The 57,671-nt window shown below is 72.2% G+C and carries 45 protein-coding genes and 2 pseudogenes (2 of these 47 running past the window's edge); 26 read left to right on the top strand and 21 right to left on the bottom strand.

What is annotated here, in order from left to right; genetic code table 11:
- Positions 1-68: the 5' end (the start) of a helix-turn-helix domain-containing protein gene (locus tag ABGB06_RS21725; RefSeq protein WP_347591883.1), read on the bottom strand. 325 nt of this gene lie to the left of the window's left edge; 68 of the gene's 393 nt are visible here — the first part of the coding sequence; the start codon lies at positions 66-68; its stop codon lies off the left edge, out of view.
- A 119-nt stretch (positions 69-187) separates the two neighbouring features.
- Here ABGB06_RS21725 and ABGB06_RS21720 point away from each other — a divergent pair, with 119 nt between their 5' ends.
- The 5 genes from ABGB06_RS21720 (at position 188) to ABGB06_RS21700 (ending at position 8,245) form a co-directional block, all read left to right on the top strand.
- Positions 188-2,428, top strand: coding sequence for an LLM class flavin-dependent oxidoreductase (locus ABGB06_RS21720; protein ID WP_347591881.1), 2,241 nt, complete (start codon positions 188-190; stop codon positions 2,426-2,428).
- The gene (locus tag ABGB06_RS21715; RefSeq protein ID WP_347591879.1) at positions 2,425-3,327 is read left to right on the top strand and encodes an LLM class flavin-dependent oxidoreductase; all 903 of its coding nucleotides are present in this window, start codon (positions 2,425-2,427) and stop codon (positions 3,325-3,327) included. The genes ABGB06_RS21720 and ABGB06_RS21715 overlap by 4 nt, the downstream gene beginning before the upstream one ends.
- Positions 3,327-6,098, top strand: a complete 2,772-nt coding sequence (locus tag ABGB06_RS21710) for an AAA family ATPase (RefSeq protein WP_347591877.1) — start codon at positions 3,327-3,329, stop codon at positions 6,096-6,098. Before ABGB06_RS21715 ends, ABGB06_RS21710 begins: the two co-directional genes overlap by 1 nt.
- A 159-nt stretch (positions 6,099-6,257) precedes the next feature.
- A complete protein-coding gene (locus ABGB06_RS21705; RefSeq protein WP_347591875.1) occupies positions 6,258-7,697 on the top strand; it encodes an aldehyde dehydrogenase family protein in 1,440 nt (479 codons plus the stop codon).
- 128 nt (positions 7,698-7,825) lie between these two features.
- Positions 7,826-8,245, top strand: coding sequence for an antibiotic biosynthesis monooxygenase (locus ABGB06_RS21700; protein ID WP_347591873.1), 420 nt, complete (start codon positions 7,826-7,828; stop codon positions 8,243-8,245).
- 42 nt (positions 8,246-8,287) lie between these two features.
- Here the strand turns inward: ABGB06_RS21700 and ABGB06_RS21695 are convergent, their stop codons facing one another.
- From ABGB06_RS21695 to ABGB06_RS21660, 8 genes are all read right to left on the bottom strand, one after another.
- Positions 8,288-8,461 (bottom strand): hypothetical protein, encoded by a 174-nt coding sequence (locus ABGB06_RS21695; RefSeq protein WP_347591871.1) that lies wholly within the window; start codon positions 8,459-8,461, stop codon positions 8,288-8,290.
- Positions 8,458-9,591, bottom strand: a complete 1,134-nt coding sequence (locus tag ABGB06_RS21690; RefSeq protein ID WP_347591869.1) for a Gfo/Idh/MocA family oxidoreductase — start codon at positions 9,589-9,591, stop codon at positions 8,458-8,460. The genes ABGB06_RS21695 and ABGB06_RS21690 overlap by 4 nt, the downstream gene beginning before the upstream one ends.
- 168 nt (positions 9,592-9,759) lie before the next feature.
- Positions 9,760-10,482, bottom strand: coding sequence for an alpha/beta hydrolase (locus ABGB06_RS21685; RefSeq protein WP_347591867.1), 723 nt, complete (start codon positions 10,480-10,482; stop codon positions 9,760-9,762).
- A gap of 50 nt (positions 10,483-10,532) precedes the next feature.
- Positions 10,533-11,438 carry an NADP-dependent oxidoreductase gene (locus ABGB06_RS21680; protein ID WP_347591865.1) on the bottom strand — a complete coding sequence of 302 codons (906 nt, stop codon included), beginning with the start codon at positions 11,436-11,438 and terminating at the stop codon, positions 10,533-10,535.
- Between the two features lie 52 nt (positions 11,439-11,490).
- Positions 11,491-12,573 (bottom strand): MBL fold metallo-hydrolase, encoded by a 1,083-nt coding sequence (locus ABGB06_RS21675; RefSeq protein ID WP_347591863.1) that lies wholly within the window; start codon positions 12,571-12,573, stop codon positions 11,491-11,493.
- A gap of 47 nt (positions 12,574-12,620) precedes the next feature.
- The gene (locus ABGB06_RS21670; protein ID WP_347592062.1) at positions 12,621-13,736 is read right to left on the bottom strand and encodes an NAD(P)-dependent alcohol dehydrogenase; all 1,116 of its coding nucleotides are present in this window, start codon (positions 13,734-13,736) and stop codon (positions 12,621-12,623) included.
- 194 nt (positions 13,737-13,930) lie between these two features.
- Positions 13,931-15,022 (bottom strand): Gfo/Idh/MocA family oxidoreductase, encoded by a 1,092-nt coding sequence (locus ABGB06_RS21665; RefSeq protein ID WP_347591861.1) that lies wholly within the window; start codon positions 15,020-15,022, stop codon positions 13,931-13,933.
- Between the two features lie 77 nt (positions 15,023-15,099).
- On the bottom strand, positions 15,100-16,071 hold the full coding sequence (locus ABGB06_RS21660; RefSeq protein WP_347591859.1) for an aldo/keto reductase: 972 nt from the start codon (positions 16,069-16,071) through the stop codon (positions 15,100-15,102).
- A 110-nt stretch (positions 16,072-16,181) separates the two neighbouring features.
- Between ABGB06_RS21660 and ABGB06_RS21655 the strand changes: the two genes are divergently transcribed.
- On the top strand, positions 16,182-16,838 hold the full coding sequence (locus ABGB06_RS21655) for a MarR family winged helix-turn-helix transcriptional regulator (RefSeq protein WP_347591857.1): 657 nt from the start codon (positions 16,182-16,184) through the stop codon (positions 16,836-16,838).
- Between the two features lie 87 nt (positions 16,839-16,925).
- Positions 16,926-17,937: pseudogene (locus ABGB06_RS21650) on the top strand (IS5 family transposase).
- Between the two features lie 246 nt (positions 17,938-18,183).
- Here ABGB06_RS21650 and ABGB06_RS21645 read toward each other — a convergent pair.
- Positions 18,184-18,963 carry an SDR family oxidoreductase gene (locus tag ABGB06_RS21645; protein ID WP_347591855.1) on the bottom strand — a complete coding sequence of 260 codons (780 nt, stop codon included), beginning with the start codon at positions 18,961-18,963 and terminating at the stop codon, positions 18,184-18,186.
- 103 nt (positions 18,964-19,066) lie between these two features.
- Here ABGB06_RS21645 and ABGB06_RS21640 point away from each other — a divergent pair, with 103 nt between their 5' ends.
- Entirely contained in the window at positions 19,067-19,954 is an 888-nt protein-coding gene (locus ABGB06_RS21640) for a sigma-70 family RNA polymerase sigma factor (protein ID WP_347591853.1), read from the top strand.
- Positions 19,955-19,980: 26 nt separating this feature from the next.
- On the opposite strand, the gene ABGB06_RS21635 is transcribed toward ABGB06_RS21640, so the two are convergent.
- Positions 19,981-20,358 carry a hypothetical protein gene (locus ABGB06_RS21635; RefSeq protein WP_347591851.1) on the bottom strand — a complete coding sequence of 126 codons (378 nt, stop codon included), beginning with the start codon at positions 20,356-20,358 and terminating at the stop codon, positions 19,981-19,983.
- A 374-nt stretch (positions 20,359-20,732) separates the two neighbouring features.
- Entirely contained in the window at positions 20,733-22,046 is a 1,314-nt protein-coding gene (locus ABGB06_RS21630) for an MFS transporter (protein ID WP_347591850.1), read from the bottom strand.
- 100 nt (positions 22,047-22,146) lie between these two features.
- Between ABGB06_RS21630 and ABGB06_RS21625 the strand changes: the two genes are divergently transcribed.
- The 5 genes from ABGB06_RS21625 to ABGB06_RS21605 all read left to right on the top strand — a co-directional run bounded on the left by ABGB06_RS21625 (position 22,147) and on the right by ABGB06_RS21605 (position 27,113).
- The gene (locus ABGB06_RS21625) at positions 22,147-22,866 is read left to right on the top strand and encodes a CGNR zinc finger domain-containing protein (protein WP_347591849.1); all 720 of its coding nucleotides are present in this window, start codon (positions 22,147-22,149) and stop codon (positions 22,864-22,866) included.
- Positions 22,867-23,004: 138 nt separating this feature from the next.
- The gene (locus ABGB06_RS21620; RefSeq protein ID WP_347591848.1) at positions 23,005-23,310 is read left to right on the top strand and encodes an acyl carrier protein; all 306 of its coding nucleotides are present in this window, start codon (positions 23,005-23,007) and stop codon (positions 23,308-23,310) included.
- Positions 23,294-24,619 (top strand): TrpB-like pyridoxal phosphate-dependent enzyme, encoded by a 1,326-nt coding sequence (locus ABGB06_RS21615; RefSeq protein ID WP_347591847.1) that lies wholly within the window; start codon positions 23,294-23,296, stop codon positions 24,617-24,619. The genes ABGB06_RS21620 and ABGB06_RS21615 overlap by 17 nt, the downstream gene beginning before the upstream one ends.
- Positions 24,620-24,703: 84 nt before the next feature.
- Positions 24,704-25,933: an ATP-grasp domain-containing protein gene (locus ABGB06_RS21610; RefSeq protein ID WP_347591845.1), complete on the top strand. Its 1,230-nt coding sequence runs from the start codon at positions 24,704-24,706 to the stop codon at positions 25,931-25,933.
- The gene (locus ABGB06_RS21605) at positions 25,920-27,113 is read left to right on the top strand and encodes a GNAT family N-acetyltransferase (RefSeq protein ID WP_347591843.1); all 1,194 of its coding nucleotides are present in this window, start codon (positions 25,920-25,922) and stop codon (positions 27,111-27,113) included. Before ABGB06_RS21610 ends, ABGB06_RS21605 begins: the two co-directional genes overlap by 14 nt.
- 7 nt (positions 27,114-27,120) lie before the next feature.
- Here the strand turns inward: ABGB06_RS21605 and ABGB06_RS21600 are convergent, their stop codons facing one another.
- Positions 27,121-27,960, bottom strand: coding sequence for a phytanoyl-CoA dioxygenase family protein (locus ABGB06_RS21600; protein ID WP_347591841.1), 840 nt, complete (start codon positions 27,958-27,960; stop codon positions 27,121-27,123).
- A gap of 216 nt (positions 27,961-28,176) precedes the next feature.
- On the opposite strand from ABGB06_RS21600, the gene ABGB06_RS21595 reads away from it, so the two are divergent.
- Entirely contained in the window at positions 28,177-29,301 is a 1,125-nt protein-coding gene (locus ABGB06_RS21595) for a glycosyltransferase family 2 protein (protein WP_347591839.1), read from the top strand.
- Between the two features lie 96 nt (positions 29,302-29,397).
- Positions 29,398-30,810 (top strand): condensation domain-containing protein, encoded by a 1,413-nt coding sequence (locus tag ABGB06_RS21590; protein ID WP_347591837.1) that lies wholly within the window; start codon positions 29,398-29,400, stop codon positions 30,808-30,810.
- A 57-nt stretch (positions 30,811-30,867) separates the two neighbouring features.
- On the opposite strand, the gene ABGB06_RS21585 is transcribed toward ABGB06_RS21590, so the two are convergent.
- The 3 genes from ABGB06_RS21585 to ABGB06_RS21575 all read right to left on the bottom strand — a co-directional run bounded on the left by ABGB06_RS21585 (position 30,868) and on the right by ABGB06_RS21575 (position 34,701).
- Positions 30,868-32,337 (bottom strand): methyltransferase, encoded by a 1,470-nt coding sequence (locus ABGB06_RS21585; protein ID WP_347591836.1) that lies wholly within the window; start codon positions 32,335-32,337, stop codon positions 30,868-30,870.
- Positions 32,338-32,407: 70 nt separating this feature from the next.
- A complete protein-coding gene (locus tag ABGB06_RS21580) occupies positions 32,408-33,247 on the bottom strand; it encodes an alpha/beta hydrolase (protein ID WP_347591834.1) in 840 nt (279 codons plus the stop codon).
- 80 nt (positions 33,248-33,327) lie between these two features.
- Positions 33,328-34,701 (bottom strand): Gfo/Idh/MocA family oxidoreductase, encoded by a 1,374-nt coding sequence (locus tag ABGB06_RS21575; RefSeq protein WP_347591832.1) that lies wholly within the window; start codon positions 34,699-34,701, stop codon positions 33,328-33,330.
- 423 nt (positions 34,702-35,124) lie between these two features.
- Between ABGB06_RS21575 and ABGB06_RS21570 the strand changes: the two genes are divergently transcribed.
- The 9 genes from ABGB06_RS21570 to ABGB06_RS21530 all read left to right on the top strand — a co-directional run bounded on the left by ABGB06_RS21570 (position 35,125) and on the right by ABGB06_RS21530 (position 48,460).
- Entirely contained in the window at positions 35,125-36,633 is a 1,509-nt protein-coding gene (locus ABGB06_RS21570) for an arylsulfotransferase family protein (protein WP_347591830.1), read from the top strand.
- Between the two features lie 470 nt (positions 36,634-37,103).
- Positions 37,104-38,441 (top strand): arylsulfotransferase family protein, encoded by a 1,338-nt coding sequence (locus ABGB06_RS21565; protein WP_347591828.1) that lies wholly within the window; start codon positions 37,104-37,106, stop codon positions 38,439-38,441.
- Between the two features lie 270 nt (positions 38,442-38,711).
- The gene (locus ABGB06_RS21560; protein ID WP_347591826.1) at positions 38,712-39,773 is read left to right on the top strand and encodes a glycoside hydrolase family 5 protein; all 1,062 of its coding nucleotides are present in this window, start codon (positions 38,712-38,714) and stop codon (positions 39,771-39,773) included.
- Positions 39,774-39,814: 41 nt separating this feature from the next.
- Positions 39,815-40,924, top strand: a complete 1,110-nt coding sequence (locus tag ABGB06_RS21555) for a DUF4185 domain-containing protein (RefSeq protein ID WP_347591824.1) — start codon at positions 39,815-39,817, stop codon at positions 40,922-40,924.
- Between the two features lie 180 nt (positions 40,925-41,104).
- Entirely contained in the window at positions 41,105-43,087 is a 1,983-nt protein-coding gene (locus tag ABGB06_RS21550) for an NPCBM/NEW2 domain-containing protein (RefSeq protein ID WP_347592060.1), read from the top strand.
- A 120-nt stretch (positions 43,088-43,207) separates the two neighbouring features.
- Entirely contained in the window at positions 43,208-44,029 is an 822-nt protein-coding gene (locus ABGB06_RS21545; RefSeq protein WP_347591822.1) for a ThuA domain-containing protein, read from the top strand.
- Positions 44,026-45,255 carry a Gfo/Idh/MocA family oxidoreductase gene (locus tag ABGB06_RS21540; protein ID WP_347591820.1) on the top strand — a complete coding sequence of 410 codons (1,230 nt, stop codon included), beginning with the start codon at positions 44,026-44,028 and terminating at the stop codon, positions 45,253-45,255. Before ABGB06_RS21545 ends, ABGB06_RS21540 begins: the two co-directional genes overlap by 4 nt.
- Positions 45,256-45,316: 61 nt before the next feature.
- Positions 45,317-47,497, top strand: a complete 2,181-nt coding sequence (locus tag ABGB06_RS21535; RefSeq protein ID WP_347591818.1) for a PhoX family phosphatase — start codon at positions 45,317-45,319, stop codon at positions 47,495-47,497.
- 108 nt (positions 47,498-47,605) lie between these two features.
- On the top strand, positions 47,606-48,460 hold the full coding sequence (locus tag ABGB06_RS21530; RefSeq protein WP_347591816.1) for a universal stress protein: 855 nt from the start codon (positions 47,606-47,608) through the stop codon (positions 48,458-48,460).
- 25 nt (positions 48,461-48,485) lie between these two features.
- On the opposite strand, the gene ABGB06_RS21525 is transcribed toward ABGB06_RS21530, so the two are convergent.
- The 4 genes from ABGB06_RS21525 to ABGB06_RS21510 form a co-directional block, all read right to left on the bottom strand.
- Positions 48,486-49,493, bottom strand: a complete 1,008-nt coding sequence (locus ABGB06_RS21525) for a hydroxyacid dehydrogenase (protein WP_347591814.1) — start codon at positions 49,491-49,493, stop codon at positions 48,486-48,488.
- 861 nt (positions 49,494-50,354) lie between these two features.
- Positions 50,355-51,599: a hypothetical protein gene (locus ABGB06_RS21520; protein WP_347591812.1), complete on the bottom strand. Its 1,245-nt coding sequence runs from the start codon at positions 51,597-51,599 to the stop codon at positions 50,355-50,357.
- Between the two features lie 200 nt (positions 51,600-51,799).
- Positions 51,800-53,953: a DEAD/DEAH box helicase gene (locus ABGB06_RS21515; RefSeq protein WP_347591810.1), complete on the bottom strand. Its 2,154-nt coding sequence runs from the start codon at positions 53,951-53,953 to the stop codon at positions 51,800-51,802.
- 195 nt (positions 53,954-54,148) lie between these two features.
- The gene (locus tag ABGB06_RS21510) at positions 54,149-54,346 is read right to left on the bottom strand and encodes a hypothetical protein (RefSeq protein ID WP_347591808.1); all 198 of its coding nucleotides are present in this window, start codon (positions 54,344-54,346) and stop codon (positions 54,149-54,151) included.
- A 558-nt stretch (positions 54,347-54,904) separates the two neighbouring features.
- Between ABGB06_RS21510 and ABGB06_RS21505 the strand changes: the two genes are divergently transcribed.
- Positions 54,905-55,717 carry a BTAD domain-containing putative transcriptional regulator gene (locus ABGB06_RS21505; RefSeq protein ID WP_347591806.1) on the top strand — a complete coding sequence of 271 codons (813 nt, stop codon included), beginning with the start codon at positions 54,905-54,907 and terminating at the stop codon, positions 55,715-55,717.
- Here the strand turns inward: ABGB06_RS21505 and ABGB06_RS21500 are convergent.
- Complete coding sequence (locus ABGB06_RS21500) at positions 55,666-56,505, bottom strand: hypothetical protein (protein ID WP_347592070.1); 840 nt, start codon at positions 56,503-56,505, stop codon at positions 55,666-55,668. The two genes, ABGB06_RS21505 and ABGB06_RS21500, sit on opposite strands and share 52 nt — an antisense overlap.
- On the opposite strand from ABGB06_RS21500, the pseudogene ABGB06_RS21495 reads away from it, so the two are divergent.
- Positions 56,458-57,671, top strand: a pseudogene (locus ABGB06_RS21495) (BTAD domain-containing putative transcriptional regulator) (its annotated part continues 586 nt past the right edge of the window); the annotation flags it as partial. The gene ABGB06_RS21500 and the pseudogene ABGB06_RS21495 sit on opposite strands and share 48 nt — an antisense overlap.

Genomic DNA, 57,671 nt, shown 5'->3' with positions numbered 1-57,671 from the left:
TAGCCCGCTTCCGGGCGGCTCTGGCCCGCGGTGGCGGAGGTTTCATCGGGCTGTCGAGGACCGGTCATACGGTCACGATACTGGAGCGTGTCACTTTTGATGACCTGGTCATGTCCCGTTTGTTGCCTGTGATCATCGCCGTGCAGCCTTGGTCCATGAACGCACACTCGGCCTGTCACCACGCGCGATGAACTACGGGCACGCGCTGAGGTTCGGGCTGCACCTGCCCTCTGACGCCGACTGCGGACCCGGCCGGTTGGTCGAAGTGGCGGGCCTGGCCGAGCAGTGGGGACTGGACTTGCTGGTCGTCCCGGCCGGAACCGCCGGCGACGATCTCGAACCGTCGACTGTGGCGTCCTGGATCGCCGGGGCGACGGTCTCTCTCGGACTGGTGCTGGAGGCACGCCCCGCCACCCTCCATCCGGCGATGCTCGCACGAGCCGTGGCAAGCCTGGATCGGCTCACCGAAGGCAGGGTCGAACTGGCTTTCCGAGCGGGCCCGTCAGCCGCCGTGTCCGGGACAGCCGATTCGGTCGCGGCACTGGGTGAAGCGATCGCCGTCGTTCGCGAGCTCTGGAATGTCCTCGACCGTGGCCTCGGCCGGTTCACCGGCCGCTTCTACCGTCTCGCGGGAGCTGAGAAGGCCGCGCCCGCGCACGACGTGCCGATCTCCGTGGACGGCCAGGACCAAGACCTGCTCCGGCTGGTCGGACTGCGGGCTGACGAATGGTCGACGGGGTGCGACGCCGCCACGCTGACGCAGGGCAACCGCGCAGTCGACGAGGCGGCCCGAGGGGCCGGCCGTGATCCCCGCGAGATCCGCAGACGGGTCACGATCCGCGGTGGCTTCGGCGAGCGGACAGGCAGGTTCACCGGGACAGCCGCGGACTGGGTGAACGACCTGCTGCCACTCGTCGTCGAGCACGGGGTGGGCACCATCGTGCTGGACACCGAGGAGCGAGACGTCGCGGCAGGCTTCGCGAGCGAGGTCGCCCCGGCCCTGCGGGCGGCCGTGGACGCGGTGCTTCCGCGCGGATGGTCGGGCGCGCGGGTCCGGCGGTCCGCCGTGCGTGCCAGGCGCCGGCCGGGGATCGACTACGAGGGCGCTCCGCCGGAGATGGCCGAGGTCGTCGAGCCCGGTGATCCGGCCTACGCCCGGCTGCGGTCCGGATACCTGCGCGGCGGTGCGCCCGGCATCATTCTGCGGGCGGCGACGAACGAGCAGGTGACCCGGGCGCTCGCGTTCGCCCGCCGGCATCCCGGCGTGGCCCTGTCTCGGCGAAGCGCCGGACACGGGGTCTCCGGCCGCTCCACCAATGACGGCGGGATCGTCATCGACGTGTCACTGATGAATGCGATCGAGGTGCTCGACAGGAAGACACGCCGGGTGCGCATCGGCCCGGGTGCGCGCTGGGCCGAGGTGGCGGCCGCACTGGAGCCCTACGGCTGGGCGTTGAGTTCGGGTGACTACGGGGGCGTCGGGGTGGGCGGCCTCGCCACGGCGGGGGGCATCGGGTACCTCGCGCGCGGGCACGGACTGACCATCGACCGCCTGCGGGCCGTGGAGATGGTGCTCGCGGACGGCTCCGTCGTGCGGGCCGACGATTCGGAGAACCCCGATCTCTTCTGGGCCGTGCGAGGGGCGGGCGCGAACTTCGGGATCGTCACTGCCTTCGAGTTCGAGGCCGACGACGTGGGCGCGGTCGCCTTCGCCCGGCTCACCCAGGACGGGAGCGACCTCGAGCGCTACCTCGTCGAGTGGGGTCGGGCGGTCGAGGACTCACCGCGGGACCTCACCAGCTTCGTCATCGTGCCGCCCCCGCGCGGCGGACGACCGGCGCTCGCGGTGAGCCGCACCATGGTCGACTCCTCGGACCCGGAGACCGTGCGCGCCCGGCTGGAGCCACTGGCCGCGATCTCCGCGATGTACGCCCAGGACATCGTCATCACCTCCTACGCGGCCGTGATGGACAACGCGAGCGACGACCCACCGGTCTCCCACGGTGAACCGGTCTCACGCAGCGGTCTGCTCCGGCACGTGACCCCGCAGTTCGCCGCGGTGGCGGCTCGCATGATCCGCAGCGGCGCGATCGGATGGTTTCAGCTCCGCTCGGTCGGCGGCGCCGTCGCCGATGTTCCCGCGGACGCCACGGCCTACGCCCACCGCGACGCGAACTTCTCGCTGGTGGTGATGGGCGATGTCGACGAGGTGGTCGACCGGGCCTGGGCCCGGCTGAGCCCTTTCCTCGACGGCCTCTACATCAGCTTCGAGTCCAGCCTCCGGCCCGAGCGGATCGCCGCGGCCTGGCCCCCACGGACCCTCTCGCGTCTGCGTGAGCTGAAAAGCGTCTACGACCCCGAGGGCGTGTTCGGCGACAACTTCGCCCTCACGCCCGCCGCGAACCACCTCGGAGGAAGCACCCCATGAGCGACTACGGCCACGAGCTGTGGTTCGGCAGCTTCATCACCCCCACCGCCCGCCCGCCTCAGGCGCCGGTCGAGCTGGCCCAGACCTCCGAGAGGGCCGGCCTCGGCCTGGTCAGCTTCCAGGACCACCCCTACCAGTCGGCGTTCCAGGACACCTGGACCCTGATGTCGTACGTCGCCGCACGCACCGAACGGATCCGGATCAGCGGCAACGTGCTGAGCCTTCCGCTGCGGCCCCCGGCCGTGCTGGCCCGCGCCGCCGCGAGCCTGGACCGGCTGACCGGCGGGCGAGTCGAACTGGGCATCGGCGCGGGCGCGTTCTGGGACGGCATCGTCGCGATGGGAGGCCGCCGGCTCGAACCGGCCCAGGCCGTGCGGGCAGTGGAGGAGGCCGTGGACGTGATCCGGGGGCTGTGGGCCACCGACGAGACCGGTCCTCTCCGTGTCACCGGGGAGTTCTACACCTTGAACGGCGCCAAGCGCGGCCCGGCACCCGCCCATCGCATCCCGATCCGCATCGGTGCCTACAAGCCGCGTATGCTCCGGCTGACGGGCAAGATCGCCGACGGTTGGCTGCCCTCCCTGGGTTTCCTGCCCGAGGGCCCGGCATCGCTGCGCGCGATGAACGAGCAGATCGACGAGGCCGCATCCGCCGCCGGTCGGGAGCCCGCGGCGGTCAGCCGCCTGCTCAACCTGAGCGGCCGATTCACGTCCGGCGCCGGCGGCGGCCTGTTGCAGGGGACTCCCGGCGACTGGGCCGAACAGATCGCCGACCTCGCCCTGCAGTACGGCGTATCCGGGTTCATCCTCGCCTCGGATGAGCCTGCCGACCTGAGCCTCTTCGGTCACGAGGTCGCGCCGCGTGCCCGCGAACTCGTCCAGTCCGAACGCGTGACGTGATGCGGTGGGCGCGTGGCGGGCCCGGTGACGGAGCTGCGACAGCGGCAGCGCCGACGGAGCTGTTCGGACGCCGCGAGGAGGCCGCGGTTCTCGACGGGCTGCTCTCGCAGGCCCGCGGCGGGAGCGGTGGCGCGCTCGTGGTGTGGGGCGAGCCGGGTATCGGCAAGTCGGCTCTGCTTCACCACGTGTACGGCCAGGCCGCGGACTTCGTCCGGCTGAGCCACTCGGCCACCCGGCCCGAGTCGGACCTGGCTTTCGCGGGGCTGCACGGGCTGCTGCGACCGCTGGCCGATCGTGTCGAGCTGCTGGCGACGGCCCAGGCCGCCGCTGTGCGTACCGCGCTCGGGCTGAGCGGTGAGCCGACGGACCGCCTGGTGGTCGGGGCGGCCGTGCTGTCGCTGCTCTGCGGACTCGCCGAGCGGCAGCCCGTGCTCGTCGTGGTGGACGACGGGCAGTGGCTCGACGAGGCCACCGCGCTGTGCCTGGGGTTCGTCGCTCGACGCGTAGGAGCGCATCCCGTGGTCGTCGTGCTCGCCGATCACAGCGATCCGGCCGCCCGGCCCTGGGAAGGCGTGGCCGACGTGCGGGTCGACGCCCTGAGCGACGAGAGCGCGCGGCAGCTTGTGGCGGCCGTGGCGCCTCTCACCGACAAGGCGACGACGCGGAACATGGTTCGGGAGGCTGGGGGCAACCCCTTGGCGCTGCACGAACTGGCCACGCTCGGGGGCGACCTCGACGACGCCGAGCATCGCCGGAAGCGAGGACGACCGCCCGTCGGGCCGCGCCTGCAGCGGGCTTTCCGTGCCGGGATCGAGGCCCTGAGCCCTCCGGCGCAGTTGCTGACCGTGCTCGCGGCGGCCGAGGAGCACGGCGACCGGCTCACGGTGCAGCGGGCCGGCCGTGCCTCGGGTGCCGGTGACGCCGTCTGGGAAGAAGTGACCAACGCGGGCCTGCTCCACGTGGCGGGCAACCGCGTCGGTTTCCGGCACCCCGTCGTGAGCAGAGCCGTCTACGAGGGCTGCGGTGCCGCGACGAGGCGCCGGGCTCACCGCGCCCTGGCCGCCACGATGCCGGACGAGGCGGAGGAGCGCGCATGGCATCTCGCCGCCCTGGCCCACGGACGCGATGAGGACGTCGCGCGGCTCCTCGAACGGACCGCCGTCCGCTCCCGGCTCCGCGGGGCCACGAACACGGCGGCACGGGCGTGGTGGCGGGCCGCCGAACTGTCGGCCGCACCGATCGACGCCTCACAACGCCTTGCCGAGGCGGCCAGGGCTTCCTGGGACGCCGGGTGGGCAGCCACGGCGGAGCGCCTGCTCGATGACTCGGAACGGCTGGCCCCCGGTGCTCACGTCGCCCGGCGGAGCCGGGGTCTGCGGGGGATCATGGAGTTCGCCCGGGGCATGCCCGAGATGGCGCACCACTTCCTGATCACCGACATGAAGCGCGTCCCGGAAGCGGGAACGGCGCTGGAACTGGGCACGCTGGCCATGCGCGCCGCCTGGTCCGTCGGACGCGGCGACCTGCGGGACAGAGCGCTGGAGCTGCTGCTCGAAGACGACGTCGAGGGCCGGACCGGATTACCCGGCACGCTTGCCTGGTGGAGCGACGACGTGTCTGCCGACGCGGCGCCGGCGGAAACCCCCGACCTCGGTGATGCCGCCGCGCGGGCCCGTACGACCATCCTGCCGTTGCTGCCGCCGACACCCCTCGCCCTGGCCTGGGGGATCGACGAGCCGATGGCGGATGTGCTGCGCCGTCGGTTGCCGCACCTGCGGCGGCGCAGCGAGCGCGCTCGGCTCGCCGCCGCCCTGGCCCAGACCGCGATGCTCGACAACGCTGCCGGCCGCTGGCCGCAATCGGAGTCCTCGGCCGCGGAGGGACTGCGGCTGGCCCAGGACCTGGGTGCCGACCACATCGCCTCCCACTGCCGCACCAGCCTGGGCTGGCTCGCCGCGGCGCGTGGTGACGAACGCGCCGTCGCGGAGGCCACCGCCAGGACTCTGGAGACGTCACTCCCGCAGGGCGTCCGCGCGCTGAGCGCCGCCGCGTACTGGAACCGCGGCATGGCCGCGCTGTTTCGCGAGCGTCCCGAGGAAGCACTGGACATCCTGGTGCGCCTGACCGAGCCGGGCCATGGCGCGGAACACCCGACCTTCGCGCTCCTGGCCGCTCTCGACACGGCCGAGGCGGCCGTGCGCGTCGGCAGAAGCGACCTCGCGGACGAACGGGTACGGGTGCTCGAAGCCTGGGCGCGGCGCACGGGAGCGCCGTGGGCCCGCTGTGCCGCGCACGTAACGCGCGGGCTCCTCGGCGGCGCCCGGGCCGAGGGTGCCTTCCGGGCCGCACTCGACGTGCCGGGTGCCCGATCCCACCCGCTGCTCTACGCGCGCGCTCAGTTGTCCTACGGCGAGTGGTTGCGACGGGGCCGCCGGCGGACCGATGCGCGTGTCCGGATCGGTGCCGCCTTGGAGGCGTTCGACCGGCTCGGTGCCGAGCCGCTGCGCCAACGCGCGCAGCGCGAGCAGGACCTCGCCGGATCGCCGGGACGCCGGGGAAGCTCGGACACCAGGGCGATGAACCGGCTCACCGCCCAGGAACAGCGAGTCGCCCAACTGGCCGCCGAACAGCTGACGAATCGCGAGATCGGCGTACAGCTGCGGATCAGCCACCGCACCGTGGGCCACCACCTCGGGAACGTGTTCGCCAAGCTCGGCATTAACACCCGAACCGAGCTGAGCCACCTCCACGCCGGTTGTGAGCCGCCGTGAGCGCAGGGAGGCTGCGGCGGAGCGGGCGCGCGACGCCTCCGGCGGAAAACGACGGATTGCCCGCCCGATTCGCTCACCGGCCCTGATTTGTAGCGTCGCTGACGTTGTCCTGCGGACCCGCGGCGAAACGCCGTGCGACTCATGACAAGAGGTCACCTCATGCCCAAGTCCGAAGCCCTGCCCCACGCGCACCACTACATCGACGGGCAGTGGCAGGACTCCGGCTCCCGCGGCGAGTCACGCAGCCCCGCGACCAACGGCCTGCTCGGTACCTTCGCCGACGGCGGTGCGCGGGAGGCGAGGGCCGCCGTGGCCGCGGCCCGAAGGGCCTTCGACTCCACCGCCTGGTCCCGCGACCGTCACCGGCGTGCGGCAGCGCTGCACGAACTGGCCGACCGGCTCGAGCAGCGCCAGGACGAACTGATCACCCTCCTGGCGCGGGAGAACGGGAAAGTACTCGCCGAGGCGGCCCTCGAAGTCGAAGGCACCGTGCCCAAGCTCCGCTACCACGCGGCACTTTCCCTCACCGACCACGGCAGGGCCGGGGAAGTGCGGCCCGGCATGTACTCGATGACCCTGCGCGAAGCCGCGGGCGTCGCCGCGGTGATCGCGCCGTGGAACTCACCGGTCATCCTCTCGGCGCGATCCTTCGCACCCGCCCTGGCCGCCGGCTGCACCGTGGTCATGAAGATGCCGACGCAGACCGGCCTGGTCAACGGAGTGCTGAGCGAGATCATCGCCGACACGCCGAGCCTGGACCCGGGCGTGTTCAACGTCTTCACCGAGAGCGGAAACGCCGGGGCTCCGGAGCTGGTCTCCTCCCCGGACGTCGACGTGATCAGCTACACCGGCTCCACCGCGGTCGGCCGCGTGATCATGGAACAGGCCGCCCCGACGCTGAAAACGCTGTCCATGGAGCTGGGCGGAAAGACGCCGATGCTCGTCTTCGACGACGCCGACCTGGACGCCGTCGTGCCCGTGCTCACCAAGGCCGTCACCATGTTCGCGGGCCAGTTCTGCGTGACGGGCAGCCGGATATTGGTCCAGCGCGGCGTGGCCGACGAACTCCGGCGGCGGCTCGTCGCCGCCCTCGAAACGGTCCGGGTCGGGCCCGGCGACGACCCCGCCAGCGAGATGGGCGCCATGATCGACGAAGGAAACGCCCAACGGGTCGAACAGACCGTGGCCGCCGCGGCCGACTACGCCACCGTCCTCGTGCGGGGCAAGCGGGATCGGGCGCTCCTCGGCCCGTCCCTGATCGAGGTCGCCGACGTGTCCTCGCCGATCGTGCAGCGCGAAGTGTTCGGGCCGGTCGCCACCTTCGAGGTGTTCGACTCCGAGGCCGACGCCGTGGCGCGTGCCAACGCCACCGAGTTCGGCCTGGCCGCGAGCATCTGGACCCGTGATGTCGACCGCCCCCTGCGCGTCGGCCGCGAACTGCGGGCCGGGACCGTCTGGACCAACACCTGGGCCATGGTCCACGACCAGCTCGAGGAGGGCGGCTTCAAGCAGTCGGGAGTGGGCCGCCTGAACGGCATCCGCGGGATCGAGGAATTCCAGGAGACCAAGCACCTCGTGCATGTGGCACCGCAGCTCTGACAGCTCTCGACGGCGGAATGAGAATCGATGACCGAGACGGACGACGTCGGCCCGGCCGACGTCACCCTGCTGACCGCGCGCTTGTGGAACCCGGCTACGAGCAGGACTTCCGGGAGTGGTTCGGACGGGTGACCGACACCGCCTCAGCGTTTCCCGGGCACCTGGGGGACGGGTTGTTCCGGCCTGCCACGGCCGCCGGGCCATGGGTTCTGATCCACCGGTTCCGCGACCAGGAGGCCGCGCGCGCTGGACGACGTCACCTGAGCGGGCCGCACTGTTCGACCACTGCGCACGACACGCCCACGACGGCGCCGCCTCGGTGGAAGATGGCGCTCGCCGCCTTCGCGGCCGTACTCCGGATCTCCCTGATCGGCAACGGTCTTTTGGGGCCGGCGCTCCGTGCTTGGCCGCTTGTGGCGCGGGTGCTGACGCTCGCGCTGCTGTTCAGTACGTTGATGACCTATTTGATGACGCCGGCTGTGACCCTCGTCCTTCGCCGTTGGCTCTATGCCGCCACCTCAACCGCGCGCGAGGGACCGACGCGATGACGCGGCCCCCGGGGCGGACCGCGCCGTCTCGCGGCTCGGCTTTCAGCGGGACAGTTCCATCGTCTGACGCAGCAGTTCCAGGGCCTGGTCCACGCCTTGGTCGGCCAGGTGGACGAAGTCGACAAAGAAGTGGTCGACTTCCGTCTCGTCTCCCGTACGGAGGCTGATGTCCGCGATCTCCGGCACGGTTGACTCGGTGGTGGGGTTGATCCTCAAATGGCTCGGTCGTGGCGGGACAGATGCTGCCGATGACCTGTTTCAGCGGCCCGTGTGATCGCCTCGAGTACCCGGTGGCGATCGAGTGCGACCGCGAAATCCGGTGCATCGGCGGTTCCGTCGCGGAGGTCGGCGGCGAACTGGACGTAGAGGCGGGCGACCCCCGCTGCGGGTGCGTCGAGTTGCAGGTCAGGAGCCGCATAAGCGGAGGGGACCTGTAGCACTTGGACAGGCCCGCTACCGCGGCGCAGCGTGATGGTGAAATCGGTGAAATGGATGTAGCCCGACGCCGACTCCACACGCACACTGCCCTCGGCGCCCTGGATCTCCCATACCATCGCCGAGCCGGCGGACTGCCCGGCACTGTAGTGCAGCGAAGTGACGATCCCGCCTTCGAGAACGCCGGCGACGACGATCTCATCCGGCGCGTCCTTCGGCAGCGACGCGCCATCGGAGAGGCGGACGCCGTCACCGCGCTGATTGGCGACGACGGCGGACAGACTCTCGAACGTGCCGAGCACGCGCGCAAGCGGTTCGAGCCCGTGGCCGAGCATGATGCTCAGAAGCGTGGCGCCATGCTTTGCGTGAGCCATGTACTCGACCGGCGGGTCATATCGGCCGACCCACATGTCGTCGGTCAAGTGCCCTCGGATGCTCGTGCTGAGCGGCTTGCCAATCACGCCTTGCGCGATGAGGTCGCGAAGGAAGAGGATCGGCGGGTGCAGGCCGCCCTGCAACCCGACAACCGTCCGCAGCCGCCGCTCGCGGGCAAACCCCTCCAGCGCTTCGGCCTCCGATAGGTTTCTTGCGAGCGGCCATTCGCAATAAACCATTTTGCCCGCGGCCAGCGCGTCGGAAACAATCTGCTTGTGCTCCGGCACCTTGACCGCAACCACCACCAGGTCGACCTCCGGTCGCACGACCAGAGCCTCATGTGTGTCGAAGGCGAGATTGGCGCCCAGCCGACGAGCGGTCGCATTCGCGCTCTCCATACGAGTCGTACTGACGGCGCGGATCTGGAACGCGTCGAGCGCCTGCAGCGCCGGGACGTGAGCAATTCCGCCCCAACCCCGATCTGCACTAGCCCCGATAAGGCCGACGCCGATCCGGGTATTTGCTGAATTCGTCATTAGGATGCTCCTGTCGTGTGCAGCCCCGGCAACGCTCTCCGGGCTGCGTCACGATGTTTCGTTTCCGGACAAATGCGTGGGCACTCGGGCTCACCATGGCGAGCGAGCAATTATTGCCGTTCGCGTAGCGGCCGCGGGGTTTGAGCCCGAATGACCCAAGCGCAGGTTTTACACGTGAGCCCAGTGGGCCTCGAGTTCGCGCGCGACATCGGCCGGACGCTCTATCATCGGCCAGTGCGAGCTGCGCAGCTTGAAGACGGCACGTGCGCGTGTGGCATTACCGAGCTCGTCGGCGAAGCGGTGAGGAAGAAACGGATCGTCCAGGCCCCAGATCACTAGCGCTGGTGCGGTCACGTTGCTCAAACCTGGCTTCCACTCCGCCCCGACCTCGATCGCCGAACGGTAAAGGGCGAGAATGCTTGCTCTCATAGTGGCATCGAGATGCCGGACCGATTCGTTTGCCGCGTCGCGCGGCATCTGCGCCTCGTTGAGGCTTGCTGCGAACGCCTCGAGGTCGAGGTCCGCCATCCATTGCTCTCCCTCGCCTGGCGTTTGCCAGATCTTGGCAAGATAGTGCCACGGATACTCCGGATCGATTGGTCCGCTGATGCCTGTCCATGTCCGCACCAGATCTGGTCGGATAGACGCGAGACGGCCCGTGAGCAGAGACCCCCAATCATGACCGACCAGGTCGACGGGTTCGCCGATTTCTTCGATCTTCTTAATAAGCCAATCGAGATACTCTTCTTTCGTCGACGTGAATCCCACTGGTAGGGGTACGCCAAACCCGGGGAGGTCGATCGTCACAATATCTTCGCGTTGAAGATGGGAACGGACGGTGTCCCAAAGCCGGTGGGTATCAGGTACACCATGGACGAGGACTGCAGGCATTTCGGATTCTCCAATTGATTGTTGTCGTGGTTGAATGGCCGGTCGGCGATTCAGGGAAGGAGGATGACTTTGCCGTGGGTGTGGCCCGTGGCGACGAGGCGATGAGCGTCCGCGGCCTCGTCGAGTGGGAAGCTCCGGCCGATGCGTGCGGTCCATGCGCCGGCGGCGATCAGATTCAGGGCTTCCTGGACAGGGCGGTGGTTGCGGTTCCCGCTGCCCCCGGGGCTGAATGCGACGCCGTGTTGTGCGGCATCGCGGTCGGCGAGCGTCACGATCCGGTCGGGGCCGCCGAGAAGATCGACGAGGGCGGGAAGGAGCCCCTTGCCGGCGGTGTCGAGCGCGGCGTCGACCCCGCCCGGAGCGGCGGCACGGATGCGATCGACCAGGCCCGGGCCGTGGGCGACAGGGGTCGCTCCGAGACTCCTGACGAAGTCGGCGTTGGCAGTCCCGGCGACGCCGATCACCGTGGCACCGCGCTGTCGCGCGAACTGCACGGCGGCGCCGCCCAGAGCACCGCTCGCGCCGGTGACCACGAGCGTTTCACCCGGGCGAATGTTCAGAAGCCCGAGAGCCCTCGCCGCGTTGTCGGCGCCGATGACAGTAGCCGCGGCCTCCTCGAAGGAAACGCCGTCGGGGATCATCGCGAGGTTGCTGCTGACCGTGTACTCGGCGTAGGAGCCCTGGGTGGCGGAGTCCGGCCACCCGGCGACGCGGTCGCCGACCACGCCCACGTCGACGCCCGGGCCGACCGCCTCAACGACGCCGGCGAACTCGAATCCGATGATGGCGGGAGCACGCAGGCGGAACGCTCCGGCGCGTGCCTGGATCTCCGCCGGGTTCACCCCGGCGGCGTGAACCCGCACCAGTACCTGACCCGGACCCGGCACCGGTCGCGGAGCCTCCGCAACCCGCAACACGGAGGGTTCGCCGAACGAGGTGATGATGACGGCTTTCATGATGATCCTTCTCGTATACGGGGGTCATTTGCTCGCACCGTTCAGAACGGTGTCAGGTCAGGAAGACCGGAGGATTCTCGCCCCGCAGGCGGTAATCGGGCCGGGGCCGTTCGAGGCGGATCGATTCCAGCACGGTGTACGCGTGGTACTTGGTCTGGGTGGTGGCTCCTGCCAGCCGTTCCCACCAGAGCCGGCCGTCGCTCGTCTCCTTCTCGAGGACGTGGCGGGTGGTGTAGTTCGCCATGGAGCTGATCCAGTTCTCGGTACCGACGAAGATCCTGTCCCAGCCGGTGCCGGTCACGATGTCGGCGAGCGCATCCGAGCGGCTGAACCGCTCGACCGCCGCAGTCGCCCCCTCGAGCACGTCGGTGAAGTACTCCACGCACAGCTTCACCTGCTCGTAGGTGCCGTAATGCATGTGGTGCCCGCCGACGAAGTAGTCGAAGTCGTATTCGAGGATCTGGGACTGAGCTTCGTACCAGCCGGAGATGTTCTGCGAGGCGTCGCAGTGCATGAACGTGACGCTTCCCGGACTGACGATGTCGACGGCCGTGAGCACCTTCTGCCGCGGTGCGTAGATGAAGATGTTGCCGGGGCAGTGGTTCTCTCCCCTGTAGGAGAGCTGCAGGCTCACGCCGCCCACTTCGAGGACGAGTTCCTCGTCGAACGTCCTCGTCGGCAGGGGGCGCTTCAGGTCGGGGAAGCGCTCCAGGAGTTCCTTGGTGATGCGGTGGGCGACGATCTCGACGTCGGGACCGAACACGGAGGCCGCGCCGATGTGATCGGCGTGCCAGTGGCTGTAGATGACGTGGGTCACCGGTCGGTCGGTGACGTCCTCGATCGCCGCCAGCATGTTCTCGCCCAGCGTCGGGGGTGCGTCGATCGCGACCACGCCCTCCTCGGTCACCACGAATGCGGCGTCGTAGCCGGCACTGGTGACCCAGTAGAAGCCGCCGCGCAGTTCTTCCACGTGGTAGCCGTACTTCTGGAAGTGCTCGCTCTGGAAGTACGGGGGGTAATAGCCCGCGGGGTCCAACGGGTCGTCCGCCCCCGCGCGGGGGAATCCATAGTGGTCGATCCCGTAGAAGCTCGGGGTTTCTTCGACGCTGATGGGTATCTGACTGCTCTGGCACACCGGCGGGACGCCTTTCTGTGTTCTTGGGAAGCTGTCGAACGGGTGGTCTATCCCGGTGACGTGAATCGAAGGACCGCCTTGGTGACGCGGCCTGAGCCCGCATCCTCGAACGCGGTGTTGATATCGGCGAAGTCGTAGAAGGACAGCAGTCGGTCGATGGGGAACCGGCCCGCTCGATAGAGCTGGGCAAGGTCGTTGATCAGGAGCGACGAGACGGCGTCGCCCTGGATGATGCCCTGAAGCGACTGGCCGAGCGTGAGCCGGCCGGCGTCGAGCACGGCGCCCGCTCCTTCGTGGAACGCCACGAAGCCGAATCGGCCCATCGGTGCCAGGGCGCCGACCCCGGCGTCGAGGTTCTCCGCGCGGCCGCTGGTGTCGAGGACGTACTCCAGACCGCGTTCGTCGACGGCGCGGAGCGCGCCGGTCAGATCCTCGACCCGGCCGGGGTCGACGAGGTGCGTCGCTCCGAGATCGCGGGCCAGATCGAGGCGGCCGGCGTCGGGGTCGACGGCGACGATGGTGGTGGCACCCGCGACATGTGCCGCCATGACCGCCGCCAGGCCCACCGCTCCCACGCCGAAGACCGCGAAGGACGCTCCCGCCGGCACGGCGAGGGCCTTGAGTACGGCCCCCGCGCCCGTCTGCAGCCCGCACCCCAGCGGAGCCATGACGTCGAGGGGCAGATCGCGGGGGGCCTTGATCGTGTTCCGTTGGTGCGTCAGGGCGTGGGTGGCGAACGAGGACTGGCCGAAGAAGTGACCGTGCGGCTCAGCACCGTGGGCGACGTGGAGACCGTTCGAGCCGTCCAGTCGGGCACCTGCGAAGTTGGCCGCCCAGACGTTGTCGCAGTAGGCCGCGTGCGAGGACATGCACGGCTTGCAGCGGCCGCACGAGTGGTAGGAGAGGACGACGTGGTCACCGGGCTCGACGGTGGTGACAGCGGCCCCCACGCGTTCGACGACTCCTCCTCCCTCGTGCCCCAGCACCACCGGCAGCGGCGTCGCCATGCGCTGTGCCCGCACGTGAGCGTCGGTCGCGCATATTCCGGTCGCGACCATGCGAACGAGTACCTCGTCGGACCGCGGGTCCTCGATCTCGATGTCGCGGAATTCGAAGGGCCCATCCTGCGCTTCGAGAACAGCGGCGCGCGCGGAGGTGGTCATACGCCGTGAGCCTGCCGCGAAGCGCCGCAAGGGCCATGGTGACGAGGGACTGACATCATCAACGACTCCCTGATCGGGGGGTGGGCCTCAGGAACCCTTCAGCGAGTCCGAACCTATGTCGGCCGCCCGTGCCCGCGGATCGGTCGCCGTATCCGTCACGGCAGTAAGGCACGGTGCCGCGAGGTGCGGTGGCGTCACTGCCGGACGCCGGTCCGGGCGGCTTGTTCGACTCGGGCGATGAGACGGCTGTTGTGGGCGGCGTGCTGGAATCCCGGGGTGTGGTGGGTGCCGTTCGTGATGTCGCGGGCCAGGCTGGCGTAGACCTCGCCGACGTTGATGGAAGCGCCCGTCCAGATGTCGGCGGCGGTGGGTCCCGCGCCGGTGGCGACCGGGCGGTCGGGCGCGGTGAAGTCGACGCTCGACGAGAGGGTGAGGTCGCCGACCTGAACGCCCGCGGGGTGGTCGCCCGTCAGCTTCAGCCAGCCCTCCGATCCGCGTACCTCCAGACTGAAGTGGGCGTCGGAGGCGGGCACGCCCGCCAGGATCTGCACCCCGACCGGTGCCCCCGAGGAGGTCTTGGCGATGGCGTCGAGGTGATCCGGGACCTCGCGGACGGATATCGCACCGGTGTCGACCAACTTCACCTGAGGCCAGAGGAGTTCGGTGCGGGCGTCGATCTCGGTGACGTCGCCGAGAACGGCCTCGACCACATCCAGGACGTGGCCCGCGGCAATGGTGAGGAAACCGGCTCCGGACGCTGCCTTGTCGAAGTACTCGTACGCGCTCACCGACTCCGGGCCGTTGCCAAAGGTCGTCGCGGCGACTCGCGCCGAGAGCAGCCGCCCGAGCCGGCCCTCAGCGATGATCTCCGCCGCGCGGCGTACCGAGGGGTTGAGCCGGCCCTGCAGGCCGATCGCGGTGTGCAGTGAGCCAGCCGCGTCAGCCATCTCTTCCGTCTGCGCGACGGTCACGCCCAGCGGCGACTCCGCGTACACGGCCTTGTTCGCCGCGAGGGCCGCCAGGACGAGCTCGCGGTGAGCCGGGACCTTCACCGCGACGGTGACGAGGTCGATCGAAGGGTCACCGATGAGCGCGTAGGGGTCCGCGAACCAACGCTCGGCGCCGAACGCCTCGGCAGCGCCGCGCGCGCTCTCCTCGTGCCGCGTCGCCACACCGGCCAGGTGGAAGTCGGGCTGTGCCGCCAGCGCGGGTATGTGCGATGCGCCCGCCCAGCTCGCCTTCGTGTCCGCGCCGATGATGCCGACCCGAATGAGATTGCTTGACATGATGTGGTGTTCCATTTCTTTCGCTGAAGCAAGACGTGGTGTGGTGCGCGGGGCGAATCGGCGCGTTCGCGCTTCTCTCACTGGTCGACGGCGGCCATGTCGGGCTCGGCATGGCGTTCGCCGGACGCCGGTGTGAGGTTGTTCAGGCGGGCGATCTGGCCCGGGGTGAGTCGGATGCCGTCGGCGGCGCTGTTCTCCTTGAGGCGGTCGATGCGTTTCGTCCCCGGAATGGGCGCGATGCCGTCTCCTTGCGCGAGCAGCCAGGCCAGAGCGACCTGCGCGGGCGTGGCCCCGACCTCGTCGGCGACCTCGCGTACCTGGTCGACGATGCGCAGGTTGCGCGTGAGGTTGTCGCCGGTGAACCGGGGATTGGAGCGACGCCAGTCGGCGGCGTCCAGGCCGTCCAGGGTGCGGATGTCACCGGTGAGAAAGCCGTGTCCCAGCGGTGCATAGGGAACCAGTCCGATGCCGAGCTCACGCAGCGTGGGCAGCACCTCGGCCTCCGGGTCCCGCGTCCAGAGCGAGTACTCGCTCTGGACAGCGGCCACGGGATGGACCGCATGGGCCCGGCGGACGGTCGCCGCTGCCGCCTCCGATAGTCCGATGTGGAGGACCTTGCCCGCCTCCACCAGCTCGCTCAGCGCCCCCACCGTCTCCTCGATGGGAGTGTTGGGGTCGACCCGGTGCTGGTAGTAGAGGTCGATGCGGTCGGTTCCGAGCCGCCGCAGTGAGCCGTCGACAGCCGTGTGAATGTTGGCGGGGGTGCTGTCCGGGCCCGGCCGGCCGGTGTGGGAGATGAGGCCGAACTTGTTGGCGAGGACGACTTCGTCCCGGCGGCCCTTGATCGCGCGACCCAGCAGCTCCTCGTTGATGTAGGGGCCGTACACCTCGGCGGTATCCAGATGGGTGACACCGAGGTCGACGGCGCGACGAATGGTGCGGATCGACTCGGCTCCGTCCCGGCCGGCGCCGGTGTAGTACGCCGACATCCCCATGACACCCAGGCCGATGCGCGGGACATCGAGCCTGCCGAGCGACGTGGACTGCATCTGTTGTCCATTCCGTGTGGGGCGGGCCTCAGCGCCGCAGAGCGAACTTGACGCGTCAAGTTCTACTCCTTCGAACTTGACGCGTCAATAAGTGGGTCTAGGATGTCCTCATGGCGAGGACGGCAGATGACACGAACGGCCGGCGCCGTCGGCGTCCACGGAACGGGCCGACATCCGAGGCGACGGCTCGTGCCGACGAAGGCTCCGGCTCGGAGGCGTCCACCGGTCCGGTTGCCGAGACGCGATGGCTGAACGGCGACGAGCTGGCGGCGTGGCTGGCCAACTCCGCGATCATGATCAGCCTGCCGGCCGCGCTGGATGCGCGCATGCAGCGCGAGGCTCAGCTGACCTTCTTCGAGTACATGGTGCTCTCGGTCCTCTCCGAGCAGCCGGATCGCACCATGCAGATGAGCGCCCTGGCCGCGCGAACGGCGGCGTCACTGTCGAGGCTGTCGCATGTCGTCGGTCGGCTTGAGAAGCGCGGACTGCTCGCACGGAAGCGGATCCCCGGTTCCGGAAGGCGCACCACCGCGACGCTGACCGAGGCCGGTTACGACGTAGTGGTGGCAGCGGCGCCGGGACACGTCGCCGCAGTCCGCGAGTACCTGATCGATGATCTCGGTCCTCAGGAGCTGGCGGCACTGCGCCGCATCGGTGCCGCGGTGGACGCGGCCATCAAGCGCGGGCAACCCGATGCGAGCTCTGCGGCTTCGCCTCCGCCCGAAGCGCCGACGATCCACAGCGGACCGAGGCGTACTGCGGACTGATGGAGGAGCAGCGCCACGCGGGTCCGCCAGCACGTCCGCGGCACGGTCCTCGGCGTTCTATGGCCTGTGGGGGTCGTGATCATTCGGTTGGTAGAACACTCGTGTGGCGAGGCGGAACTGAGCGATGACGAATGGGCGTTGGTGGGGCCGCTGCTCCCGATAGGCACCTACGGCCCCTATCCGCACCGGCTGCGGGATCACTTCGAGGGCGTGATCTGGAGGTTTCGCTCCGAAGCCCAGTGGCGGGAGGTCCCGGAGGAGTTCGGGAACTGGTCCACGGTCTACGACCGGTTCCGCCAGTGGCGCGACGCGGGCGTCTTCCAGGCCCTGATGGAGGCGGTGATCGCTGAGGCCGCACGGCGGGACCAGGTGGACCTTTCCCTGGTCAGCGTCGACTCCACCACAGCGAGAGCGCATCACGACGCGGCCGGCATGAGGGTGGACGCCAAGACGCTGGCAGCGCTGGAGAAGGCACTGACGGAGGAAAGGGGGCCGCGGCAAGGAACAAAAGGATCAATATGCCGCAGAACCTGGCGATGCTGCCGAAACCGCCCGCCGGGACGAGCGCCGACGCCTGCACCAACGACGCCGGGCACGGCTGAAAACAGCCGCCCTGGGCCGCTCACGCGGCGGGCTGACCAGCAAGGTCCACGTGGCAGCCGACCGCCGCTGCCGCCCACTGGCCTTCACCCTCACCCCGGGGCAGGCCGCCGACAGTCCCCAGTTCGTCCCGGTCCTGGCCAAGCTCCGGGTCCGCGGCCGGGCCGGCCGCCCCCGCCCCGACGCGGTGGCTGGCGACAAGGCATACTCCTCCCGCGCCAACCGCGCCCACCTGCGCGAACGCGGCATCAAGGCCGTCATCCCGGAGAAGAAGGACCAGGCGGCCAACCGGAAGAAGAGGGGACGGCGCGGCGGACGGCCGGTCACCCACGATGCGGACCTGTACAAGGACCGCAACACCGTCGAACGCCTGATCAACAAGCTCAAAGCGTGGCGCGGGATCGCCGCCCGGTACGACAAGACGCCGGACAGCTACCTCGCCGCCCTCCACCTCCGCGGCACCGTCATCTGGCTTCACAGCCTCCAACCGACACCTTGATCGCGACTCCCCACAGGCCCTAGAGCGAAGCGCGACCATCGCGACGGTGCGGCTGCACGCCGTTCGCCGCTGACCGCAGGGCCGGTACCGGCTGCCCGGGAGAGGCCGCGGGGGCCGGGCGGCGCGGCGGGGAGATCGTGCGCGTTCAGTCCCACCAGACGGGACTCCTCGCGCACGAGGTCGCCGGCTGCCGTCCCGACGCGCCCAGCGTCCCGCAGACCGTCCGGCGCGCCCGCCGGACGGGCCTCAGGCCCGCCGGGCCACGGGCCGGTCCAGCCGTTCGGCCAGGAAGTCCTCCCAGGTGCGGCCGGACCTCTCGGCGTTGGGCGAGAGGTTCTCGCCCGCCCGGTACGCCTTGCCCACCCGGCCGGGGATGCGCACCGGCAGCAGGGGGCGCCGCCGGTCGCGGGCCCGCAGGTAGCCGCGGCTCAGCTCGGCCATGTCGTACACCTTCGGCCCGGCCAGGTCGGGCACCAGGCCGGCCGGTTCGCCCAGGGTGAGCGCGGCGAGCCGGTTCGCCACCGCGGCCGCGTCGACCGGTTCGAAGCGGAGGCCGCCGGGTGCAGGGACCAGCGGCAGCCGGGTCATCTTCCCCACCATGGTCAGCACCAGGTCGTGGAACTGGGCGGCGCGCAGCACCGTCCACGGCACGCCGGAGTCGACGACGGCCCGCTCGGCGCCCAGCTTGGACCGGAACCAGCCCAGCGGCATGCGGTCCGCGCCGATCACGGAGATGTGCACCAGGTGCCGCACGTCGGCCCGCGCCGCCGCGCGTACCAGGGTGCGGGCCGCCGCGTCGTCGCCCTTGGGGCCGCCCGCCAGGTGCAGGACGGTCTCGACGCCGGCGACCGCGGCCTCGATCCCCTCGCCGGTGGCCAGGTCGCCGGTGACGTACGTCATGCCGTCCTCGGACGGGTGCGGGCGTCGGCTCAGCACCCGCAGTTCCCGACCGGCGTCCCGCAGCAGCGGCGTGACGTGCCGCCCCAGGGTGCCGGTGCCGCCGGTGACCAGAATGGATGGTGTCATGGTTGTGCTCCTGAGCTGTTCGGCCCGGGTGGGCTTCGCCGTCACACCCGCCGGATGCGAGGTGTCTGCTCCTGTGACCCCCGGCGAACGAGGAATGTGACCGATGGACGAGCCCGGCCGGCTGAGCCGACGTTTCGAGGAGGAACGGGGCCGCCTCCAGGCCATGGCGTACCGGATGCTCGGCTCGCTCGCCGAGGCCGAGGACGCGGTGCAGGAGACCTGGCTGCGGCTCAGCCGCGCCGACACCTCCGAGGTGCGGAGCCTCGGCGCCTGGCTGACCACGGTGCTGTCGCGGGTGTGCCTGAACATGCTGCGCACGCGCGCGACGCGGCGCGAGGAGTTCCTCGACGCGGCGCCGGAGCCGGTGGCGGAGTGGGCGGAGGGCGCCGATCCCGAGGAGGAGGCGGTGCTGGCCGACTCCGTCGGGCTGGCGCTGCTGGTGGTCCTCGACGCGCTGACGCCGGCCGAGCGGCTCGCCTTCGTGCTGCACGACATGTTCGCCGTGCCGTTCGACGAGATCGGCCCGATGATCGAGCGCTCTCCCGCGGCCGCGCGGCAGCTCGCGAGCCGCGCCCGCCGCCGGGTCAGGGGCGGCTCCCCGCTGCCGGACGCCGACCTGGGACGGCAGCGCCGCGTCGTGGACGCCTTCCTGGCCGCCTCCCGCGGCGGGGACTTCGAGGCGCTGGTCACGCTGCTCCACCCCGACGTGGTGCTGCACGCCGACGCGGCGGCCGGCCCCAGCCCCAGGCCGGTCGACATCAGCGGCGCCCGGCGCGTCGCCCAGGGCTCGCTGGCGGCCAGGGCCCGGCTCCCGTTCACCCGGCCGGCGCTGGTCAACGGTTCGGTCGGCCTGGTCACGGCCCCGCACGGGCGGCTCTTCGTGGCGCTCGTCTTCAGCTACGACGAGGCCGGGGAGCGGATCACCGCGATCGACGTGGTCGCCGACCCGGATCGCCTGTCCGACCTCCAACTCGCGGTGCTCGACGCGTGAGGCCTCGCGCCCCGGGCCGCGGCGGCTCAGCGTCCCGGGCCGGCCGCGTACCGCGTCCGGGCGAGCAGCAACGCCGTGCCGGCCACCGTGCCGGCGACCGCGCCGGCGGCCAGGAAGCCGCGGGAGGAGCGCCAGGAGAGCACCGACCACCGCGACTGCGCCGACAGCAGCGATCCGACGCTGAGCCAGGAGCCGGTGGACAGCAGCGACAGGGCCGACCCGATCGAGCCGACCGACAGCGTGCTGCCGACCGAGCCGACGGAGAGCGCGGAGCCGACGGAGCCCACCGACAGCACGGACCCCGTGGAGCCGACGGACAGCACCGAGTCCTGTGACCAGAGCGACAGAACGGAGCCATGGCCGGCGCGGCGGCGCCCGCCCGGCTTGGACGACAAGCTACCCATCCCCCCATCCTGCCCCCGCCCCCACCCGGCGGCACCTCGCCGACGCGGCGCGCCGGAGCGGCCGGGCGCTGGTGGTGCGGGGCGTCGGCCGCGGGCGGGACGCGGGTGCTGCGCGGCGTCGGATTCGAGTCGGAGGCGGGGTTGGCCTTCGGCGCGCTGCACCAGCTGCTGTTCCCGCATCTGGACCGGCTCGACGGGCTGCCGGCCCCGCGGGCCGCCGCGCCGCGGGCGGCAGGCGCGTGCGGGCTCGCTCGACCTCTCGCCCCGGATCATCGCCGCGCTCGGCGCGCTGCCGGTGGCCGGCGACGAGGCGCCGGCGAGGGCGCTCTCCCCGATCCCGGGGCGCGCGCCTCGTCGCGTCGGGCCGGCGGGCGTCAGCCGGTCTTGCCCGGTTCGGCCGGGACGTCGGCGGGTGCGGCGGGGCCGGCCGGGGCGAACGGCCCGGGATCCTCCTCGGGCAGCGGCTGTTCCCGCAGCCGGCGCAGCGGGGAGAAGACGACGACGAGCGGGGCCAGCAGGCAGCCCACGGCGCACACGAACAGAGTCGGCCGGAGGCCGACGCCCGAGCCGAGCGCGCCGGCGACCAGGGCGCCGACCGCGCCCGAGCCGTAGACGATGAACCGCTGGCTGGCCGTCACCCGGCCGGCCAGATGGTCGGGGGTGACGACCTGGCGCAGGCTCCACTGGTGGATGTTGGCCACCGTGTCGGTGAGCGCCCCGAGCGCCCGCCCGGCGGCGAGCACGGCGACCACCACCAGCGCGGGCCCGCCCGCCAGCGGGACCATCAGGAGGGCGAACCCGGCCAGGATCCAGCCGCCGATGATGGCCCGGCCGATGCCGAACCGGGCGCCGGCCCAGCGGGCCAGCAGCGCGCCGGGGATCGCGCCCACGCCGCCGCAGGCGAAGACGAGGCCGATGGTCAGCGGGTTGAGCCCGAGCTCCCGGGTGGCGTAGAGCACGTAGATCGCCAGCAGGCCGCTCTCGAAGAAGCTCGCCACCGCGCCCTCCAGGATGATCGGCCGGAGCAGGCGGTGCCGGAACAGGGCGCGCAGCCCCTGGGCGAGGGACCGGCGCACCGAAACGGCGGCCTGGCCGTCGCCCGGCGGGTCCTCGGGCTTGCGGATGGACCGCAGCAGGACGGCCGAGACGAGGAACGAGACGGCGTCCAGGATGACCGCGCCGGTGGCGGACAGGAACTGGATGAGGACGCCGCCCAGTCCGGGACCCGCCGACGCGGAGGCCGAATGGCTGATCTGCAGCCGGCTGTTGCCCTCGGTCAGCCGCGCGCGGCCCACCAGCGTCGGGACGTAGGCGTAGTGCGCGACCTCCGAGAGGACGGAACAGGTGCCGACGCCGAAGGCGACCACGCACAGCTGCGCGTACGCCGGCCCGCCGAACGGCGCGGACAGCGGCAGCGTGAGCAGCAGCGCCGCCGCGGCGACGTCGGCCCCGACCAGCACCGGCAGGCGCCGGACCCGGTCCACGAAGACCCCGGCCGGCAGGCTGCACAGCAGGAACGGCAGCTGCCCGGCGAAGGCCAGGAGGCCCATCTCGAACGCGGACACGTCCAGGGTCACCACGGCGATCAGGGGCAGCGCCAGAACGGTGATCTCCGATCCCATCAGCGAGATGCTCAGCGCGGACCACAGCCTCCGGAAGTCCCTGCCGAGTGCGGCTTCTCCGGTCATCGACCCCTCCCTTACCCTCATTCAGCAGAAAGACAGTAAGATTTGAAGGCCTGACACCCTAGCAGTCGCACCTACATCCGGCCGGGCTCCCAGAGGAACGATGAACGGCTCCGAGAAGCGGACGACCGCGAACAAGCAGACCCGCGGACAGGGACGGACGCCGGACTTCCCGCGGCTGCTCGGCGAGCGGCTGTGCCTGCACTTCGTCAACACCGTCGAGGCGCCCGCAACCGACCACCCCGCCGACTTCCTCCCGGGCTACGCCGACCTGGTGCGTTGGAGCTGGCACGCCGACACGCTGCCGCGGGAGGCGGTCGATCCGCTGCTGCGCGCCGCCGCGGCCCGCCCCGCCGAGGCGGCGGCGGTGCTGAGCCGGGCGCGGGCGCTGCGCGCCGCCTGCGACGGCGTGTTCCGCGCGGTCGCCGGAGCGCGCACGCCCGCGGCGCGGGACCTCGCGGCCATCCACGTCGAGTACGTCACCGCCCTCGGCCACGCCCGGCTGGCCCCCGCGAACGGCGGCTTCGCCTGGACCTGGCCGGCCGCCCCCGACACCACCGGATCCGCCGACGCCATCGAATCCGCCGACGTCCTCGACGGACCGCTGTGGCCGGTGGCCCGTTCGGCGGTCGAGCTGCTCACCGACGCGGATCTCCGGCGCGTCAAGGAGTGCCCCGGCGCCGGGGACTGCGGCTGGCTCTTCTACGACACCAGCCGGAGCCGCACCCGGCAGTGGTGCAGCATGGAGGGGTGCGGCAGCCGGCTGAAGATGCGCCGGCACCACGCCCGCCACGGCTCCCGGCCGCGTCCGCCGCGCGGCTGACGCGCCCAGCCGCCGCCGGATCAGCCGTATCACCGGTGTAGCGGCCATGTAATCCGGATCCGGAGGATGCCACACGCGTGCGTTCCGGCACGTGTCCCTGGTGTCGCCCGGTCCGGGCGACCGGCGGAGAGGGGAAGCGTGAACGGCAATCAGGATCTCCTTCAGGTCGTCCTCGACGTCCTGCGGTCCGAGGGCCATCTGCCCGCGGACCTCCCGGCGACGCCGGAGACCCCACTGTCCGGCGAGGAGGCGGACCTCACCTCCCTGGATCTGCTCCGGGTCCTGGTCACCCTGGAGGAGGTGCTCGACATCGAACTCGACGACGCGGCCATCATGAACGCCCACTTCGCGACCGTCGGCGACCTCGTCGAGGTGGTCGGCCGGCCCGCCCACCGGGTGGCGACGAGCGTAGGAGGGCAGCCGGGTGGTGACGACGCTCCCTGACGCCTGGTTCAACGCCCTGTCCGGGCTCGGCGCCGAGCTGCCCAGGGACCTGCCCTCCCCCGCGGCCCGTGGCGGGCACGTGGCGGCCCGGGTGCCGCTGCACCTCATCCGGCAGGAGACCAGCCGCCGGCCCCGGATCCCCATCCCCGCCGAGGTGCTGCGGCGTTACCGCGCCTGGCGCCCCACCCCGTTGGCCCGCGCCCGCGGCTTCGAACGGGCGCTGGGCACCCGCAGCCGGATCTACTACAAGTACGAGGGCGGCAACGTCAGCGGCAGCCACAAGCTGAACACCGCGATCGCGCAGGCGTTCTACTACCGGGCCGCCGGCGCCACCCGGCTCACCGTGGGCACCGGGGCCGGCCAGTGGGGCACCGCCGTCGCCGCCGCGTGCGCCATGTTCGGGCTGGCCTGCCGGGTCTACATGGTCCGGGCCAGCTACCTGGCGAAGCCGCACCGGAAGACCATGATGGAGATGCTGGGGGCGGAGGCGATCCCCAGCCCCAGCCCGCGCACCGAGTCCGGGGCGCGCGCCCTGCGGGACGATCCGGGGTCGGGCGGCTCGCTGTCCCTCGCCATGGCGGAGGCCCTGGAGGACACGGCCGAGTCGGGGACGTACTTCTGCACCGGCAGCGGCGAGACGTACTCCCTGCTGCACCAGACCGTGATCGGCCTGGAGGCGCGGGAGCGGATGGCGCAGCTCGGCGACCCGCCCGACGTCGTGGTGGGATCCCTGGGCGGCGGCAGCAACTTCGGCGGCCTCGCGCTGCCGTTCCTCGACGCCGGCCGGGACGGCGGCCCGGCGGCGCGGCTGGTGTCGGTCGAGTCCACCGCGGTGCCCAAGCTCACCCGCGGCCGGTACGCGTACGACTACACCGACGCGGCGGGGCTCGGGCCGACCCAGAAGATGTACACGCTGGGCCACGCCTTCGCGCCGCCCGACCTGCACGCCGGCGGGCTGCGGTACCACGGCACGTCCAAGCTGGTGAGCCTGCTCTACCACCGGAAGGCCATCGAGGCGGTCGCCTACCCGCAGCGCGCGGTGTTCGGCAGCGCCCGGGCGTTCTGCGCCGCCGAGGGCCTGGTGCCCGCGCCGGAGAGCGCCCACGCCCTGCACGGCGCCGCCGAGGAGGCGCGCCGGGCGGACGCGGCGGGGCTGAGCCGGTCGATCCTGGTCGGGCTGAGCGGACACGGCCTGTTCGACATGGCGGCCTACCAGGCGTACGCCGACGGCTCGATGACCGACGCGACGGCCACCGAGCGGCAGATCCGGGACGCGCTCGACCGGCTCCCGCCGCAGCCCGACGACTGACGGACCGACGGATCGGCGGCCCGCGCACCCCGGCGGATACCGGCGGCGTACCGGGGACGTATCCGGCGCGCCCACGCTGAGGCCATGTCACGACTTCTGGTGGTGGGCGCGGGACCGATGCGCGCCGCGGCGTTCGCCGAATGGCGCGCCATGGGGCTGTCGGTGGTGCTCGCCGACGGCTGGTCGGCCTCCCGGTACGAGCATCTGGTCGACGAGTTCGAACCGCTGGACCCGCGCGACGGGTCCGCCGACCTGGCGGCCGTCACCCGGCTGGCCCGCGGCTGCGACGGGCTGGTCACGCTGTCCGACGACTGCCAGGAGACCGCCGCGGCGGTGGCCGCTACCCTCGGGCTGCCCGGCGTCGGCCGGGCGGCCGCGGCCACCGCCCGGTCGAAGGGCCGGCAGCGGGAGCTCTGCGAACGGGCCGGGATGTGGGTGCCGCGCTGGCGGACCGTCCGCGAACCCGCCGATCTGCGGGCGTACTTCGCCGACGGCGACCGGGCCGCGGTGCTCAAGCCCGTCGACTCCGCCGGCAGCGCCGGGGTGCTCCGGGTCGGCACGCTGCGGGAGGCGCTGCGGGAATGGCCGGTGGTCCGGTCGCTCTCGCCGTCGCGCACCGCGGTCGTCGAGGACTTCATCACCGGCCGCGAGGTCTGCGTGGAGGCCGTGGTGAGCGACGGCGAGCCGGTCTTCGTGTCGGTCACCGACAAGCAGGTCCGCGGCCCGCACGGGTTCGTCGTCGTCGCCCTCGGCGTGGCGGCCCGGCAGCCGGACCGCGCGGCCGCCACCCGCTTCGTGCGGCGGCTGGTCGCGGCCGTCGGCCTGGAACAGGGCGTGGTGCACGCCGAGTGCAAGGTGGACGGGGACCGGTGGGGCATGGTGGAAGCCGGCTTCCGGCCGGGCGGCGACCTGATCCCCGACCTCACCGCCCGCGCGACCGGCGTCCACGTCTACCGGGAGCTCGCCCGCGTCGCCCTCGGCGAGCGGCCCTCGGGCGCGCCAACCGGCGGCCGGACCGCGGCGTTCACCGCCGTCCGCTTCCTCGTCGGCGGCGGCCAGGTGCGCCGCCTCGTGCCGCCGGCCCTGGCCCTGACCGGGCTGCCGGACGTGCGCATCGTCAACCAGCTGTTCGCGCCTGGGCAGCGGGTGCGCCTGCCGATGAGCAACCACGGCCGGGCCGGCTACGCCGTCGGCTGGGGCCGGGACTGGGCGGCGCTGGACGACCAGCTGCGCCGGGCGCTGGTCCGGCTCGGCACGGAGATGGGCCTGGCCGTCGCCGACCCGGAGGTGACGGCGAGCCATGCCGCCGCGTGACGCCGCCGGCCCCGCCGGCCCGCTGAGGGTCGCCGTCGTCGAATCGTTGGCCGAGGTGCCCCGGGAGCGGTGGAACGCGCTGGTGGGGCCCGACGACTTCTACCAGTCACACGAGTGGCTGACCGCGGTGGAACGGGACCGCACCGCGCGGTGCCACTACCTGCTCGCCAGGATCGGCGACCGGCTGGCCGGCGCGCTGCCGGTCTACCAGGTCGCCTTCGAGGGCAGCCCGCCCTACCGGCCCGCGCGGCTGCGGGCGCTGCTCGGCGTCCCGGGCGACCATCTGGTCGCCGGGGCGCGGCGCTGCTACCGCGGCACCGTGCTACTGGCCCCCTGGCTTCCCGACCCGGCGGCGGACCGGGTGACCGCCGCGCTGCTGCGGGCCGCGCTGGACCTGGCCGCCGCGCGGGGGCGCGCCGGAGTGGTGCTGCCGTTCCTGCCGACGTCCGCCGTGGCACGCATCGGCCGGGTGCTGCCGGTCACCGTCGCGTTCGACACCCCGGAGGCGGTGCTGCCCGGGATCGGCGGCGGCCTTCCTGACTATCTGCGCGCGCTGCCCGGCAAGCGCCGGTACACGGCGAGGAGGGAGATCGCGCGCTACGACGCCGCCGGCTGGCACACCCGGACGGAGCGGCTCGCCGACTGCCTGCCCGAGGCGGCCCGGCTGGTGAGCCTGGTCGAACGGCGGCACGGCCGGAACACGCCGGACATCCTGCTGCTGCGGCTCTTCCGGCGCCAGGCCGAGGCCACGGACCACCGGGCCGTCGTGCTCAGTTGCCGCGACGACCGGGGCGCCATGGTGGCCTGCTCGATCAACTACGCCTGGCGCGGCACGCTCTACAACCGCGCCGTCGGCCTCGACCCGGACCGGCTGCGGGACGCGTTCGAGTACTTCAACCTGCTCGTCTACCGCGCGGTCGACCACGCCGGGGACCACGGCCTGAACCGGCTGCACCTGAGCGTCGAGCCGTCGCACGCCAAGCTCCAGCGCGGCGCGGTGCTCGCCCCGCTGTGGACCGCGGTGGTCGGCGGCCCGACCGCCGGGCGCCGACCCGGGGTGCGGGTGGTGGGTCCCGACCCGATGGAGAGCTGGGCCGAACCGCGGCGGAGCTTCCCGCACGCGTTCCCCGCCGCCCGCTGGGCCCCACCCGGGCCGGGGCGCCCGTCGGTCGCCGGCTGAACGGCCGTCAGCCGACGCCGGGCGTCCCGGCGGGGGCGAGGCGGCCGCGCCACGACGCGGGACGCAGCGGCGTGGCGTCCCGGGAGGCGAGGAACTCCGGCCGGCCGGCACCCGGCGCGACGGGCACGTTGGCCGCGGCGTTGTAGCTGAAGATGGCCATCCTCCGGTCGATCGGGGACATGTTCACCCCGGAACCGTGGACGATCTGCGAGTCGAACAGCAGGACGGAGCCGGCGGGACCGACCGCCGAGGCGATGCCCGACGCCGCGGAGAGCGCCACCAGGTCCGCCACCCGCACCGTGTACTTGAGGTCGGCGGCCAGATGGCTGTCCCAGAAGCTGCCGTCCGCCTCGTCCGCCCGCCGTTCCGAGGCCAGCAGCCCGCGGCGGTGCGAGCCCGGCACCAGCAGCAGCGGCCCGTTGATGTCCGTCGCCGCGTCGAGCAGCACCGCCAGGTTCACCACGCGCGGCGCCGGCATCCCGTCCTCCTCGTGCCAGAAGACGTAGTCCTGGTGCCACTGCCAGACGTCGCCGTCCAGCGCCCGTTTGGCGTTGATCTTGGACTGGTGGATGTAGAGGTCGTCGGTGCCGACGATCTGCTGCGCCGGGCGCAGCATCCGCGGATCCCGGACCAGGCCGGCGAAAACGTCGGAGGAGGCGTGGCAGCCGTGCACGGCCCGCACGGTGACGCCGTCGCGCTCGACGGTCCGGGCGGGCGAGTCCTCCGCGTAGAGTGCCTCGGCGGCGGCCACCAGCGCGGCCACCTCCTCGGCGTCGAACACCCCCTTCCTGAGCAGGAATCCGTCCGCCGCGTACTGGTCCAGCTCGTCTTTGGAAAGCTCTCCCATCACGAACCGCCTCCATCCGTCGTCTCGTTGGGGTCCGTGGGTCGGAAGAACACTGGTGCCGCCGGGTACGCGGCGCATACCCGTCCCCTATGCCAGCCGGGCTCCGGACAACGGCCCGGGCCCGGGGGGCGTATCGCCGGTGTACGCCCGGGCGGCAGGGTCGGGGCATGCTCACGAATCCCTCCCTGACCGCCAGGACGACCGTGGGAGCCCGCCGTGACCGATGAGTCGCGCGGCGCCGGGCCCTCGGCGGAGCCGCGGCGCGGCCTGTCGGTGATCATCCCGGTCCGGGGCCGGGTCGACCTGCTGCGCCGCCAGCTGGAAACGCTCCGCACGGCCGTCGAGCACTGCCCGGAGCCCGCCGAGATCATCGTGGTCGACGACTCCCCGCCCGACGACGCCCGGCGGCACCGCGCGAACTGCGCCGCGTTCGGCGCCCGTTACCTGCGCGGCCCGCGCCACGTCGGGGCGAAGCGCAACCTCGGCGCCCGGCACGCGCGGTACGACCTGCTGGTGTTCGCCGACTCCGACCAGCGCAGCCCGGCCGACCTGCTGGAGCGGTACGCCACCGGGCTGCGCCGCGCCCCCGCCGAGGTCGGGGCGGTCACCGGACCGCTCAGCACCGAACAGGGCGACTCGGCCACCTTCCGCATCATGCGGCGCTCCTACCTGCTGCTCGGCGACCACGAGGACGCCCTGCGCTACCGCCGGATGTCCTGGTGCCTCGGCGGCAACACCGCCATCCGACGCGAGGTGTTCGCCGAGGTGGGCGGCTTCCCCGAGGACTCCCCCAGCCCGCTCGGCGGCGAGGACGTGCATCTGGGCCTGAAGCTGACCGGGGCCGGCTACGTGATCCTCTGCGACCCGGACGCCCGGGTCATCCACGACGCCGCCGTGGCCCAGACCCTGCGGTCCGTGTGCTACCGCTTCGTCACCTACGGCCGCTCCGAACAGTGGCTGTGCGCCCGGCACGCGGACCGGCAGGAGTTCCGGCTGAACGCGGTGAGCGCGCTCGCCGTCACGGCGGTGGCCGGGCTGGCCGGCGCCCGCCGGTCGCGCGGTCGCAGCCTGCTGGCCCTGCCGCTGACGGCGGCGGCCCTGGTCGGCGGTCGCGCGCTGCGCCGCGCCGGGCCCGACCGTTCGCCGCGGGCCGTGGCGGACTCCGTCGCCCAGTCGCTGCTGGAACTGGTCTTCGACGGTTCGGCGTTCGTCACGGCGCTCCGGATGGGCCGGCCCGACCTGCTGTTCGCCGGTTTCCGGCCGCCCACCGACGAGACGCACCGCCGGGCCCCCGACGAGGCGTTGCCGCTCTGGGGACCGGCCAAGCCGGCCGGCGGATGACGGCCGACCCGCCTCACCGCGCCCTCGTCCCAACAGCCGCCCGTCCGCACAGCCGCCCTCGGTCCGCCCGGGCCGCCGACACCCGCAGGGAATCCGATGGCCACAGATGCCGAACTGCCGCTGGCCCCCAGCCAGGAGACGCTGTGGGAGTTCATGACGGCGCTGACGCCGCACGACCCGAGCGCCGCCCGGCTGCTGGTGGTCGACTGCCGGATGATCCACGGCCGGCTCGACCCCGCTACCTTCCGCGCCGCCCTGGACGACGTGACGCGGCGCCACGAGGCGCTCCGGATGGTGTTCACCCGGCTGGGGCCCGAACCGGCCGTGCGGATCAGGCACCGGGCGGCGGCCCCGTTGCGGCTCGTCGACCTGACCGGGCGCCCGCCGCACGAGCAGGACGTCGGGATCGACCGCCTGGTGTTCCGGGAACGCACCCGCACGTTCGACCTGCTCGCCGGGCCGCTGTGGCACGCCAACCTCGTCCGCCTGGCGCCGGAGCGGCACCTGCTGACCCTCAGCTTCTTCCATCTCGTCTCCGACGGCTGGTCCTGCCGGGTGCTGGTCGAGGACCTGCTGGCGGCCTACGGCGCCCGGCTCGCCGGCCGCCCGGTCGAGGCCCCGCCGGCGCCCACGTTCCGCGAGATCAGCGCGATGCAGCGGGAACGCATCGCCGACCGGCCCGACCGGCTGGCGTACTGGCGCCGCGAACTGAGGCTCCCCGAGCGCTACCTGCGGTTCCCGGCCCGCACTCCGGATCCTGACACCGACCTGACGGCCGAGACCTACCACCCGTTCACGCTCCGCGCCGAGACCGCCGACGGGGTGCGGCAGCGCGCCTGGCGCCTGCGGACCACGCCGTACATCCTCCTCATGGCGGCCTTCCACATCCTGCTGGCGCTGCGCACCGGCGCCGAGCGGGTCACCGTCGGCACCACCACCTCCGGCCGCGAGACCGTCGCGTCCCGCCGCGCCGTCTGCCAGTTCACCAACAACGTGTACGTGCCCGCGACGGTGCGGCCGACCGACCCGCTCGCCGACGTGGTGCGCGCCGTGCACGCCGCGACGGTGGGCGCGACGGAACACGTCTCGTCCTTCCTCTCCCTGGCCCGCGCGGTGTATCCCGGCCTCGCCGCCGACCGGCCGTGGCCGGACAACCACCTCTTCGACGCCTGGCTGCAGTCCGCCGCCGCCGACCGGGACCCGCTGGAGGCCGCCGGGCTGCGGGTCGAGCAGCCGTTCGTCGAGGGCGGCCCCGACCCGGACGCCGCGCCCGTGCTGCGCGCGGCCGACGTCCCCGCGGCCCAGCTGCCGACCTGGATCAAGAAGGGCTCGCCGATCGTGGTGATCGACGACGACCGGCGCGGCGGCGGCCTGATCTGCAACCGGTGCCTCTTCCCCACCGAGCAGGTCGCGGGTCTGGTCACCGACCTGCTCTCGACCGTCGAGGCGATCGTGCGGGATCCGGGCACCCGGGTCGCCGCCCTCCCCGCCGCCGCGCCCGGTCGCTGACCGGCGGCTGACGGGCGGCTGACGGGCGGGGAGGCGGGAAGGGGAAGGGGAGCGAGATCAGTCCAGCAGGGCCGCCGCCGCGGCGTCGTCCCGGCCCCGCCGGAACGCGAGATCCACGTGGCCCGGATGGGCGCCCGGCGCGACGGCGGCGCCGTACCCGTGCGCGTGGCCGAGCCGCCAGGCGTGCTCCGGGTCGAGCTCCGCGACCGGGACCAGCCGCCGGCGCAGCTCCCCCATGGTCTCCCCCTCGGGCGCCGTGGCCAGGGCGGCGGCCAGCCGGGCGGCGCCGAACGACCGCTCGTCGGGCACGTCCCGCACCACCAGGTCCGCCGGGCCGCGCCGCAGCGCGGCGGCGAGGGCGGCGGCGACCGGGCCCGTCCGGTGCGGGCCGGCCCACGGCAGCCGCTCCGGTTCCGGGGCCGCCGGCGGACCCTCGGGCACGACGAGGGCGTCGTAGCGGAAGCGGTTCATCTCCGTCGGATGGACGCCGCGCCGCACCTGGACCCGGCAGCCGGCGCCCGGCCAGAGGTCCCGCACGATGCGGGTCAGCCGCCGCGGGCCCAGCAGCAGGGAGTTGTCCAGCGTCATGGAGCGTTCGACGGCCCGGTGCACCCGCGCCGCGCGCGCGTCGTCCGGCGCGTCCGCCGCCACCAGGGAGGCGTGCAGGGCGCCGTGCAGGTCCGCGTTGCGCACGTCACCGACGAAGATCGCCCCACCGGGGGCGAGCAGCCCGGCCAGCGAGGCCAGCACCCGGGTCAGGTGGTCGGCGTCCGGGAAGTACTGGACCACCGAGTTGAGCACGATCAGGTCGAACTCGCCGCCGACCGCGGCGGCGGCCTCGTGCGCCGCCGCCCTGAGCACCTCGGTACCGGCGTGCCGGGGCGACGTCGCGACACGGGCGCGCACCCGCCCGACGGCCTCCGCGGAGAAGTCGACGCCGACGTACCTGCTGCGCTCGGGCGCCAGGGCGAAGAGGATCAGCCCGGTGCCGCAGCCGACGTCCAGCACGCGGTCCCCCGGCAGGGCGCGGAGGCGGGCGACGGTGGCGTCCACCCACTCCCGCATCGGCGCCTCGGGAAGCGCGGCGAGGGTCCGCTTGTCCAGCCAGCCGGCGGTGTTGAACTCGTCGTCCAGCGCCGGGCTGGAGAAGCGGTAGGTGGTGTCCCAGAAGTCCCGCCAGAAGTCCGCCTCGGCCCGTGGCGCGCCGCCGTCCCCCGCGCCGGCCGTCGTCGCGGTCGCGCTCCCGGTCGCGGCCGGTGGGGCCGACACCCCGGATCTCCGGAGGGCGAGGGCGAGGCGGGCCGGGGTCCGCTCCCGGAACAGCCGCCCGACCGTGAGGCTCGTGCCGAGCCACTGGTTGAGCAGCGTGACGACGCCGAGGGCGGTGCGCATGTCGGTGCACAGGTCGTTGATGTCGTCGTCCGGGCCGACGTCCGGCAGGCGCAGGACGTCCGCGCAGACGGTGGTCACCGCGCGGGTGAGGGCCCGGAGTGACTCGGTCTCGTTCGCCTCGCTCCGCTCCAGCATGGGCAGCATGCTCGCCGCGGCGCGTACATCGCCGGTACACGGGCCGTCCCCGGCCCGTTCCCGGCGCGGGTCAGGTCAGGTGCGGCGCCACGGTGTCCACGAAACGGTCCGGGTCGTCGAGCCACGGGAAGTGCCCGCCGCCGGGCTGCACGGCCAGGGTGGCGTCCTTGAACAGCGCGGCGTACTCCGTCACCGCGGGCGGCGGCGCCGCGACGTCGACCGCTCCGGCCAGCACGAACACCGGGCCGGCGAACCGGCCGAGCGCCGCGCGGATGGCCGGCGGGTCGTAGGCTCCCTCGGCGCCGAAGACGGCCGCGGCCTCCTCGTTCCGCCGGCCGTCCTGCGCGGCCAGGTGGGCCCGCGCGGCGGCGTCCCAGCGGCCGTAGGAGAGCGGGGCGACAGCCCGGACGGCGTCCTCGGTCACCCGTCCGGCGGCGAGCTCGCCCAACGCCGCGAACGCCTCGTCGAACCACGGCTCGCCGCGCCGCAGTTCCGCCGTCTCGCGCCGGACCTCCCCGGGGATGACGATGCCGACGGCGAAGACGCTCGGCGTGATCAGCGCCAGCCGGCCGACGCGTTCCGGATGGCGGGCGACGTACGACGCGGCCAGGTTCGCGCCGGCGCAGTGCGCGAGCAGGTCGAGCCGGTCGAGGCCGAGATGCTCGCGCAGCGCCTCCACGTCGTCGACCAGCCGATCGCAGCGGTAGCTTGCCGGGTCGTCGGGGACGGCCGACCGGCCGGTGCCGCGCGGGTCCGGCACGACCAACCGCCGGTGCGCGGACAGGCCGCCGAGGTCGCCGAGGTAGCCGGGGTCCTGCATCGGCCCGCCGGCGAGGCAGACCAGCGGCGCGCCGGCTCCCGACACCCGGTAGGAGAGCGTGGTGCCGTCGTGCGCGGAGAAGGTGGGCATGGGATCCGACCCTGGCAGCGTCGCCCGGGCGGGGCAACCGAGTTCTTCGGCGCCCCGACCGGGCGGTGGCCGTCCGGCGGCTAGCCGGGAGCGGACCCCAGGTCCAGGTCGGCGATCAGGACCGGGAGGCCGGTGGCGAGGGAGCGGTTGCCGGCGATGCCGACGGAGACCGCGTGCAGGCCGTCGACGACGTTCGCCGCCCGGCCCAGCGGGTCGTCGCTGACGCCGCGGAACAGCGCGCGGCCCAGTGCCGCGTCGCCGCCGCCGTGCCCGCCGGTGCCCTTGGGGATGGGAACCTCCCTGGCCACCTCCCAGTGCGGCTGGAAGAGCAGGCGCTCGACGGCCCGCCGGGCCCCCTCCGTCGCGGCGGCGTCGCCGGTGGCGCTCGGGTCGACGACGACCGGGCGGCTCGCCTCGGTCCGGACCGCGGAACGCTCCACCACCTCGAGCTCGGCGCGGCCGGCCGTGCCGTTGATCGCCACCCGGTAGCCCTCCCACGGGCTGTGCGCGTTCAGCGCGTAGCTCATCGACGCGCCGCCGGCGTAGTCGACGACGAGGGACAGGTTGTCCTCGATCGTGATGCCCTCGGTGAAGACGTCCTGGTCGCGGAGGTAGCCGTCGTGCTGCTCGGCCTCCAGGTAGAGGCGTCGGTTGACGTCGTCGGCGCGGAGGTCCAGCAGGAACGGGTCGGTGCCGGCTCCCGGCGCGCCGGTGCCACGGGCCGGGCGTTCGCCCCGCCCGTCGCGCGCGGCGTTCTCCGCCCCGTAGAAGCGCAGCCCGCCGGAGGCGTAGACCCGGCGCGGCACGTCGTTGATCCACCAGTTGACCAGGTCGAAGTGGTGCGACGCCTTGTGCACCAGCAGGCCGCCCGAGTTCGCCTTGTCGCGGTGCCAGCGGCGGAAGTAGTCCGCACCGTGCGCGGTGTCGAGCACCCACTCGAACTGCACGCTGGTGACGTGGCCCAGGGCGCCCGAGGCGATCAGCTCGCGCAGCGCCGAGTTCCGTGGTGAGTAGCGGTAGTTGAAGGTGACGACGACCTCGCGTCCGGAGGTCGCCATCGCCTCGGTGATCCGACGCGTTCCCTCGGCGTCGATCGTCAGCGGCTTCTCGACGATCACGTCCGCGCCCGCGAGCAGCACCCGCGCGACGACGTCGGCATGCGTGTGGTCGGGCGAGGTGACGATCACCCGCTCGACGGAGCGCTCGCTGATCATGCGCTCGATCTCGCCGCCCGCGTACCGGGCCGGCAGTTGCTCCTCGGCCACGCCGAGTTCGCGCAGCGACTCCAGGTGGAAGTCCAGTCGGGTCGGGTTCGGGTCGAGCAGCGCGACGAGTTCCGTCATGTCCGGATGGTCGAGGACGAGGGCGCGCAGGTAGCTGCGCGCCCTGCTTCCGGTGCCGACCAGCGCGTAGCGCGTGCGCCGGCCGCCCGTCGGATCCGTCGAAGTCGGCATGGTGGTGCTGGTCCCTTCGCAACGATCGCAGGTGGGGGGCGCTAAGCCCTGTCCGGCGGATCTTCGCGGGCCCGCGCCGACCCACCGGACAGGACCTAGGCGGCCCGCGCCAACCCTATGAGGTGGGCACCCCGCATGGAAAGCGCTTTCCATTTGTTTGCGTAACCACCGCCGGTGTCGGCCTCCCGGGCGGCGCGGAACTCCCGTGCCCGCCGCGCCTGCTGCGCCCCGACCCGAACTTACGGAATCCTCACAGGACCATGCGCATGCTCGTTCCGCGACATGCGAAAGCCTTACCACGCGGCGACGCCGCGTGACACGAACGGGGCGACGGGTCCCCAGGTCGAGGAGGAGACGTCCGTGCAGCAGCGAGGACGGAATTCACGAGGCGATGCCGATGGCCTCACAGCACGCCGGCGGACGGTGCTGGTCGGCGCGTTAGCGGCGGGCACGCCGCTCGTCGCGTCGGGACGGGCGGTCGCGGCCGGACGGACCGCCGGACAGGCCGAGGCGCCGGCCGCCGCACCAACCGCCGCCGAGACCACGGCGGAGCCCGTCTACCGGTCGCGCCCCGACATCGTCGCCGCGGTGTTGACCACCACGCGCACCGGCCGGGAGGACCCGGGACTGCTGCTGAGCACGCCCAGCGGCAGCCGGAGCGCGCCACCCTCGGAGGCCGCCGCGTCCGACGACGGCGACGAGCCGCCGGAGGAGCCGCCGAGCCCTCGGGGCGCGGCCATCTACGACAACGACGGCGAACTCGTGTGGTGGTACCCCGGGCAGCACGGTGTCATCTCGCCCATCACCTTCCGCGGCAGGCCGGCGCTGAGCATGTTCTCGAACGGCCAGGGCATCGTGCTGGACGCGTCCTACCAGGAGATCGCCTCGTTCACGATCGTCGGACTCACCGCGGACGCGCACGAGTTCACGATCAGCCCGGACAGCTCCCGGGTGCTGCACCTGTCCTACCTGCCCGTGCCCTACGACCTGAGTCCCTACGGCGGGTCCGTCGACGGGGTGGTCGTCACCTCGATCATCCAGGAGCAGGACGCGACGACCGGCGAGGTCACCTGGGAGTGGGACGCCCTCGACCACATCCCGCTCACCGAGACGCACCAGACCATCCAGAACGGCGTGCACTTCGTGCACACGAACTCGCTCAAGTACGACCACGACGGCAACATCCTGATGAGCGGGAAGGAGACCAGCACGATCTACAAGATCGACCGGTCCAGCGGCGAGATCATCTGGCGGTTCGGCGGCAAGGCCAGCGACTTCACCTTCGCCGATCCCGAGAGCATGCCCAGCAGCCAACACGACGCGCTGCGCCTGGCGGACGGCCGCCTGTCGGTGTTCGACAACGGCAACCACCGCGACCCCCAGTACTCGCGCGGCGCGGTCTGGTCCCTCGACGAGACCACCATGACCGCCACGCTGGACGAGGATCTCCAGCCGGACGAGCCCGTGTTCTCGCCGAGCGGGGGCAGCAACCAGATGACGGACTCGGGCAGCCACCTGGTCGCCTACGGCATCACCTCGCGGATCGTGGAGTTCCTGGACGGCGAGCCGGTGTTCACCGCGAACTTCGAGGACGGCAGGCAGAGCTACCGGGTGCGGCGCGCCGGCTGGAAGGGCACCCCGGCCGTGCCGCCGGACGTCGCCTGGACCGTGCCGGACGCGGCGGGCCGCCGCACCTTCTACGTCAGCTGGAACGGCGCCACCGAGGTCCGGTGCTGGCGCATCGAGGCCCGCGTCCCGCTCCTCGGCTACGTGCCCCTGGACACCGTCCGCAGGACCGGCTTCGAGACCGCGGCCACGGTCACCGCGCCGCGGAAGGCGACGCGTTACCGGATCAGGGCGCTGGACCGGCACGGCCACGTCCTCGGCACCCGGGAGATCACCGAGGAGGACACGCCCCCGCTGCCCGAATGAGGCCGCCGCCCTCCGACGAACGACCCCGACGCACCGCCCCGACGCCGCACCGGCGCGTCGGGGCGGCCGGGTTTTCTGAGCGGTCGCGGCACGCGGTCGCACGCGGCCTGGGATACCTGAGAATATGATGAGGATGCCCGTTTCTTAAGCGGTCTCTCATTTCCCCGTGCGCATCCTCTTTCCCGGAACAGCCGACCGGTTTTTGTTCACACGGCGAAATCACCCGGCACTATCCGGGCTCGCCGCCCGGGAGAGAAGGGATCCCCATGCAGCAACGAGGACGTATGGCACGAGGCGGCGGGAGCGGCGGTCCCCGTCGGCGCGCGGTTCTGGCCGGCGCCTTAGCCGTTGGCGCGCCGCTCGTCGCGCCCGTACCCGCGTTCGGCGCGCAGACCACGGCTGGGACCACGGCTGGGACCGCGGCCGGGCGGACCCTCCACGGGACGCGCGCGACCGACGCCCCGACGCCGGTGCTCACGACGACGCGGACCGGTCGGGAGGGCGACGGCTTCCTGCTCACCACGCCCCTCGAGGGCATCGTCATCCGGCCGACGGCGTCGGGTGGCTACCAGCTGCTGGAGGACGAGGTCACGTTCCACGGCGCGGTCATCTACGACAACGACGGGGAACCGGTGTGGATCGCCGAGGGCGACCACATGGCCCTCGCGCCCCTGACCTTCCGGGGCAGGCCGGCCCTGAGCGTGTACTCCGGCGGCGCGTTCGTCGTGCTGGACTCGTCCTACACCCGGGTGGCGTCCTTCGCCGTGGCCGGCCACCAGACCGACATGCACGACTTCGCGACGAGCCCCGACGGGTCCCGGGTGCTGCTGCTGGCCTACCAGCACGTCACCATGGACCTGAGCGCGCACGGCGGACCGGCCGAGGCCGCGGTGGTGGGTGCGCTGCTGCAGGAACAGGACACCGCCACCGGCCGGGTCACCTTCGAGTGGAACTCCTTCGACCACATACCGGTCACCGAGTCGGAACTGCCGCTGGACAGGGCGGAGCCACTGGACTACCTGCACGTCAACTCCCTGGCCTACGACCGGGACGGCACCATCCTGGTCAGCGGGAGGCACACCAGCACCGTCTACCGGATCGACCGGACCAGCGGCGGGATCGTCTGGCGGTTCGGCGGCAGGGCCAGCGACTTCGCCTTCGCCGACGCCGCCGACATGCCGAGCTTCCAGCACGACGCCCGGCGGCTGCCGGACGGGCGACTCTCGGTCTTCGACAACGGCAACAGCCGCGACCCGCAGCACTCGCGCGGCGCGGTCTGGACCCTCGACGAGAAGCGGATGACCGCCCGGCTGGACGAGGACCTCCGGCCCGCCGAACCCGTCTTCGGCGAGGCCATGGGCAACAACCAGGAGACGGAGCGCGGCGGCCGTCTCGTCTCCTACGGAAGCTCCTCGACGATGGTGGAGTTCCGCGACGGCGAACCCGTGTTCACCGGCAGCTTCGAGCAGGGCACCGTCACCTACCGGACGCTGCGCGCCGACTGGAAGGGGATGCCGGCCACGCCGCCCGACATGGCCTGGACCGACCCGGACGCCGCCGGCCGCCGCACCTTCCACCTGTCATGGAACGGCGCCACGGAGGTGCGCCACTGGCGCATCGAGGCCCGCGTACCGCGTCAGGGCTTCGTCCCCCTGGACACCGTCCGCAGGACCGGCTTCGAGACCACCGCCACCGTCAGGTGCCCCGGGGACGCGACCGCGTACCGCGTCAGGGCGCTGGACCGGCGCGGTCACGTCCTCGGCACCCGCGAGTTCACCGAGGCGGACGCCCCGACGCTCCCCGGCTAGCCGCCGAGCCGCCCGCACTGCGCGGCCAACTGGTCCCGGTGCGGGGCGGCTTGGTGCATCCACCACCTCATCCGCCGCCTCATCCGCCGCCTCGCCCGCGTCCGGCGCCGCCGGGACTCCGCGGGCGGGGCGGCGTTCCCCGTTCGGGTGGTCGGGCAGTGGTGCAGACCTGTTGACCCGCGTCGGGCTTCCGCTTACGGTCACAACGACCTCAGCTCCATCACCCCCACCTCCGGGTCCGTCACACCCGGTGTTCTGGAGAGGACGGCCATGTCATCACGCCACCCCCTTGTTTCGGGCCGGGCCGGCCGCCACGGGTCCCGCCGCGGGCGCGCCCTGGCCTGGGCCGGCGGCCTGACGGCGCTGTGCGCCGCCGTCGCGGGCCTCGTCTCGGCGTCCACCACCCAGGCCGCTGCGGCCACCCCGTTCGAGGACCACGGGCGCCTCGAGGTGTGCGGCACCACGCTGTGCGGCGAGGACGGGCAGCCGGTGCAGCTGCGCGGGATGAGCACCCACGGCACCCAGTGGTTCGAGCACTGCGTGACCGACGAGTCCCTGGACGTGCTGGCCAACGACTGGGGCGCGGACGTGCTGCGGGTGTCCACGTACGTCCAGGAGGACGGGTACGAGACGGACCCCGAGTACTTCACCGACCTGGCCAGCCGCATCATCGACCAGGCGACGGCCCGCGGCATGTACGTCATCGTGGACTGGCACATGCTCGACCCGGGCGACCCGAACGCCAACACGGACCTGGCGCGGCAGTTCTTCACCGACATCACCGAACGCCACGGCGACCAGGACAACCTGATCTACGAGATCGCCAACGAGCCCAACGGCGTGGGCTGGCAGTCGATCAGGAGCTACGCCGAGGAGATGATCCCGGTGGTGCGGGCCGGTGACCCCGACGCGGTCGTCCTGGTGGGCACCCCGGCCTGGTCCTCGCTCGGCGTCTCCGACGGCACGGACGAGTCCGAGATCGTCGCCGACCCGGTGAACGCCGAGAACGTCATGTACACCTTCCACTTCTACGCGGCGTCGCACCAGGACGAGTATCTGAACACCCTCTCCCGGGCCGCGGAGCAGCTTCCGATGTTCGTCACGGAGTTCGGCACCCAGGAGTACACCGGCGACGGCCCCAACGACTTCGCCATGGCGCAGCGCTACCTGGACCTGCTGGCGGAGAAGAACATCAGCTGGACCAACTGGAACTACTCCGACGACTTCCGCAGCGGCGCGGTCTTCCAGCCCGACACCTGCTCCAGCGGGCAGTGGGCGGACCCGGGCGCGCTGAAGGAGGCCGGCGTCTGGATCCGGGACCACATCGCCTGACCCGCCCCGGGACCCGCGGACCACACCAGGAGGACACGCGCATGACCAGGCAGAACGAAGGACCGACCGGTCGGCGCGGGTTCCTCAGGGGAGCGGCGGCGGGCGTCGTGGGCGGCGGGCTCGCCCTGCACGCCCCGGGTCTCGCCGCCGCGGCCACCGGCGGGAGCGGCCCGGGGACCCGGGCGCTCCAGACGACGAAGATCGCCGACCTCACCGGTCCGGGACTGACCACCCGGTTCCGGATGGAGGCCACGGACCTGGGCATCCCCGTGCGGACCCCCGACGGCCGGCTGCTGTTCGTCTTCGGCGACACCTTCGAGGGCGCGGCGGTGGGCGCCGGCTGGTGGCGTTCGCCGGTGGGCCTCTGGTCCAGCACCACCGACCTCGACGCCGGGGTGACCTGGTCGGGCGCGGTGGGCGGTGCCGCGGCCGAGCAGTTCTGGTTCTACGAGCACGACAACCCGGTGTTCTCCACCGTGCTGCCCTCCGACGTGATCACCATCGGCGGCACCATCTATCTGCACGTCATGGTGAACAAGGGCCTCGGCAACGTGGTCTGGACGGAGATCTGGCGCTCGGACGACTCCGGCGCCACCTGGACGCACACCGGCGCGAAGTTCCCGCCGGACCTGCACGGCGGGATGTTCCAGCTGTTCGGCTGGGGCGAGGGCAACGACGGCTTCGTCTACGTCTACTCGACCGGGTTCCAGCGGGACAAGCCGATCATCCTGCACCGGGTGCGGTCCGACCGGCTGACCGACCTCGCCGCGTACGAGCCGTGGGGCTACCGGGACGGGGTGTGGGCGTGGGGCAACCCGCCGACCCCGATCCTGGAGGGCCGGTTCGGCGAGCTGTGCCTGCGGCCGCTGGGCGGCAAATGGGTCCTGACCTGGTTCAACGCGGGTGACTACCGCATCGACGGCATCATCATGGACACCCCGACCTCGAACCTCTACACCGCCCACCGGCAGACCCTGATCTGGGGCGGGGCGTGGGGGCAGGAGGACGACTCGCACGTCGCCCAGCTCTACGGGGGTTACGTCATCCCCGGGTCCACCCTGTCCGACCTGCACCTGTCGGTCAGCCAGTGGAACACCGCGGCGGGGTGGCCCTACCGCGTGATGCAGTACCGCGTTCGAGACTTCGGATGATCCCTATTCGAACAGACTCCTTCCGACAGGTAGCGACAAGAACTAACATGAGCGCTCACCCCGGCACAGCCAGGGTGATCACGTTCCGTGATCCTGCGAAGATGGAGGTACCCCGGAACCATGCGCTCTTCCCAACCACGGAGACGTCTCGCGACCTTAGCGGTCGCGTTCGCCTGCGCCATGGGCGTCGCCGCGCCGGCGGCGTCCGCGACGCCCACGGACGTCGCCCCCGACGCGGTGGCCGCGCCACCCGGCGACAACCTGGCCCTGACGCCCCCGATGGGCTTCAACAACTGGAACTCCACGCACTGCCGCCCGGAGTTCAACGAGGAGATGGTCAGGGGCATCGCCGATCTCTTCGTCGAGTCCGGGCTCAAGGACGCCGGGTACGAGTACGTCAACCTTGACGACTGCTGGGCGCTCCCCGAACGCGACGAGAACGGCAAGCTGGTACCCGACCCCGAACGCTTCCCGAGCGGCCTCGACGCCCTCGGCGACTACATCCACTCCAAGGGCCTGAAGTTCGGCATCTACACGAGCGCCGGCACGAAGACCTGCAATCCGGCGGGCTTCCCCGGCGCGCTGGGCCACGAGGTCAGCGACGCGCAGCAGTTCGCCGACTGGGGTGTGGACTACCTCAAGTACGACAACTGCAACAACCAGGGTGTGGACGCCGTCGAGCGCTACACCGCGATGCGCGACGCGCTCGCGGCCACCGGACGCGACATCGTCTACAGCATCTGCGAGTGGGGTCAGAACCAGCCCTGGACCTGGGCCCAGGACGTCGGCCACCTGTGGCGCACGACCGGCGACATCACCGACACCTGGGACAGCGTGATGTCGATCTTCAAGCGGAACGTGGAGCTCGCCGAGTACGCGGGCCCGGGCCACTGGAACGACCCGGACATGCTGGAGGTCGGCAACGGCGGCATGACGGACACCGAGTACCGCAGCCACTTCAGCCTGTGGGCGATGATGGCCGCGCCGCTGCTCATCGGCTCGGACCTGCGGGTGGCCAGCGAGGAGACGTTCGACATCCTCGGCAACACCGAGGTCATCGCCGTCGACCAGGACCCGCTCGGCCGCCAGGGCACCGTCGTCTCCTCCGAGAACGGCGCCTGGGTGCTCAGCAAGGAGATGGCGGACGGCAGCCGCGCGGTCGCGCTGTTCAACGAGTCCGACACGGCGCAGCACGTCGGGACCACCGCCGAGGCGGTCGGGCTGCCGGCGGCGGACGCCTACGAGATGCGTGACCTCTGGGAGCACGAGAGCTACCAGACCGCGGGCACCATCTCCGCCACCGTGCCCGCCCACGGCATCGAGGTCTTCCGGGTGTCGCCGGACGGCGACTGGGCCCAGTACCCGTCGGCCGTCGAGGTCGGCGCCAGCGCCGTCCAGAGCGAGGCCGGCACCACGGCGGAGCTGACCACGGCCGTCACCAACCTGGGCCGCACCCCGGCGAAGTCCGTCTCCGTCGACGTCGCTGGCCCCGAGGGCTGGACGATCGAGGCCGGCTCGGCCACCACGTCCCCGGCCCTGGCGACGGACGCCGCGCTGACCACCGACTGGACGGTGGAGATCCCGCCGGGCACCCCGGGCGGCAGCTACGACCTCACGGTCACCGCGGACTACCGCTCACCACGCCACCAGCCGCGACAGGACTCGCTGACCGTGGAAGCGCAGGTCCTCGTCCCGCCGGGCGAGGGCACCTCGTACGTCAGCGATCTGGCGTTCGTGCGCGAGGCGAACGGTCAGGGGCCCGTCGAGCGGGACACCAACGTCGGCAGCGTCGCGGCGGGCGACGGCACGCCGATCACCATCGAGGGCACGGTCTTCGACAAGGGGCTGGGCACCCACGCGCCCAGCACGGTCGAGATCTACACCGCCGGCCGGTGTGACGTGTTCTCCGCCCAGGTCGGCATCGACGACGCGGCCGGGGCGGGCGGTGGGCCGCCGCAGCGCGGCAGCGTCACCTTCGAGGTCTGGGCCGACGGCACCCGGGTCGCCGCCACCGGCGTGCTCAACGGCACCGCCCCGGCGCAGCCACTCACGGCCGACGTGAGCGGCGCCAGCTTCGTCGAACTGGTCGTCACCGACGGCGGCAACGGCAAGAACTCCGACCACGCGGACTGGGCCGACGCCACCGTCAGCTGCACCGCCTGAGCACCTCCGCACCACCCAGCACCACCCCGGGGCGCGGGCCCGTCACCGACGAGCCCGCGCCCTGCCCGCTGGTCGGGCACCCTCTTGACGGTTCCGAGCGGGGCGACCTAGCGTCGCGCGATGCCGTCACACTCCGAACCAGCGCTTTCCGCGCCAACCCCCTCCGCACCGATCCTCTCCGCCGCTCCCCTCACCGCCCCGCTGCGGGTGACCGTCTGGGGCGAGGGCCGCCACGAACAACGGGACGCGAACGTCGCCGAGTTGTACCCGGACGGGATGCACGGCGCCGTCGCCGACGGCGTCTCCACGCACCTCGGCGCCGGCGTCACCGTCCGCACCGCGACCCTGGACGATCCCGAACACGGCCTGACCGAGGCCGTGCTGGCCGAGACCGACGTCCTCACCTGGTGGGGACACATGGCGCACGGCGAGGTCGCCGACGAGGTGGTGGAGCGGGTGCACCGGCACGTGCTGTCCGGCATGGGGCTGATCGTGCTGCACTCGGGGCACTTCTCGAAGATCTTCGTCCGGCTGATGGGCACCACCTGCACCCTGCGCTGGCGCAACGAGCGGGACCGCGAGCTGGTCTGGACGGTGAACCCGACGCATCCCATCGCCGACGGCGTGCCCCACCCGATCGTCATCGACGAACAGGAGATGTACGGGGAGTTCTTCGACATCCCCGCCCCCGACGAGCTGGTGTTCGTCAGCTCGTTCACGGGCGGCGAGGTGTTCCGCAGCGGCTGCACCTTCCGGCGCGGCCACGGGAAGATCTTCTACTTCAGCCCCGGCGACCAGGACTATCCCGTCTACCACCACCCCGACGTGCGCCGGGTCATCGCCAACGCGGTGACCTGGGCGGCGCCGTCCCGGGAACGGGCGCTGCCCGACATCGCCCGCAGCGCCGCCGGCTGGTTCGCGGACCCGGAGCCGGCGGCATGACCGGGCCGGCCTTCGCGACCGTGGCGGCGGACGGCCGCCCGCTGCGGATGCTCGTCGTCGGCGCCGGCTCCATGGGCCGGGCCTGGCTGCGGGCCCTGACCGCCGCGTCCGACGTGGTGCTCGCCGGGATCGTCGACCTGGACCCGCTGGCGGCGCGGGCCGCCGCCGTGGAGGCGGGCGTCCCCGACCTGCCCACCGGCACCGACCTGGCCTCGGTGGCCGCGGCCACCGAGGCGGACGCCGTGATCGACGTGACCGTGCCCGCCGCCCATCTCCCGGTCACCCTCCAGGCCCTCGACCTGGGGCTGCCGGTGCTCGGCGAGAAGCCGGTGGCCGCGACCCTGGCCGAGGCGCTGCGGCTGGTCGCCGCGACCGAGCTGTCGGGGCGGCTGTTCATGGTCAGCCAGTCCCGCCGCTACAACCGGCAGCTGGCCCATTTCCGGCGACTGGCCGGCCGGCTCGGCGCGCTCGGCATCCTCACCACGGAGTTCTTCCGGGGCCCGCACTTCGGCGGCTTCCGCGACGCCATGGCGCATCCGCTGCTGCTCGACATGGCCATCCACCCGTTCGACAGTGCCCGCTACCTCCTCGACGCCGAGCCCGTCTCCGTCTACTGCCAGGAGTACAACCCGGCGTGGAGCTGGTACGCGGGCGACGCGGCCACCACCGCGATCTTCGAGTTCACCGACGGGATCCGCTACGTCTACACGGGCAGCTGGTGCAGCACCGGCATGGAGACCTCCTGGAACGGGTCCTGGCGGCTCAGCGGCGAGCACGGCACCGCCCGCTGGTCGGGCGACGACCCCGCCGAGCTGGAGGCCACCGGCGGTCCCGCGGCCGGCGGTCCCGCCGCCGGCGTGCCGGACGCCGAGGTGCCCGAGCCGGACGCCGATCCTGAGCTGCCGCCGGAGCTGCGGATGCCCAGCCCCGGCGAGGGCATCGACGGCTCCCTCGCCGAGTTCACGCACGCCCTGCGCACCGGGACCGTGCCCATGGGCGAGGTGCACGAGAACGTGCTGAGCCTGGCCATGGTCGAGGCGGCGGTGCTGTCCGCCACCGCCGACCGGCGGGTGCTCCTGGACGACGTGCTGGAGACCGCCCACCGGGAGGCCGTCACCACGGCCGGCGAGGCCGTCGGCGCGAGGCTGCGCTCCTGGTCCTCCGTGCGCGCCGCGCTCACCCCGCTCCGCAGGGAAACTCCGGGCAACGTGTGCGACACGGATTGACAGTGATCAACCCTTGTGGTGCGTTGTGGGCTTCCCCCACGGACATCACTGGAGGTTGCCCATGGACCGCCGATCCCGGGACGAGGCCCGCGACGAGACCCGAGAGCAGGCCCGAGAGCAGAACGGCGACCGGAACCGCGACCGGAGGGGAGGTCCGAGCAGCGACGGCGCACGCATCGTGCCGCTGCCGCTGCTCACCTCCCACCGGGGCGGCCGGTCGGCCCTGACCTGCCGCTATCGCTGTGGTGACGCGTGTAGCCACCCGGCGCCGAACCGGTCGGAGAACGCCTACCTCGGCGACGTGATAGCCGAGGCGATATCCAGAGGGGCGACGCGCCGTTCGGTGCTCCGCGCCGGCGCCGTGGTGTCCGTGGCCGCGGGCACGGCCACGGTCCCGGCGGCGACGGCTCGGGCGGCGGCCGGCGCGGGGGGCGGCGCGGGCCGGGGGCCGCGCGGCCTGGACTTCGAGTCGGTGCCGGAGAGCACTGCCGACGCCGTCGCCGTGCCGCCCGGCTATCGGCAGCACGTGGTGGTCCGGTGGGGCGACCCGCTGCTGTCCGGCGCCCCCGACTTCGCCCCGAGCCGGCAGACCGCGGCGGCCCAGGCCGCCCAGTTCGGCTACAACTGCGACTTCCTGGCGCTCTTCGACGTGCCGGGCGAACGCCACCGCCGGGTCCTCGTCGCGAACCACGAGTACACCAACGAGGAGCTGATGTTCCTCGGCTACGACCCGGAGAACCCGACCCGCGAGCAGGTGGAGATCGCCTGGGCCGCGCACGGCATGTCGGTGGTGGTGCTGGCCGAGGACCGCCGCTCCGGCGCGCTGACGCCGGTCGTCGGGCACGCGCTGAACCGGCGGATCACCGCCACCACCCCGTTCGAGATCACCGGTCCCGCGGCCGGCAGCGAACTGCTGCGGACCTCCGCCGACCCGACCGGCACCGTGTCGCTGGGCACCATCAACAACTGCGCCGGCGGCGTCACCCCGTGGGGCACCGTGCTGTCCGGCGAGGAGAACTTCAACCAGTACTTCGCGAACCTGGAGTCCGTCGTCGATCCGGTCGCCCGGGGGAGGCTGGAGCGCTACGGCTTCGCGGAGGGCGAGACCGACCGCAAATGGGAGCGTTTCGATCCCCGCTTCGACCTGGCCCGGGAGCCGAACGAGCCGAACCGCCTCGGCTGGATCGTCGAGGTCGACCCGCTCGACCCGGAGGCCATGCCGCGCAAGCTGACCGCGCTCGGCCGGTTCAAGCACGAGGGCGGCGGGCCCCACCCGACGCCGGACGGCCGGGTGGCCGTCTACCTGGGCGACGACGAGCGCTTCGACTACTTCTACAAGTACGTCTCCCGGGACCGTATGCGGCATGACAGCGGCGACAGCCGGCAGGCCAGGCGGCACAACCGCGGCCTGCTGGAGCACGGCACCCTCTACGTCGCCCGGTTCACCGGGAACAGCCCCGCCGAGGAGATCGACGGTTCGGGCACGCTGCCCTCCGACGGCGGCTTCGACGGCACCGGCGAGTGGATCCCGCTGGCCAGCGGCGACCGCTCCTTCGTGGACGGGATGACCGCCGAGGAGGTCTACGTCTTCACGCGGCTGGCCGCCGACACGGTGGGCGCGACCAAGATGGACCGGCCCGAGGACGTCCAGCCGCACCCCGACACCGGCACCGTGTACGTCCCGCTGACCAACAACACCGAGCGCGGCCTCGACGGCGAGGCGGGCCCCGACGAGGTCAATCCGCGCACCGAGAACAAGCACGGCCAGGTCCTGGAGCTCCAGGAGCACCACCGCGATCCGGCCGCGACGCGCTTCACCTGGCGGCTTTTCCTGGTCTGCGGCGACCCCGAGTCGCCCGACTCGTACTACGCCGGCTTCCCCAAGGACCAGGTCAGCCCGATCTCCTGCCCGGACAACGTGGCCTTCGACCCGCACGGCAACCTGTGGCTCTCCACCGACGGCAACGCCCTGGGCTTCAACGACGGCCTGTTCGGCGTCGCGCTCGACGGCCCGTGCCGCGGCAACGTCAAGCAGTTCCTCACCGTGCCGGTCGGCGCGGAGACCTGCGGCCCCATAGTGGAGCGGGACCGGGTCCTGGTGGCCGTGCAGCATCCGGGCGAGGTCGACGGCGCCAGCGCGGACCAGCCGGTGTCGTCCTGGCCCGACGGTCCCGGACACCTCGCCCGCCCCTCCGTGGTCACTGTCACCCGGAAGGACGGAGGCCCCATAGGCGAGTGCTGAGCCGCCGCCGATCCGGCGGCGCCGACCGGCTCCGCCGGCCGCGGCTCGCGTGGCGGGACCCGGCCCCGAGTGCTGTCCTGGAACGTGAGGACGAGAGGCGGTGGCGCCGTGGAGCAGCCCGTGGTGGTGGGGGTCGACGGCTCGGCCGCCAGCCTGCGGGCCGTCGACTGGGCCGCCGACGAGGCCGCTCACCACGGGCGCGGCCTGCGGATCGTCTACGCCACGCTCTGGGAGCGGTACGAGGACCTCACCCCCGTGGTGGGTCTCGACCGGCCCGCGCCGCAGATCCTGGCCCGTGAGGTGCTCGCCGCGGCCGAGCGGCGGGCCGCCGCCCGCCGGCCCGGCCTGCCGCTGTCCCAGGACGTGCTGGCGGCGGCGCCGGTCGAGGCGTTGCTGAGCGAGGGCCGCAGCGCCTTCGCGCTCGTCGTCGGGTGCCGCGGCCGGGGGCCGCTGGCCGCCGCGCCGCTCGGCTCGGTGGCCCTCGGCGTGGCGGGGCGCGCCGGCTGCCCGACCGTCGTGGTCCGCGGCGCCGGCCCCGCCGCCCAGGGCGCCTGGGCCCGCGTCGCACTCGGCCTGGCCGGCACGCCGCAGTCCGCTGCCGCCGTCGACTTCGCCTTCCGGGAGGCGGCCGCCCGCGGCTGCGAGCTGAGCGCCGTGCACGCCTGGCGGCGCTCCGGCACCGGCGGGGACAGCGTGGTCGGGGACGACGCGCCCGGCGCGGCGGAGACGCTGGTCACCGGGGTGCTGGAGCGGGCCACCCAGAAGCACTCGGAGGTGCCGGCGCGTTCGGACGTCGTCGAGGGCTCGCCCCGCCGGGCGCTGCTGGCCGCGGCGGAGAGCGCGGACCTGCTGGTGCTCGGCGCGCACCGGCGGGAGGACGGACCCGGGCTCCAGCTCGGCCTGGTCAGCCACCCGGTGCTGCAGCACGCGGCCTGTCCGGTCGCCGTCGTTCCCGAGCCGTGACCGGGGCCGGCCACGGGCGGCCGGGTCAGGCCGCGCGCTCCAGCTCGTCGGGCTCGACCCGGTGGACCAGCGGAACGCCGGTCAGCAGCCGCTCCAGCTCGTGCACGGCGGTGAGCCCGAGCCGGCGCAGCTCGTTGCCGTGCGAGCCGGCGATATGCGGGGTGAGAACGACGTTGGGCAGGTCGTAGAGCGGGGAGTCGGTCGGGAGCGGTTCCGGCTCGGTGACGTCGAGCACCGCGCCCAGCCGCCCGTTGACCAGCTCCGCGGTCAGCGCGTCGGTCTCCACCAGGCTGCCGCGGGCGGTGTTGATCAGCACGGCGCCGTCCGGCATCCGCGCCAGCCGGGCCGCGTCCAGCAGGTGCCGGGTCTCGCCGGTGGCCGGGGCGTGCACCGTCACGATGTCGCTGCCCGCGAGCAGCTCGTCGAGGCCCACCGCGCGCACGCCGAGCCGCCGGGCGTCGTCCGGGTCGAGGTACGGGTCGTGCAGCGCCACCTCGAAGTCGAAGGCGCGCAGCAACTCGACGACCCGCCGGCCGATCCGGGACGCGCCGATGACGCCGACCCGCCGGCCGAGGTTGCCCACCCGGCCGTGCACCTCGCCGAGCGTGAAACCGCGCCGGGCGCGGTAGCTCTCGCGCAGCGCGAAGACGTCCTTGCCGACGAGCAGGATCATGCCCAGCGTGTACTCGGCGACGGGCAGCGCGTTGGCGTCGGCGGCCGAGGACACCACCAGCCCACGTTGCCACCCCTCCGGCGGCAGCAGGTACTTCACGGTGCCGCCGGTGTGCAGCACGGCGCGCAGCCGGGGCAGCGCCGCGAGCGCCTCGGGGTGGATGGCCGGGCAGCCCCATCCGGTGATGAGGACCTCGACCTCGGCCAGCCGCTCCCGCACCCGCGCGTCGCCGAAGTCGCGCACCACCAGCGTCGGATCGATGTCGGCGAGGCCGGTGAGCCGGGACAGCACGTCCGGCGGGAACAGCAGCGGCAGATGCCGGCCGTCCAGGGCGAACAGCGCCAGGGGACGCTCGCTCATGGGTAGTCCTTTCGATCGCCGCCGCCCATAGAAATCGTTATCTACGATAGCCCTCTCCCGCACCCCTGGTCAACGTCCCCAGCCCCGCCCCCTGTTTCCCGTCCGCGCGATTCCGGCGCACTTCACCCGCGCTGCGGAGGTCGGGTGGGCCAGCCTCCGGATCCGAGGACAGGCACAGAGACCGTTTTCTGGCAGCGGCCGGAACGGCGTCCGGAGTCGTCGCCGCGACGGCGCGGCAGGGCGCGGCAGGGCGGCGATCCCCGGCGCGGATGATCAGACCGGACTGGTACGAACACGCCGCGCGGCGGGCCGGGCGCGGCGTGCGGGGTTCGCGTTCGTTCCCCGGCCCCGGGAGTGGGCCGGGAAACGAACGTGACGCGGCACGGGCACCGGATGCGGGACGAGATGCCGGCCGGGCGACCGTTCCCGGCCGCCGGTCGCTCTCACCGCCCACCCTCCTCGCCCCCTCCGCCAGGAGGGACGCGGCCCGCCCTCGGCAGGCCGTACCACGTCTGCGATGACGCGCGACGCGGAGGACACCAGACCGGCCCCACAAAAACCTGCCCGGTGTCCGACCCCCATGCGTGCCACCCCGTGCGCCCGGCCGCCGCCCCCCAGAGGGACGCGGTCCGCCGGGCACGATCACCAGTGTGGGCGGCGATCGGGTTGTTGCGCAGCCCATTTCGGCGTCGCAACAAGAAGAATGCGCCGCCGACACCGGCGTAACCGGCCGCCCGTCGGTTGCCGACCTCGCATTACGCGATCCGGGAGTCCACATAATCGGCAATGTGTTCGGCAGTCGGAACAGTAATCGAAAGTCCCGACGAATCAGGCGGGGCCGCGAACGAACGCGAACGCGCGTCAGTTCGGGACGTCGAGGGGCAGTTCCCGGAAGGGCGCGCGTTCCGCCCAGGCGTCCCGGGTGAGCCGGCCCAGCGTGTATCCGCTCTCCAGCATCCGGGTGACGAAGTACCGGGTCATGAGGCTGTACACGGCCTCGGTCGGATGCCCGAGGTCGCTGGTGGTGATGCGTCTGCGCACGTCCTGCGCCGGGTCCTTGTCCGGCGTCCCCGGGACGCCCGGCCGGTAGAAGACCGGTACGCCCTTCTCCTGGGCCAGTTTGGACAGCTTCCAGGTGTCCAGGTTCTGGCTGACGTGGTCCATCCATCTGCTCATCCGCACCAGGTGGACGGTGCCGGGCGCGGGGGCGTGCGGTCCGGCCGGCCAGTGGTGGACGAGGCTGTCGAGCAGCGCGTTGTAGCGCCGGATGACCGGGTCGATCTCCGCCGCCCGCGCCACCTTCCTGGGCTCCCCCAGTCCCTCCATGTACCGGATGGCGTTGTAGACGCTCGGCAGGTCAATGACCATGAAGTGGTTGGGACTCTGCGCGGTGTCGGGGAAGGTGGACCTGATCTGCTCGACCAGGGACCGCACCTCCGCCACGGCGGGGAAGGCTCCCACGCCGTTCGAGAGATCCTCCGGATGCGCCTGGCTCCAGGCCTGCCAGGCCGCGAAGTCGTTGGTGGTCGGCAGGGTGGTGACCACCCCGGGGTCGTAGTCGGGGCGTTCCACGGTGACGAAGTCGTTGAGGCCGATCCAGATGACGTGCAGGGTGGCGCCGGAGAACGCGCCGGCCATGGCGCCGCGCTCCCTGACGTAGTCCGTCACCTGCTCCCTGAGGTCGGTGAGCATGCCGAACTTCGGCGCCAGGCCCCAGTCCCTGGTGACGATGCAGCCACCCATGGCGTAGTTGACGTAGGTGATCTGCTGCCCGGTGGTCGTCGGCTGCCGATCCCTCTCCCTGGACCGCGCGAGGTATTCCTCGACGGTCTTCCACGGTGCGATCTCGGGCGCCTCCCAGGTGTTGACCCCCAGCACGGAATCGCGCGACAGCCTGCGGAAGTCCGCGGACCTGCGGATCGTCAGGTCGCGGTTTCCCCACATGAGCGACTCGCCGCTGCACCAGTCGACGAGAAAGTCGGTCCAGTTCTTTCCGTCGCTGAAGCGGCCGGTTTCGTTCACCCTCATCGCGCCGAACATCCGCCCCAACTCGCCGCTGGGCCAGGTCCACTTGTTTCCGATGTCGGACAGGCTGTCGCCCAGCACAACGACGTTCCTGATTTCTACCATCGATCCCCCACGCTTCGGTGTCTCGGCGTCTCGGCGCCTCGGAGACAAACCATAGGGCTCGATATGAACATTGAGTAGAGGTTGCGCATGTCACGAAAAGGTACCGTGTTTTAGGAACACAAATTCGATACAGGAACTCCTATACGAGCCCGCGTTCGAGCGTCAGGCTTCGAGCGTCAGGCGAGGCGCCGCTGCTCCTCCTCGACGATGCGGCGGGCGAGCGCGCCGTCGGAGATGTCGACCGCGTCGGGGCTCGCCTCGGCCACATCGCTGCGGCGGGCGTAGGCGTCGAACAGCCGGGACTTGGTCGCCAGCAGTTCCACCATGCGCTGGTCCACGCCGCTGGTGGCCAGCAGCCGGTGCACCTGCACGGGCCTGACCTGGCCCATGCGGTGCGCCCTGGCGACCGCCTGGTGCTCGATGGTCGGCTTGATCTGCGGTTCGCAGATGATCACCACGGAGGCCGCCTGCAGGTTCAGCCCGACGCCGCCGGCCTCGATCTGGGCGAGCAGCACCGCGTGCCCGGGCGCGGCGCCGAACTCGTCGACGAGTCGCTGCCGGCGGGCCGGCGGCACGGCGCCGGACAGCGGGCCGAACACCTCGGCGCGGAGCGCCGCGCGGACCGCGCCGAGCACGTCGAGGAAGTACGAGAACACCACGACCTTCAGCCCGTTGTCCGCCGCCTCCTCGACCAGCTCGCGCAGCCGCTGCAGCTTGGCGGACTTCTCCGGATGCGCGTACGCCGCCCGGCGCATGGCCATGAAGTTGCCCGCCAGAACGGCCTGCCGGTAGGCGTCCTCGTCCGCCGCGCTGAGCTCCTCCCACTCGTCGGTGTGCAGCAGCTCCGGCAGTTCGGTCAGCACGTCCCGCTGGTTCCGGCGCAGATAGGCCGGCGCCACCGCCCGGCGGAACGCCCGGGACCCGGCGACGCCGCTGTCGTCGCCGACCCGGGGCAGCAGCCCCGGCTGCAGGTGGCGGACCAGGTTGCGGAACTCGGCGACCCGGTTCTCCATCGGGGTGCCGGTGAGGAACAGCACCCGCTCGCAGCGCCCGGACCACGCGGCGACGGACCGGGACCGCCGGGTCTCCGGATTCTTCACGTAGTGCGCCTCGTCGACGACGAGCATCCCCAACTCGCCCTCCCCCGGCGGGTCGAAGCCGCGCAGCGCGTCGTAGGTCGTGACGCCGACACCGCCCGCCTCCCGCCACTCGGCGAACGCGTCGCGCCGCTCGGGTCCGTGCAACGGGACGGGCCGCAGCGCGCTGCGGGCGGCGATCTCCCGCGTCCAGTTGACCAGGACGCTGGCCGGGCACACCACCAGGAAGTGGGTTCGTCCCTCGGCGGCCAGATGGGCCAGCGCGGCGATCGCCTGGATCGTCTTGCCCAGACCCATCTCGTCGCCGAGGATGACGCGGCGCTGCGCCAGCGCGAAACGGGCGCCGAACGACTGGTAGCCGCGCAGCGAGACGCGGCAGTGGGTGTCGTCCAGCGGCTGCGCGCGCACCCGCTCCGCCACCTCGTCGGGCAGGAAGCCCTCCGCCGCCGCCTGGTCGGGGGCGCGTCCCGACACCTCGGCCAGCACGCTGTAGTACTCGGCGGAGTTCAGCTCGAAGCCGACCCAGGCCTCGACCTCGGTGGCCGGCCCGCGCAGCAGGTCCACCGACGCCTGCCGGATCAGCGCGGGAACGTGGCGGGCGGCGGCCTCGTCGCACAGCTCCTGGAGCCGGGCCACCGCGGCGCGCGCCCGCTGCCGCCGCCGCGGCCCGGCCAGCCACCCGCGCAGCAGGCCGCCGGCGGGCCTGGCGTCAGCCAGCAGAGGGTCGAGCGCCCGGGCCAGTCCCTCGGCGGCGTTGACCGCGCGACGCGCCTCGGGCCCGGCCTCGACCAGCCGGTGCAGGGCGACGACCAGGGCGGTCGTGCGTGGCTCGGGATGGTCCGCGTCGAGCTGCAGGGCGACGGTCTCCAGGACCGCCCGGCGGATCTGGCCGGCGGCTGCGAGCGCCTGGTCGGCGGTGTGCGCGCCTACTCCGGGTATCTGCCGCAGCTGGTACCGGCCCGCGCGCAGCACCTGGCCGACGGACGGGTACCCGGCGGCCTCCAGGGCGCCGAGCCGCAGCCGGCCCTCCGTGACGTCGCGCAGCCGGGCCACGGGAATCGACTCCAGCTCCCGGTCGGCGAGTTCGTCGTGCAGCGGGGCGAGCGCGGTGCGCACCTCCGCGACGGCGCCGGCGTGGTCGGCGAGCACGGCCCGCGCGGCATCGCGCAGCCGCCGCGCCTCCGCGAGCACCTGCCGGGCCCGCCGCCCGACCGCCACCCCGCCTTCCGCCATGCCGTCCCCGTCATCCTCCCCACAGTGCCCCGCCATCCTGCCACGCCCCACCGACGACGGCCCCTGGGCGGCGGGCCTCCCCGGCTCGGCGCCTGTGGAGGAGACCGCTCCGGGGAGATCCACCTGGCTGCGGTGAACTGCCCGGAGATCGGACCGCTCACCGCAGCCATCACGTCCCGGATTCACCTCATCCGGTCAGGCACCGATCCAGGCTGCCTGGTACAAGGCATAGAGGATCGCGGGGAGCACTCCGAAGAGCGTGCCCAAGGCGATCAGAACTCTGGGAAGCACGTTGGTGGACTGCAGTACCTTCACGATGTATGCCACGAGAGCGAAGAACGCCAGGGTCACGACGACCCCGGCGATCAGCCACTCGGAAGGGGTGCCGTGCATAGCTCTCCCTGCGATGTGTGCCTAGTCCGACTGGGTCTCGGCACACCGACGTTGGAAGATCTGCGGATGGCCCCTGGTAGGCAGGACCAGATCGGTCCTCGCTGGCGTGCGAGAACTTGACGGTAGCTCAAACGAGGGTGGGCGCACCAGAGTTCACGGAAAGTCTGCACACGTCGTGGCATATGCAGCAGAGGAGCCCCGGGCTACCACCCCCGGGGCCTCCATCTGGGCGCCGGACTAGGCAAGTCACACTCGGCACCGGTTGTATGAGGCTCCCAGGCGGTGATAAACGGGCGATGAACGCTGGCAGCGGGGGGCACTTCCCTCCTGACAGCTCCCTTCATGCCAGCTACGGCATGAACGTCGCCAAACATCCCTCGTGCCGCACAGATACCCCTACCGCGCGACTCACATCACCTGAGGCGCGACAAACGTTCAATGAACGGGCCGTCCCGGGCCCACACCCGATGTGCTCCCTGGATCATCCTCGACATAGTCGTGCCGCTGACTGCTCCGCCGTTCTCCCACCCTGCTCTCGTCTCACTTAACGCCTGCTGAATGCGCTGGTATCGTAGTCGCATGCCCGATGCCGTCGTGGACTTCGACCTGCTTGGTCCCGTTCGCGCCACCTGCAACGGGGCGGAGGTCCGCCTAGGGACCCCCCAACGTCTGTCCGTCCTCGCCGTACTACTGCTTTCTGCTGGGCAGGCCGTGCCAACCGCGGTGCTCCGGGAGCGTCTATGGGCTGGTCCACCTCCCGCCTCCGCAGTGTCCGCGATTCAGGTCCACATGCACCACCTGCGGAAGACTCTGAGGCCCTATGCACACGCGGTCCGCATCGCCACACATCCAGGCACTCCGACCGATCGAGTCAGTTACACCCTTCACGCCGATGACGAACGCATCGACGTGCGCCGGTTCCGTCTCCTACTGAACGACGGAGAGGCCGCTCAAGCACAGGGCAACTCGCACCTCGCCGTTGCGAAGTTCGACGCCGCTCTGAATCTGTGGCGAGGTCAGCCGGTGTCCCAGCTACAGGACTCACGGTACATCGTCAACCTGCGTCGCAGCTTGGAAGACATGTGGCGGGACGCGGCGACTCGACGCGCCGCAAGCCGGCTGGCTCTCGGCGCGGTCTCACAGGCGACAGCCGAGCTGCAGGATCTGCACACACAACACCCCGGCGACGAGCGGATCGTCCTACTGCTGTCCCAGGCCTTGTGGCAGGACGGCGCACAGGGCCAGGCCATGCGTCTGGTCACAGACGAGCTTGATCACATGCAGCGCGTTCACGGCCTCCGGCCAACCGCGCTGCTTCGTCAGCGCGAGGAGCTGGCCCGACGCGTCCACGACGGAAGGGGATCATTGTGAAGGCCGAGGCCGGTCTTCTCGGCCCCGTGCAGTTGATCGTGGACGGAGTCGACGCGACGCCTACCGCGGCACGCAGTCGCGCGCTGCTTTCCTACCTTCTGGCCAGGCACGGGCAAACCGTGGACATCGAAACTTTGGCCACGAGCATGCGTCTCAACGCTCACAATGTCCACAACTACGTCCACCGCCTTCGCCTCGGCATTGATCGGGTCGCAGGCCGGGGCGCGGGCAGCGCCCTCCTCGAACATCAGCCGCTGGGCTACCGTCTTCACATCGACGAGGCGAACCTCGACTACGAGCGGTTCGCCCATCTCGTCGAACGAGCGCACCTGCTGTCGCGAGACGCCACGGTAGGCAGGCTTGAAGAGATGAGTTCGCTTCTCGACCAGGCGCTTCGGCTGTGGCGTGGACGAGCACTGGTAGACCTGCCTCCGGACGCCGGCTCCTCCGCAGAGGCTTTGAGGTTGCGGCTGGAGGAACAACGGCTTGAGGCGCTTGCCCTGCGCGTCGACACAGCCATGGCCCTCGGATGGCACGCTCGCGTCATCGGAGAGCTGCGTGAACTGGTTCACGAACACCCGACGGACGAGCGCTTTCACCTGCAGCTCGCGGAGGCCTTGCGGGCAACCGGGCGAGCCGCTGAGGCGGTGACGATACAACGAGATCTTACTGCCGGAGCCACAGGTGATGAGGCAGTCCCGAGCCGCGGTCCCCATGGGCAGTCCCCTGAGGTACTCGACATCCCCAAAAGGTCCGAGACCGCCCTGGACTTCGGTCTGCTGGGGCACGTCCGGGTAGTTCGGGGCAGCGAGGCGCTGCCCTCCGGCACGCCTCTACAACGCGCCATGCTCGCAGATCTGCTGTTGCGACGCGGCAAGACCGCGACGGTGGGCGAGCTGATCCAGGCGCTGTGGGGCGAGGAACCCCCGACCAACCCGGTACCGACGCTGCGCACCTACGCCAACCGACTGAGAAACGCGCTCGGGCCGCGCAAGGACGTGCTGGTCAGTCAGGGCGGCGGCTACGCGCTGCGACTGGGCGCGGAGGACCGGTTGGACGCCGACCGGGTCGCCCGGCTGACCGCGGCCGCCGAGAAGAGCACGGCGGCCGGCGACCTGACCCAGGCCCACGAGCTGTACACCGAGGCGCTCGGCATGTGGGACGGCGGCGAGGCGCTGGCCGGCATCCCGGGTCCGGGGGCGGAGATGCACCGCGCCCGACTGGGCGAGCAGCGGCTGGCAATCGAGGAGTCCCGCCTGGAGGTGGGCCTGCAGATCGGGCTGCACGCCGAGTCGGTGTCCGAGCTGACCGCGCTGACCACCGCGTACCCGCTGCGGGAGCGGCTGCGGGAGCTGCTGATGCTGGCGCTGTACCGCTGCGGCCGGCAGGCCGAGGCGCTGGCGGTCTACGCCGACGCCCGCCGGATCCTGGTGGACGAGCTGGGCGTCGAACCGCGCGCGGAGCTGGCCGAGCTGCACGGCAAGATCCTCAACGCCGACGCCTCGCTGAGCTTCACCGGCCCCGCCGACCCCACCGCCGCGCCCCCGCCGGTGCGGCCGGCCCAGCTGCCCGCCGCGGTGGGGGACTTCACCGGCCGGGTGGCGTTCGTCGCCGAGCTCGGCCAGCAGCTCGCCACCGCGGGCGGCCGGGTGATGGTCGTCTCGGCGGTCGCCGGAATGGCAGGTATCGGCAAGACGACCCTCGCGGTCCAGGTAGCCCACCGCGCGCGCGAGCACTTCCCCGACGGCCAGCTGTACGTCGACCTCCAGGGCGCCGGGCCCTCCCCCGCCGAACCCGAAACGGTGCTGGGCGCGTTCCTGCGCACCCTAGGCGTCGAGAACGCGGCCATCCCCCACAGTCTCGCCGAACGCACCGCGTTGTACCGCTCGTTGGTGGACGGGCGCCGCGTCCTGCTACTTCTAGACGACGCCCGCGACGAGAATCAAGTCCGTCC

Origin of the sequence: Streptomyces sp. B6B3 (genome assembly GCF_039871525.1) — a bacterium.
Lineage (GTDB): Bacteria > Actinomycetota > Actinomycetes > Streptomycetales > Streptomycetaceae > Streptomyces.
Note: the sequence above shows the minus strand (reverse complement) of the source record. Positions and strands in the feature narration are given on the sequence as shown.

What these genes read in the sequence shown, in the direction of transcription:
- ABGB06_RS21720 (WP_347591881.1), top strand. Translation starts at nt 188, where the DNA reads ATGAACTACGGGCACGCGCTGAGGTTCGGGCTGCACCTGCCCTCTGAC.
- ABGB06_RS21715 (WP_347591879.1), top strand. Translation starts at nt 2,425, where the DNA reads ATGAGCGACTACGGCCACGAGCTGTGGTTCGGCAGCTTCATCACCCCC.
- ABGB06_RS21710 (WP_347591877.1), top strand. Translation starts at nt 3,327, where the DNA reads ATGCGGTGGGCGCGTGGCGGGCCCGGTGACGGAGCTGCGACAGCGGCA.
- ABGB06_RS21705 (WP_347591875.1), top strand. Translation starts at nt 6,258, where the DNA reads ATGCCCAAGTCCGAAGCCCTGCCCCACGCGCACCACTACATCGACGGG.
- ABGB06_RS21690 (WP_347591869.1), bottom strand. Translation starts at nt 9,591, where the DNA reads ATGACGAATTCAGCAAATACCCGGATCGGCGTCGGCCTTATCGGGGCT.
- ABGB06_RS21685 (WP_347591867.1), bottom strand. Translation starts at nt 10,482, where the DNA reads ATGCCTGCAGTCCTCGTCCATGGTGTACCTGATACCCACCGGCTTTGG.
- ABGB06_RS21680 (WP_347591865.1), bottom strand. Translation starts at nt 11,438, where the DNA reads ATGAAAGCCGTCATCATCACCTCGTTCGGCGAACCCTCCGTGTTGCGG.
- ABGB06_RS21670 (WP_347592062.1), bottom strand. Translation starts at nt 13,736, where the DNA reads ATGACCACCTCCGCGCGCGCCGCTGTTCTCGAAGCGCAGGATGGGCCC.
- ABGB06_RS21665 (WP_347591861.1), bottom strand. Translation starts at nt 15,022, where the DNA reads ATGTCAAGCAATCTCATTCGGGTCGGCATCATCGGCGCGGACACGAAG.
- ABGB06_RS21660 (WP_347591859.1), bottom strand. Translation starts at nt 16,071, where the DNA reads ATGCAGTCCACGTCGCTCGGCAGGCTCGATGTCCCGCGCATCGGCCTG.
- ABGB06_RS21655 (WP_347591857.1), top strand. Translation starts at nt 16,182, where the DNA reads ATGGCGAGGACGGCAGATGACACGAACGGCCGGCGCCGTCGGCGTCCA.
- ABGB06_RS21645 (WP_347591855.1), bottom strand. Translation starts at nt 18,963, where the DNA reads ATGACACCATCCATTCTGGTCACCGGCGGCACCGGCACCCTGGGGCGG.
- ABGB06_RS21640 (WP_347591853.1), top strand. Translation starts at nt 19,067, where the DNA reads ATGGACGAGCCCGGCCGGCTGAGCCGACGTTTCGAGGAGGAACGGGGC.
- ABGB06_RS21635 (WP_347591851.1), bottom strand. Translation starts at nt 20,358, where the DNA reads ATGGGTAGCTTGTCGTCCAAGCCGGGCGGGCGCCGCCGCGCCGGCCAT.
- ABGB06_RS21630 (WP_347591850.1), bottom strand. Translation starts at nt 22,046, where the DNA reads ATGACCGGAGAAGCCGCACTCGGCAGGGACTTCCGGAGGCTGTGGTCC.
- ABGB06_RS21625 (WP_347591849.1), top strand. Translation starts at nt 22,147, where the DNA reads ATGAACGGCTCCGAGAAGCGGACGACCGCGAACAAGCAGACCCGCGGA.
- ABGB06_RS21610 (WP_347591845.1), top strand. Translation starts at nt 24,704, where the DNA reads ATGTCACGACTTCTGGTGGTGGGCGCGGGACCGATGCGCGCCGCGGCG.
- ABGB06_RS21605 (WP_347591843.1), top strand. Translation starts at nt 25,920, where the DNA reads ATGCCGCCGCGTGACGCCGCCGGCCCCGCCGGCCCGCTGAGGGTCGCC.
- ABGB06_RS21600 (WP_347591841.1), bottom strand. Translation starts at nt 27,960, where the DNA reads ATGGGAGAGCTTTCCAAAGACGAGCTGGACCAGTACGCGGCGGACGGA.
- ABGB06_RS21590 (WP_347591837.1), top strand. Translation starts at nt 29,398, where the DNA reads ATGGCCACAGATGCCGAACTGCCGCTGGCCCCCAGCCAGGAGACGCTG.
- ABGB06_RS21585 (WP_347591836.1), bottom strand. Translation starts at nt 32,337, where the DNA reads ATGCTGGAGCGGAGCGAGGCGAACGAGACCGAGTCACTCCGGGCCCTC.
- ABGB06_RS21580 (WP_347591834.1), bottom strand. Translation starts at nt 33,247, where the DNA reads ATGCCCACCTTCTCCGCGCACGACGGCACCACGCTCTCCTACCGGGTG.
- ABGB06_RS21575 (WP_347591832.1), bottom strand. Translation starts at nt 34,701, where the DNA reads ATGCCGACTTCGACGGATCCGACGGGCGGCCGGCGCACGCGCTACGCG.
- ABGB06_RS21560 (WP_347591826.1), top strand. Translation starts at nt 38,712, where the DNA reads ATGTCATCACGCCACCCCCTTGTTTCGGGCCGGGCCGGCCGCCACGGG.
- ABGB06_RS21555 (WP_347591824.1), top strand. Translation starts at nt 39,815, where the DNA reads ATGACCAGGCAGAACGAAGGACCGACCGGTCGGCGCGGGTTCCTCAGG.
- ABGB06_RS21550 (WP_347592060.1), top strand. Translation starts at nt 41,105, where the DNA reads ATGGGCGTCGCCGCGCCGGCGGCGTCCGCGACGCCCACGGACGTCGCC.
- ABGB06_RS21545 (WP_347591822.1), top strand. Translation starts at nt 43,208, where the DNA reads ATGCCGTCACACTCCGAACCAGCGCTTTCCGCGCCAACCCCCTCCGCA.
- ABGB06_RS21540 (WP_347591820.1), top strand. Translation starts at nt 44,026, where the DNA reads ATGACCGGGCCGGCCTTCGCGACCGTGGCGGCGGACGGCCGCCCGCTG.
- ABGB06_RS21535 (WP_347591818.1), top strand. Translation starts at nt 45,317, where the DNA reads ATGGACCGCCGATCCCGGGACGAGGCCCGCGACGAGACCCGAGAGCAG.
- ABGB06_RS21525 (WP_347591814.1), bottom strand. Translation starts at nt 49,493, where the DNA reads ATGAGCGAGCGTCCCCTGGCGCTGTTCGCCCTGGACGGCCGGCATCTG.
- ABGB06_RS21515 (WP_347591810.1), bottom strand. Translation starts at nt 53,953, where the DNA reads ATGGCGGAAGGCGGGGTGGCGGTCGGGCGGCGGGCCCGGCAGGTGCTC.
- ABGB06_RS21510 (WP_347591808.1), bottom strand. Translation starts at nt 54,346, where the DNA reads ATGCACGGCACCCCTTCCGAGTGGCTGATCGCCGGGGTCGTCGTGACC.
- ABGB06_RS21505 (WP_347591806.1), top strand. Translation starts at nt 54,905, where the DNA reads ATGCGCTGGTATCGTAGTCGCATGCCCGATGCCGTCGTGGACTTCGAC.